Below are 44,423 nucleotides of genomic sequence, written 5' to 3'. Positions count from 1 at the left end.
GTCGGCGACATCCTGAGGGGCAAGAGCAAGTGAGGCGGGTATCGCACTCTCTTCACCTCTCCCCGAAGGGGAGAGGTATAGCACAGCGGCCGCCGGATTATGACCACGCGTATCGACACCCGTTTTGCCGAGCTGAAGAAGCAGGGCCGCGCGGCCTTCGTCACCTATGTGATGGCCGGCGACCCCGATCTCACGACGTCGCTCAACATCGTCAAGGCGCTGCCCAAGGCCGGCGCCGACGTCATCGAACTCGGCATTCCCTTCACCGATCCGATGGCCGATGGTCCGTCGATCCAGGCTGCAGGCCTGCGCGCGCTCAAGGCGGGCATGACCTTGAAGAAGACGCTCGATCTGGTGCGCGATTTCCGCAAGGACGACAACGTCACGCCGCTGGTGCTGATGGGGTACTACAATCCGATCTACATCTACGGCGTTGACAAGTTCCTGGCCGACGCCAAGAGCGCGGGCGTCGACGGCCTGATCATCGTCGACCTGCCGCCGGAGGAAGACAATGAGCTCTGCATTCCCGCGCTGAAGGCCGGCCTGAACTTCATTCGTCTGGCAACCCCGACCACCGACGACAAGCGTCTGCCCGCGGTGCTCGCGAACACGTCGGGCTTTGTCTATTACGTCTCCATCGCCGGCATCACCGGGGCTGCGGCGGCCGACGCAAATGTCGTCGGTGAGGCGGTGGCGCGCATCAAGCGGCATACCAAGCTGCCGATATGCGTTGGTTTCGGCATCCGCACGCCGGAGGCTGCGCGCGCCATCGCCGAGAAGGCCGATGGGTCGGTGGTCGGCACCGCGTTGGTGGATGCGCTCAAGAACAGTCTCGATGCCGAAGGGCGCGCGACCGCCAAAACCGTTAACGCCGTCGCCGAATTGACGGCCGCCCTGGCCCAGGGCGTCAAGGGCGCACAACAGGCGGCGGAATAGGCCACAATTCCGCTGTAGCTCTTTCTGAGCATGATCCGGCTGGAAAACCGCTTCACACTTTCCCGGATCATGCTCTAACGCGGGCGAGACGGCGGCTTGCCGGGCAGCAGCCCGGCCGCCATATATCCTTCAGGCGATTCCCAGCGGGATCGCACATCGGAGCAAACCATGAACTGGCTTACCAATGTGGTCCGGCCGAAGATCCGTAACATGCTGCGGCGGGAGACGCCGGAGAACCTGTGGATCAAGTGCCCGGATTCCGGACAGCTCGTGTTCTACAAGGACGTCGAGGCCAACCAGTTCGTCATTCCCGGCTCGAACTACCACATGCGCATGGGCGCGGTGGCGCGGCTGAAGTCGATCTTCGACAACGAGACCTGGTACGACGTCGCACTGCCCGAGGTCACGCCTGATCCGCTCAAGTTCCGCGACGAGAAGAAATATGCCGACCGCATCAAGGATGCGCGGGCGCGGACCAATCTCAACGACGCGGTCAAGGTCGGTTACGGCAAGCTCGAAGGCTCCGCCGTCGTCATCGCCGTGCAGGACTTCGACTTCATGGGTGGCTCGCTCGGCATGGCCGCAGGCGAAGCCATCGTGCGCGGGATGGAGCTTGCGGTCGAGAAGAAGTCTCCCTTCATCATATTCGCCGCCTCCGGCGGCGCGCGCATGCAGGAGGGCATCCTGTCGCTGATGCAGATGCCGCGCACCACAGTTGCCGTGCAGATGCTGCGTGAGGCAAAGCTGCCCTACATCGTCGTGCTGACCAATCCGACCACCGGCGGCGTCACCGCGTCCTATGCGATGCTGGGCGACGTGCAGATCGCCGAGCCCGGTGCGCTGATCGGCTTTGCCGGTGCGCGCGTGATCGAGCAGACCATTCGCGAGAAACTGCCCGAAGGCTTTCAGCGCGCCGAATATCTGAAGGAGCATGGCATGGTCGACATGGTCGTGCATCGGCACGAGCTGCGCCCGACCCTGGCACGGCTCTGCCGCCTGCTGACCAAGGCGCCGGCGCAGGAAAGCACCCCGAAATCGGTGCAGCCGGTCGAGAGCGCCTCGCAGATCGTATCGGCGGCCGAGACGGCGCCGGCCGCGCCGCACGCGTGAACGCCTCCTCCGACCGGGAGAAGCCGCCGCTCGGCGAATTGATCGGGCGGCTGTCGGCCCTGCATCAGAAGCGGATCGATCTCGGGCTGGAGCGGATGCACCGCCTGCTGGAGCGGCTCGGCAATCCCGAGCGCAAGCTGCCGCCGGTGATCCACATTGCCGGGACCAACGGCAAGGGCTCGACACTCGCCTATCTGCGCGCGACGCTGGAAGCTGCAGGCCTGCGCGTCCACGCCTACACCTCGCCCTACCTCGTCCGCATCAACGAATGCTTCAGGCTCGGCCGCCACGGCGGCGGCGTGCTCGTCGGCGACGACGAATTGCGCGCGGCGCTCGAGGAGGTCGAGCGGGTCAACGCCGGCGAGGCTGCGACTGTCTTCGAGCTGAAGACGGCTGCTGCCTTCCTGCTGTTCGCGCAAAATCCGGCCGACGCGGTGCTGCTCGAAGTCGGCCTCGGTGGCCGGCTCGATTCGACCAACGTGGTCGATTCGCCGGCGGCCTCTGTGATCACGCCCGTCAGCATGGACCACATGGACTTTCTCGGCGATACCTTGGCATCGATCGCCGGCGAGAAGGCCGCGATCATCAAGCGCGGCGTGCCCGTGATCTGCGCCGAGCAAATGCCGGAGGCCATGGCGGTGATCGAAGCACAGGCGAGGCGCATGCGCGCGCCGCTGTTTGCCGCGAACGAGAGCTGGCACGTCAATGTCGAGCGCGGGCGTCTGGTCTATTCGGACGATCACGGCCTGATGGATCTGCCGGCACCGCGCCTGTTCGGCCGCCACCAATTCGCCAATGCCGGGCTCGCTATCGCGACGCTGCGCGCGCTTCCGGCCTTCAAGGTCAACCACGCCGCGTTCGAGGCCGGAATCCTCAGTGCCGAATGGCCGGCGCGGATGCAGCGCATCGCCTCGGGCGAGCTGCTGTCCTGGGGACCGCAGGGTTCGGAGATCTGGCTCGACGGCGGCCACAATGCCGAGGGCGGACGCGTCGCGGCCGCCGCGCTCGGCGATCTCGAGGAGCGGGTGTCGCGTCCGCTGGTGGTGATCGCCGGCATGATGGCCAACAAGGACGCGCAGGGCTTCCTCGCCAATTTTGCCGGCCTGACCCGTCACATCATCGCAGTGCCTATTCCCGATACCGAGAATGCGATGCCGGTCGACCGCCTGGCGGACGCCGCGCGCAGCCTAGGCATGCGCGTCGAGCCCGCCCCCGGCGTCGAAGCCGCCCTGCGCGCGCTGGCGGGGCTCGCCTACGAGCTGCCGCCGCGCATCCTGATCACAGGCTCGCTGTATCTCGCCGGGCACGTGCTCGCCATCAACGGCACGCCGCCTGCATAGACGGTCTCGTGTCCCGGCCAAACGAAGCGGAGCGCTGAGCCGGGACCCAGAATGCCGCGACATGGGCCCCGGCTCTGCAGCGCACCGCGGAAGGCGCGCTGCGCTGCGTCCGGGCACGAGAGGAGAGACGACAACAATGCGTTTTGCCGCGATCGCCGATATCCACGGAAACTACCTCGCGCTGGAAGCCATACTCGCCGACATCCGCGCGCAAGGCATCGTCGACATCGTCAATCTCGGCGACATGCTGAGCGGCCCGCTCGATGCGCGCCGCACCATCGAGATCCTGATGCCGCTCGATGCCGTGCACGTCCTCGGCAATCACGACCGCTATCTGCTCGACCGCCCGCCGGAGAAGATGGGTTCGTGGGATCGCCCCGCCTACGAACAGCTCGGCCCTGCGCACCTCGATTGGTTGCGCGCACAGCCGATGACGCGCGTGTTCCGCGATCAGGTATTTCTCTGCCACGCGACGCCCGAGAACGATGAAGTCTATTGGCTCGACACTGTGCATCCCGACGGCGCGGTGGCGCTATCGCCGCTCGATCGCATCGAGCAGTTTGCGGGAGGGATCACGCAGTCGCTCATCCTGTGCGCCCACACCCATCTCGCCCGGGCCGTGCGCTTGCGCGACGGCCGTGCGATCGTCAATCCCGGCAGCGTAGGCAGTCCCGGTTTTCGCGACCGGCATCCAGTCCCGCATGTCGTCGAGGCCGGCACGCCGCACGCCCGTTATGCGGTCCTCGAACTCGTCGATGCCGCCTGGCAGGTGACGTTCCGCCACGTGGTGTATGATCACGAGGCGATGGCCGCGCTGGCGCGGCGCAACGACCAGCCAGAATTGGCAAACGCACTGGCGACGGGGTGGATCGCGTAGCTGTTCACTTCCGACGCTCACTTCAACAGCTTCATCGGGTCCGCCACCTTCTGCTTCAGCTGCGCGAAGCTGCATTGCCGCGGCGCCTTGTCGGGACGCCAGCGCAGGATCGAGGTGCCGTGGCGAAAGCGCTCACCGCTGAAATGGTCGTAGCAGACCTCGATCACCAGCTTCGGCTTGAGCGGGCACCATTTCGCCGAGCGCTCGGTCGACCAGCGGCTCGGCCCGCCCGGCGCGTTGCCGGTGAAGCCGGGCTCGCCGATCAGCGCTTCGAGCCGATCGGTTAGAGCCGGCTTCGCCTCCGCCTTGATCGCCGAGGTGAAGCCGACATGGTGCAGCAGGCCGTCATCGTCGTAGAGGCCGAGCAACAGTGAGCCAACCACCTTGCGGCCCGCGATCTTGTTGCTGGCATAGCGGAAGCCGCCGATCACGCAATCGGCGCTGCGGTATTTCTTGATCTTCTGCATGCCGTCGCGATTTCCCGCCTGGTAGGGCAGGTCGATGCGCTTGGCGATGACGCCGTCCGAGCCGCCGCCTGATTGCGCCAGCCATTTCTTCGCCATCGCGTAACTCGTCGTCGATGGCGAAAGACGGAAGTGGCTGCCCTTGAGGTTGGCTTTCGCAAAAGCATCCAGCGCCGGCCGGCGCTCGCGCAGCGTCTTCTCGGCCAGATCCTTGTCCCGGGCCGTCGCGAGCAGATCGAACACGAGATAGAGCGCCGGCGTCTCCTCCGAGAGCTTCTTCACGCGGCTCGCGGCCGGATGGATCCGTTGCAGCAGCGCGTCGAAGGAGAAGCTCTTGCCATGCGGCACGACGAGTTCGCCGTCGAGCGTGAAGTGATCCGCCTTCAGGCTCAAGGCCGCGGCGACGATTTCCGGAAAATAGCGCGCGAGGTCTTCGCCCGACTTCGAGCGCAGGTCGACATCACCGCCGTTCCGCGAGAGCAGGCAGCGAAAGCCATCCCATTTCGGCTCGTATTGCCACTCCTTGCCGCGCGGGATCTCATCGACCGAGCGCGCCTCCATCGCAACGAGAGAGCTCGGTCTTCGCGCACGCTTCGGGGGCGGGGTCGGCAAGGGCGGGACTCGTCATACGCTGGACACGTCCCATCAACGCAAACGGCCGGCGTTTCGCCGGCCGTTGTCGAAAATAATCTTACTGAAGGCCGATCAGACCGCGGAGGTGATCCACTGCTGCAGCTTCGCCTTCGGCGCGGCGCCGACCTGGCGGGAGGCCATCTCGCCGCCCTTGAAGATCATCAGGGTCGGGATCGACATCACGCCGTATTTGGACGCGGTCTTCGGGCTCTCGTCGACGTTGAGCTTGACGATCTTGACCTTGTCGCCCATCGCGCCGGCGATCTCGTCGAGGGCGGGCGCGATCATGCGGCAGGGGCCGCACCATTCGGCCCAGAAATCGACGACCACGGGGCCGTTCGCCTTGAGCACTTCGGCTTCGAAATCGGCGTCTGAAACCTTGCCAACGGCCATGGAGAGTACCTCACTCGGTTGAAAGAGAATCGGCGCTGGAATCGCGCCCGGGATCATGGAGCCAACCTATGAACGGCCCCTTGCCGGGTCAAGGACGCTCACACCGAGATGAAGGGATGCCAGCGCCGCGTCCAGCGCGGGGGCCGAAATCTCCATGTATTCAAGGGTCTCGGTCCAAAGCAGAGCGGCCCGGACGGGCTTTTGGGGATAAAGCCGCGACAGCACCGCCCGGTACAGCGCAAGTTGCCGGACATAGGCCGCGGGCGCCTCGGCCGCGCTTTTGGGCGCCGCCTGGTTGGTCTTGAAATCGACGATCAGGACCTCGTCGGGGCGAACGACCAGCCGGTCGATCTGCCCGGACACCAGGGCGGGGATACGGCCCGGCCGGTCAAGCTTGCCGACAATGGCGACCTCCGCCCGGCTGCCGGCGGCAAACACCGGGGCAAAACGCGGGTCAGTGATCAAGCCGAGCACCTTGCCCGCCAGCGCGATGCGGTCGGCCTCCGGCCAGTCCGAGGCGTTGCGCGCCATGAAGCCGAGCGCGGCCTCGCGGCGGCGCTCAACGGCGATATCGGGCAGGGATTGCAGGAGGCGATGCACCAGCGTGCCGCGCTGCAGCGCAAGCGCGCGGGACTGCACCGATTCGCCTGATCGCACGCTGCGGCTTTCCTCGGCAGGCTGGCCCGAGGGACGCACGGGATCGTCGTCGATCGTCTCGCGCGCCGGCGTCCGCAGCCAGTCCGGCAACGCGACGGTGCGGTCCACGGACATCGCGGGCGCGCCCAGCGCCGCGACATCTTCCGGCCGGGCGAATCGCGTCACCTTGCCGAGCGGCGTCTCGATCACCTGCTTGTCGAGGCCGGCGCCTTTGAGCCCGGTGTCGACGAGGTCGTACCAGCTCAGCTTGCGCACCGTCCGCATGTTGCCGGGCATGCAGCCGCCGACGATCAGCCGGTCGGCCGCGCGGGTCGTCGCGACATAGAGCAGGCGGCGATATTCGTCCTCGGTCTCCTCGAGCATGGCCTTGCGCGCGTCCGCGACCGGCCTGGGATCGTCTGCCTTGCGCCCCGCCCAGACCACGACCTCGCCGCCATTGCCGCGCGGCACGTGGATCAGCCGCACGCGCTGCGAATCCGCGGGCGAGGTGGTGGTGTCGACCATGAACACGACCGAGGCTTCAAGCCCCTTGGCGCCGTGCACGGTCATCACCCGGACCTCGTCGCGCGAGATCTCCATGTCGCGCTTCACCTCGGTGTCAGCCGAGCGCAGCCAGGCCATGAAGCCCTGCAGCGAGGCCGGCGCCTTGCGCTCATAGTTCAGCGCCAGCTCCAGGAATTCGTCCAGGGCGTCGTTGGCCTCATGGCCGAGCCGGCGCAGGATGCGCGCGCGGCCGCCGTCGCCGCCGAGCAGCCAGGCATAAAACGCGAACGGCGTCTCCTCGCGCGCCCACGTCTCGCAGGCTTCGAGGCGCCGCAATGCCGTGGCGAACTTTTCGCTTCCAGCCGCGTGCTCGCCGAGCGCACGGCGCAGCGATCCCTTGCGGTCCCAGGCCAGCGTGAACAAATCGTCGTCATCGAGCCCGAACAGCGGGCTCTTCAGCGCGACCGCGAGCGCGAGATCGTCCTGCGGCAGCAGCAGCGCATCGGCAAGGTTCATCAAATCGATGATGGCGATATGCTCGGTCAGCTTGAGCCGGTCGGCGCCGGCGACCGGCACGCCGGCGTGCTTCAGTGCCTGAATCACGGCGTCGAATGCGTTGCCCCGCCGCCGCACCAGGATCAGCATGTCGCCATAGCGTAGAGGGCGACGCTCGCCCTCGTGCCCCGTCAGCGTGCCGCTCTCGACCAGCCGCTTGATCTCGGCCTGGATGCGGCGGGCGAGCTTGACCTCGGGACTGGTGACGGCGACACCGTCGAACGGGGCTCGCCAGCCCTCGATGTCCTGCCGTTCGTCGGCCTCCGCAAGATCCCAAAGCTCCACGACGCTCGGACCCGCATCGCTGAGCGAATTGTGCAGGGGGTGGCCGATGTCGATCGAATGAATGCTCTTGTAGATCGCAGGCTCGCGAAAGACATGATCGACCGAATGCAGGATCGTGGCACCCGAACGGAACGAATAGGTGAAGGCGACCGGGTCGAACGTCAGTCCGGCGGCTTTGAACCTGCGGTCTAGCTCTCGCCTGCGCTTGTCGAACTCGTGCGGGTCGGCGCCCTGGAACGAGAAGATCGACTGCTTCTCGTCGCCGACCGCAAACACCGTTCGGTTCAGCCCCTCGCGGGCGCCTTCGCCGGCCGTAAACTCCGAGATGATGTGGGCGACGATGTCCCATTGCCGGGGGCTGGTATCCTGTGCCTCGTCGATCAGCACATGGTCGACGCCGCGGTCGAGCTTGTAATGTACCCAGCCCGAGGCGACGCGGTTCAGCATTGCCAGCGTCTTGTCGATCAGATCGTCATAGTCGAGCAGCCCCCGCTCCTGCTTCTCGCGGCGGTAGTTCGCGGCGGCGGCGGTCGCAATATGCAGCAGGGCCGTAGTGCGGTCGCGCGTGGTCACCGCGCGGCGCTTCTCGATCAATCCGGCGAGGCGCTGGGCCTCCGCTTCGAACAGGCGGGCCACGGACGGGTTGTGCTCGCAAAACTTCTTGGTCAGCACCGCCTTGCGCGGCAGCTTGTCGTCGGTGAGGAAGACGCAGAGATAGGCATCGACCTGGTCGCTGCCGGAAAACACCTTGGCCGCCCGGAGCCGCCCCGCCTGGTCGTTATCCGATTTGCTGCCGTCCTCCAGTGCGACGGCGATGTCGTCCCAGCGCGACCGCGGCAGGAACGGGCCGTCGAGAATCTCCGCCTCGACGGCCTCGATGCGATCTGCGGCTTCGACGCCCAGCACCGCAGCCATCTGCGCCGCAGCCGCCTCTGCGCTGCCGGCCTCGTCGGTCCAGGCCATGAAATGATCGCGGCTGAGACAGGCCTCGCGCACGACCTCCTTGAAGGTGACGTCGGCAGCGCTCCCCATCGCCGTCAGCAGCGCGCGGCCGGTGACGCTGTCGGGGTCGCGCGCGGCCTCCAGCAGCACCTTCAGGTTGGCCCGCTCCATCATGTCGGTCTGGTCGCGCTCGTCGATCACGGCAAAACGTGCGGGAACGTTGGCCTCGAACGGAAACTGCTGCAGCAGGCGGGTGCACAGCGCGTGGATGGTCTGCACCTTCAGCCCGCCCGGCGTCTCCAGCGCGCAGGCGAACAATTTTCGCGCCTCGCGCCGCAGCTTCGTGCTCGGATGGGGTATGCCGACCGCGCGGATCGCGGCATCGAGCGCGGTGTCATCCAGCGTCACCCAATGGCCGAGCGTGGTGAAAACGCGCTCGGCCATGTTGGCGGCGGCGGCCTTGGTGAAGGTGATGCAGAGGATCTTTTCCGGCGGCACGCCCGACAGCAAGAGGCGGATCACACGCTGCACCAGCACATGCGTCTTGCCCGAGCCGGCATTCGCCGACACGAAGGCCGATGCGGTGGGGTCCGATGCACGCGCCTGCCGCGCGCGCACCTCGTCAGGGATCGGTCGTGGCGCCTTCACCATTCCTCGATCCCCAATCCGCCGGCCGCGGACCATTCCTTGATCCGGGCGAGGTCGTCATAGGTGCCGTAGCGGTTCGCCCACATCGGCAGGTTCAGCGAGGTGTAGGCCTGGTTCTCGTCCTCGAAGGCGCGGATCAGCGCTTCCAGTTTCGTGCGCGCCTCCGCGGCAGCATTATCCGGCGGCTGCGGCTCGTCGCCCTGCTTGAACTTGAGCTCGAGGACGCGCTGCTCACCCGGCGGATTGTTGCCGCTGAGGCGGACATAGACGAGCTGACTCACGGAGGAGCCGGCGTCGATACCGGGAAAGCCACCCTCGCGCAGGATCGCAGCCTCCAGCGTCAGCTGCGGCGCCAGGCCCATGCGGACCTGCTTGGCGGTCGGCGGCTGCCCGGTCTTGTAGTCGAGAATGGCGTAGCCGCCGCCCTTGCGCCGCTCGATGCGGTCGGCACGCGCCGAAAGGCGAAAGCTGCGCCCAGGATCGAGCGCAATCGAAATCTCGCCGTGGGTCTCGGCGACAATCGTCTCGATCGCGTCCCGCCGCGCGGTCTCCCATTCGCCGAACCAGCGTGCGATGCGCTGGAAGCGCGGCCACCACAGCGCCCGCGCTTCGGGCCGCTCCATCAGTGGTGCGAAATGCTTCTCGCCGATCGCGCGCAGCACGCGTGCGGGATCGTCGGGCAGACGCGTCGCAAAGCTTTCCGTGAACTCACCGATCGCATCGTGAATCGCCGAGCCGCGGTCGGCCGCCGACAGCGGCATGTCGACGGGGTCGAGCGCATCGAGCCGCAGGATGTGCTTCGCATAGATCGTGTAGGGATCGCGCAGCCAGTCCTCGATCGCGGTGACCGACATTTTCAGCGGCCGCGTCGCGCGCGGCGGCCGCGGCTCGGGCTGCTTGATCGGTTTGACTTCGGCGGGCTGGTCCAGGGCGGCGGCGAATTGCACGTATGTCTCGCCGGCGCGAACGGCCGCCTTCCAGAGCTCGTCGCCGGCCACGGCCTGCAGCCGGTGCAGGAAGCGCGACGCCACGGCCGGGGCGCCGCCGGCTTTGGCGGAATGCGTGAGGATGACTTCGCCGCCGCCAAGCAATTGCGCGAAGTCATGAGCGGAGAGGCCGATGCGGCGCTCCGGCAGATCGAGCCCGAGCTCGTGCCGCATCGGCCGGCTGAGCCAGGGATCGATGCGCGGCGCCGGCGGCCAGACGCCCTCGATCAGGCCGCCGACGATGATGCGGTCGGCCTGCATCAGCCGCGATTCCAGCGGGCCGTAGATCTGCAGCCGCGCGCCCGGCCTGTCGCGACGGCGCACGGCGCGATCGCCGAACGCGGTCTGGAACACGTCGGCATATTCGGGCAGCGGCACCATCAATCCGCTGGTCGTACCGCCGCGCAGGAGGTCGTCGAAAGCGCTCGCAAGCGCGAGGCCGTCACGATCCTCGAAGGCGAGCGGAATGCCCTGCTCGTCGCCCGACAGCGCGACCATGATCTCGCGATGCCGGTGCGCGAGCTCGGCGAAGTCTTGGGGTTTCGAGGAGGCCAGGCTCTCGATCGGCGCCAACGACTTTTGCAGGACATCGACCAGCGCCTGGATGCGATCGAGGTCCTCCGCCTTGAGGCGCGCCCGCGGCTCGGCGCGATGCAGCGCGGAGACCTCGCTGCGCCACAGTTTCGCCAGCTCCTCGCGAAAACGATTGAATTCGCGGAGAAGACCTGCCGTGCCTGCGGGCGGGCGCGTGCCGCGCAACAGCGCGAGCTCGAGGCTCTCGATCGCCGCCTTCCATGCACCGGGCGCACGGCCGAGCCGGCACAACGGATGCTTGAGCATCGCCAGCAAGGTCGGTGGCTCCAGGCCCTTGGTCGCCGCCTCTGCCGCGAGACGCGCGAACGTGCCGGCGGATGTCTCCATCAGGACGTCGCCGCCGGAATCGTCGAAGGCAAGATCCCAGCGGGTCAGCGCCGCCATCACCCGCCGCGCCAGCGCCCGGTCGGGCGTGACCAGTGCTGCGGATTTGTCGAGATGCCGCGCCTCGCGCATGGCGATGGCGATGGCGAGCGCTTCCATCTCCGGGTTGGGAGCCGCGACGACGGCGAGGTTCTTCATGCCTGCGGTGATCTTCGCGGCAACGTCCGGCTGCTTCAGCCGGTCGTGCCAGACTTCCGTCTTGGCTGACGGCCGCATCGATTCGGAGCCGAGCAGATCGCGACCTCCTTCCACCGGCGGCAGGAGAATGTCGACGTCGCCGCGCTTGATGCCAAAACGATCCAGCAGGGCATTCATGGCGTATTGCGGATGGTTCGAGGCCGGGTGCTCCGCGAACTTGCCGAGCGAATCGCGCACGCCGCCGATGCTGCGCCAGGCGTCATCGTCGAGATCGGTGTCGAGGCCGGGCAGCACCACGGCGCCATGCGGCAACGAGGCGACGGCATGCAGGAATTTCGCGGTCGCGGGCATCGAGCCGGTCGAGCCCGCCGCGATCACGGGACCATGGCGATGCGCGGTCAGCCGTTTGGCTTCCGCCGCGATCAGGAGATCGCGCCGCGCCGCCGGCTCGATCCGGTTGATCTCGGCGAGATGTTGCGGCCAAGCAATGCGCGCGATGCGCAGGAATTCGAGCGAGTGCTGCCAGTAACGGTCGAGATTGTCGGGCACGAGCCCATCGAGCGCGCTCCAGTCGACGCCGCGCGTCACCATGTCGTCGATCAGGCGCGCGAGGTCGCCGGCGAGCGCAAGCGTCGAGGCGGGGCCGCCGACCACCAGCGGCGAGAGAACGGGGCCCTTGGCCCAGGCCGCGACCAGCTGCGCCAGCGTCAGCCGCCGTTCCAGCTCGCCGAGCCGCGGCGGAATGTCGATCGGCGCCGCACCAGAAAACTGCTCGCCCTCGCCGGCGAAAGCGAGCTCGTCCTCGTCGATGTCGCCGAGCGCGACGATGCGCGGCAGCACCACCGCATCCGCCTTCATCTCGTCGAGAAAGATCTCGCGCACGACGCGCATCGCACGCCGCGTCGGCAGGTACAGCGTCGCATCCGCAAGCCGCGCTGGTTCCTTGCGTGCCTCGAACCCGTCGACCAGCCGGCCGTCAAGCAGGCTCGAAACAACGGTGCGCAGGAACGGAACTGAGAGGGGAACGCTGAAAACGCGCATGGGCTGCCTGATTCGGAAGATCAGGCAATATAGGGAGGCGGGATCGAATGGTCATGGGCGCGGGTGACGTCGTCCCCACTCTCCCACTGTCATTCCGGGGCGATGCGAAGCATCGAACCCGGAATCTCGAGATTCCGGGTTCGCGCTTGCGCGCGCCCCGGAATGACAGGGTTTACGCCACGCTCTCCAGGAACGCCTCTTCGGCCGCATGCACCGCATCGGGCGTGCCGACATGCATCCAGACGCCGTCGAGGCGGAGGCCGAACAGCCGCTCCTGCCCGCCCGCACGGTCGAACATCTTCGTCAGCGAGAATTCGCCTTTGGGCGCATCGGCGAAGATCGCGGGCGACATGATCGCCGCGCCGGCATAGACGAAGGGAACGACCTCTTTTTCCTTGCGCTTGCGCAAGGCGCCGTCGGACAGCATGCCGTAATCGCCGCGGCCGCTATAGCCGATGCTGGTCGCGGTCGGCGCCATCAGGAGCAGGATGTCCATGCGCGCGGGGTCGAAATTCTCCGCGAGCCGCGTCAGGTTCGAGCGCACGCCGTCGATCCACAGCGTATCGGAATTGACGTGGAAGAAGGGGCCGTCGCCGAGCAGCGGCAGTGCCTTGACCACGCCGCCGCCGGTGCCGAGCACCTGGTCGCGTTCGTCCGAGATGGTCACGCGCGGGAGCTGGCGCGATGCGACGTGATCGATGATCTGGTCCGGCAGGTAATGCACGTTGACCACGGCTTCGGTCACGCCCGCCTGACCGAGCTTGTCGAGCACGTGGTCGAGCAACGGCCGGCCCGCCACCGGCACCATCGGCTTCGGCATCTTGTCCGTCAGGGGGCGCATGCGCAGGCCAAACCCTGCGGCAAGCACCATGGCTTTGGTCGGTTTGACGGGCATCCTTTGCTTTCTCAGATCTCTCGCATTCGCAGCAAATCCTAGCACGGGACTTGATCAGCTGCACCGCACCTCAACCGCCTTAACCACCCGCCGTGACGGTTGTGCGACGGGCGTTGCCGTCACGTCCCAACGGCTGTGGAACGCGCCTTTTTCTTCTTCTCGCCGACCTTGAGGAAATTGACGCCGATCTGGTCGCCATTGACCCAGGCCAGTTCGCAGCGCCGATACGCCAGCCCGGTCGACGACAGCAGGAGAAAAAATTCCTTCAGGTGGAGGCCTTCCACCGAGCCGTCGATGGTCAGCTTGGCGCCGGTATCGGAGACGTCCTCCATGGTGCATTCGCGCCGCCAAGTGCCGTCGATGCCCATCATCTGGGCCGGAACGCCGCGTTCGAAAACAACCCGGTTGTTGACGCGCTGATCCGCTTTCGCCGCCATCTGCCCTTGCTCCAGCCCCGTCATGATCCGGCTGCTTTGCCCTGAGAATACCGACATCTTGGCTAACAGCCGGTAAATCGGGCCCCGATCAGGCTCGAGGGGGCGGGACGTTGGCGAGATACCACTCGCGCAACACCGCAAGCGCCGGATGCGCCAGCGAGCGCTGGAGATAGGTCCAGATCCGCGGCTGGTGACGGAGGTAATGCGGCTTGCCGTCGCGGCGGTTGAGGCGGGCGAAGGTGCCGAGCAGGCGTGTGTTCCGCTGCGCCGACATGATCGCGTAGCTCTCGGCGAAACCGGCCGCATCGAAACTCGGATCGCTTGCGCGGCGCGTCTTGATGTAGCGCGACAGCAGCGCCAGCTCGATGTTCTCGGGCACGTCGATGCGGGCGTCCTGGAGCAGCGAGACGACGTCGTAGGATTGCGGTCCGAGCACGGTGTCCTGGAAGTCGATCACGCCGACGCGTTTGATGGCGTCGCGGTCAGCGAGCCAGATCAAGTTCGGCGAGTGATAATCGCGGATCACCCACGTCTTCGGCCCGGCCAACGGCTTTTTCAGCAACTCGCGCCACAGGGCGAAGAACTCTGCGTTCTTCTCATCGCTCAGCGGTGCGTTGCGATCGGGCAGATACCATTCCGGCATCAACCCGATCTCGATCAGGAGCGCCTCGGTGTCGAAGTCGGGAATGGTGTAGGTCTGATCGGGCAGTTGCAGCGTCCGCGGCAACGTTCTTCTGTGCAGCACGGCCAGCACGTCGGTCGCAGCTTCGTAACGTTCGACGATCGGGCGCGGCGGCTCACCTTCGATCACGCCTTCGCTGCCGAAATCCTCCGAGATCAGGAAGCCGTGGTCGAGATCGTAATGGTGGATCGCGGGCGCCGATATCCCTACCACACGCAAGCCTTCGTCCATGGCAACAAAAGGCCTGATGTTCTCGGCCAGATGCACCGCGGCGCTGTAGGATTTTCCGTTGTACAGCGCTGCACCATCAGGCCGCTGCGGAAAGTTCATGAGGATGACGATCTCGTCCTCGCGCAGCAGCCGCGCGTAGGAGCGGGTGGAGGCATCGCCGGCCATGCGCTTGCGCGTCGCATCGATATAGCCGGAGGTATCGAGGAATTCGCGCAACGCCTGCAGCCGCGCAACGATGGCGGCGGCCTTGCCGTAGCCGGTGATGTCGGCGGCGCGCGCATTCGAGCCCAGCGCGGGGCGATGCGTCAGCGCGATGTCGATGCGGTCTTGCGGCATCGCTGAGGGCGCCCGCTCCGGCCACTCGATCAGCGCCAGCGTTGCGTCCGGAAGCGGCGACAGACCGATCTCCTCCAGCTCGCTCTCGTCCTCGACGCGGTAGAGATCGGCATGCATGACCGGGAAAGGCGGCAGCTCATAGTTCTGCACCAGCGTGAAGGTGGGGCTGGGCACCTCCAGCGCCTCGTCCGCTGCGAGATAACGGATCATCGCGCGGGCGGCCGCAGTCTTGCCGGCTCCGAGATCGCCGCTGAGCGTGATGACATCGCCGGGACCGACCAGCAGCGCGAGATCGGCCATCAATTGCGCAGTCGCGGTCTCGTTGTGGAGCGCGACGGAGAATGTGGTCGGCGCGCTCATTCGGCGGCGTCGCGATGCGCCGCCTGGTCGGTCGGGAAATCGCAGATCACGACCGTGCCCCGGCCGACGACCGAATCCACCCGCACCTTGCCGCCATGCAGCTCGACGAAGGAGCGCACCAGCGACAGGCCGAGCCCGGCGCCGCGGTGACGCGAGCCCTGCGAGCGGCTTTCGAACCAGTTGAACACCTTGTCCTTCATGTCGGCAGGTATTCCAGGTCCGGAATCTGTCACGGTGAAGACCACGCTGCGCTCGGTGCGGCGCGCGCTGATCCCGACGGTGGAATCCTGTGGAGAAAACCCGACGGCGTTGGCGAGGAGGTTATAGAGCACCTGCACCACGCGCTTCTCGTCGCCGATGAAGCTGCCGACGTCGGGCGCGATCTCGATCTTGAGGCGGATGCGGTCGGTGGCGAGCCGGTCCTGGATCCCCTCGGCGGCGAGCTCGATGGCCTTGCTGACGTCGACCTGCCCGAGTTCCAGCTTCATCGCGCCGGCGTCGATGGTCGCGAGATCCAGGATGTTGTTGGTGAGCGCGAGCAGCGCGTTGGTCGATTTGGTGACGTAATCGAGATATTCGGCCTGCTTCGGTGTCAGCGGCCCGGTCGAGGGATCGCTGAGGAAATGCGCAAAGCCGATGATGGTGGTGAGCGGTGAGCGCAACTCGTAGGAGACGTGGTGGACGAAATCCACCTTCATCTGATCGGCAGCTTCCAGCGCCTCGTTGCGCTCGCGCAGCGCGCGTTCGACATTCTCGGTGTCGGTGATGTCCTGGAACGTCAGCATGGTGGCGCCGTCGGGCAGCGGCCGGATCATGCCGTCGAGCACGCTGCCGTCCCTGCGCTCCAGCTTCAGCGGCACGTCGGCGCGGTTCTCGATCGAGGTGATGGCCTCGCGGATCTGGCGCCAGACCACGGGATCGTCGAACAGCTGGTGGCACCAGCCTTCGACCGTCTGGATGTGCGGTGCGTCGCGCATGGCGTCGCTCGACAGCTTCCACATCCGGACGAAGGCCGGATTGAACAGCTGCGCCTTGCCGTTGCTGCCAAACACGGCGACGCCCTCGGCGAGGCTGTCCAGCGTCTCGCGCTGAACCCGGATCAGGCCATCGAAGCGGCGGGCGAGGTCGAGGCTTTCGGTGACGTCGTCGAACAGATAGGTGACGCCCCCTTCCGGGTTCGGCGTGGTGACGACCGAGAGCGCGCGCCCGTCAGGCAGGAACCAGGTGTCCTTGGCAGTCTCGACGGCGCGATAGGCTTCGTGCAGCTTGGCCTTCCAGGCGCGGAAATCCGGCTGCTCCGGCAGCTTGCGCCCGGCGCGGAGCTGATCGAGCACGCTGGAATCGTCGGGATTGGCGTCGAGGAAGGTGCGGTCGAGGTCCCACAGCCGCCGATAGGAATCGTTGTAGAAGGCGAGGCGGCGCTGGCCGTCGAACACGGCAACGCCGGAGGAGAGCTGGTCGAGCGTGCGGCGGTGCGCCTCCGCCATCCGCACCAGCGCCGAGCTCAGCGCAGCCGCCTCGCTGGCATCGATCGCGATGCCGACGCTGCCGCGGCCGACATTGACGGCGCGCACGTCGTAGATGCGGCGTTCGCCGCCGATCACGATTGGCAGCCGCGATGTGAAATCGGCGGCGTCCTTCAACCCCCGCTCCATCGCGGTGCGGTCGGCGCTGTCGAGCAGTTCGAGCTGGCGCTCCTGAACATCGGCGACACTGGTCGCCTCGGTGGCGCGCACATAAGCCGGGTTGGCGTAGGCGAGCGCGCCGTTCTCGCCCTTGGCCCAGATCGGCCAGGGGGCGGCGGCGGCAAAGCCGCGCAGCATCTCGGTCTCGTCGGAGAGCGTCTTGTAGCGCAGATGGGTCTCGGCCAGATCGCGCCGCAGTCCGGAGAGCTCGCGAATGCGGACAATCGCCTGGCCGCCGATGGCGCGGCCCATGGCTTCAAGCGTATGGCCATGCGCCGTGGTCAGGGTCAGCTGGAAGCCGTCGCCGCGGTCGCGCAGCGCATCGACCGCGCGGTCCATTTGCAGCGCCGGTTCCGGCGGCAGCCAGGTTCCGAACGCCAGCACGCGCTGCGGCGAGGAGTCGCGCGGCATCACCATCGATATGTCGCCAGAAATCTGCGCGCGGTTGTCGCCGGCCGGCCAGGAGATCAGGATTTGCGGCTCGGCAAACAGCAGCGCGCCGAGGCGGTCGGCCTGGAGCTGCAGTTCCCTGATGCGGGCGCGCAGCCGCGCCTCGTTCCTGACCGTGCGCACGCGCGTACGCATCAGCAGGATCGCAGCCACCACCGAGAAGCCTAGCAGGGCCAGCGCGGTGGCAAGCACCGCGAGTTCCTGCCGGTTGAAATCCAGCATGGTGGAGAGGGTGTCGATGAGATCGGCAGCCTCAGCCGGCGCAGCCGGCAGCAGCGCTGTGAGAGCGCCTCCCACCAAGCCGTTGCGCGCCAGCGATGTGCACGACAGCAGCGTCCGACGCATCGACACGATCACGCCTGACATAGTTGCCCCAAGACGCGGAATTCAGGACCGCACGAATCTGCGCGCGGCGACCCCCGTCGCGCGCGAATCAAAAGACAATACCCTCACCGTGACTCCGCCGGTAAGAGTCCAGATCGTGAACGCGAAGGCGGCCCCACAAAAATGGCCGGCGCCGGGTTCCGGCTTACGTGCTTCCTCGAGTGATTCGGCTGGGATTACCGTGTGTTAGCGGCAATGGAGTCGACCTAAGCCCATTCCGCCCCGGATGATGCTGCGGCGCTCCCGAGAGCTGCGCCCGTCGAGGATGGTTGAATACGAAGCGTAATCAAAAAGGCCCCGGCTTGCGCCGGGGCCTTGATGCGGCGAAACGGAGGTTTCGCTTACTTGCTGTCGCGGTTCTTGAGCGCGGTGCCCAGGATGTCGCCGAGCGTCGCCCCCGAATCGGAGGAGCCGTATTGCGCGATGGCTTCCTTCTCCTCGGCGACTTCGAGCGCCTTGATCGACACCTGGACCTTGCGGGCCTTCTTGTCGAACTGGATCACGCGGGCATCGACCTTCTCGCCGACGGCGAAGCGTTCGGCACGCTGGTCGTTGCGGTCACGCGCGAGCTCGGAGCGCTTGATGAAGGTCGAGAAGTCGGTACCGGCGATCTTCACCTCGATACCGCTCTCCTTCACTTCGAGCACTTCGCAGGTCACGACCGCGCCCTTCTTGACATCGCCCGGCTCGGCGAAGGGGTCGCCTTCGAGCTGCTTGATGCCGAGCGAGATGCGCTCCTTCTCGACGTCCACATCGAGCACCACGGCCTTCACCATGTCGCCCTTCTTGTAGTTGTCGATCACCTGCTCGCCCGGAAGCTTCCAGTCGAGGTCGGAGAGATGGACCATGCCGTCGACATCGCCCTCGAGACCCAGGAACAGGCCGAACTCGGTCTTGTTCTTGACCTCGCCCTCGACCACCGAACCGGTCGGGTGACCTTCGACGAAGACCTCCCAGGGGTTGCGCATGGTCTGCTTGAGGCCGAGCGAGATGCGGCGCTTGACGGAGTCGACTTCCAGCACCTGCACGTCGACTTCCTGCGAGGTCGACACGATCTTGCCGGGGTGCATGTTCTTCTTGGTCCACGACATCTCGGAGACGTGGATCAGGCCTTCGATGCCCGGCTCGAGCTCGACGAACGCACCGTAGTCGGTGATGTTGGTGACGCGGCCGGTGAAGCGGGCACCCAGCGGGTACTTGGCTTCGATGCCCTGCCACGGATCGTCCAAGAGCTGCTTCATGCCCAGCGAGATGCGGTGCGTCTCGTGGTTAATCTTGATGATCTTGACCTTCACGGTCTGGCCGATCGAAAGCACCTCGGTCGGGTGGTTGACGCGGCGCCACGCGATGTCGGTGACGTGCAAGAGACCGTCGATGCCGCCGAGGTCGACGAACGCACCGTAATCGGTGATGTTCTTGACCACGCCGTCGATGACCTGCCCCTCTTCGAGGTTCTGCACCAGCTCTTGGCGCTGCTCGGCGCGGGTCTCTTCGAGAACCGTGCGGCGGGACACCACGATGTTGCCGCGGCGGCGGTCCATCTTCAGGATCTGGAACGCCTGCGAGTTGTTCATCAGCGGGGCGACGTCGCGGATCGGACGGATGTCGACCTGCGAGCGCGGCAGGAACGCCACGGCACCGTCGAGGTCGACGGTGAAGCCGCCCTTGACCTGGTTGAAGATGACGCCGTTGACCTTCTCGTTGTTCTGGAAGGCCTTCTCGAGCTTGCCCCAGCTTTCTTCGCGGCGCGCCTTGTCGCGCGACAGCACGGCCTCGCCGAGGGCGTTCTCGATGCGATCGAGGAACACTTCCACCTCGTCGCCGACCTTGAGGTCGCTCTCACGGCCCGGGCCGGAAAATTCACGCAGGGCCACGCGGCCCTCGGTCTTCAGGCCGACGTCGATGACGGCCATGTCCTTTTCAATTGCAACAACCTTGCCCTTGATGACGGAGCTTTCCTGCAGGTTGCCGCCCGCGAAGGACTCGTCGAGCATCGCAGCGAAATCGTCGCGCGACGGGCTATAGGTATCAGCAGAAGTCGAAGCCATTTGTTCTCCAGTTGCGGATGTCTTGCCGGCCGTTGGGTTTCATGGGCGCATCGCACGCGCAGTGTCGGAAGGTCCGCAAAACCTTCGAGCGACCGCTCGCTGCTCGGCCAGAAGACCCGAAACAGCGGTAGCGGGCCGGCAGGGCCCGCGCGTTCGATACGTGGAAATCTTGTGTCCGGAGCCTGATCGCGCCGGTCCTCAAACGAAGAACCGGGAGTATCGACCTCAAAGAGCGGGAGCGGGCACTTCCTCCAATGACGGCGGCGGCTTAACCCCGCGACCGGCCCGCTCGGACAGCCTCGATAATGTCGATGGCGGCCCGGACGCCGCCTTCTATATCCAGTTGGGAGTTATCTAGCAAGTAAGCATCCGGGGCCGGCTTTAAAGGCGCAATCGGCCGGTTCTGGTCGCGTTCGTCGCGCTGGATGATGTCGGCGAGCACGGCCGCCTCGTCCGCCTCCTCGCCCCTCGCCCTCGCCTCCATGGTCCTGCGGCGGGCGCGAACCTTGGCATCTGCGACGACGAAGATCTTCACGTCCGCATCGGGGCAGATCACGGTTCCAATATCCCGGCCATCCAGCACCGCGCCAGGCGGATCGGCCGCGAATTGCCGCTGGAAGTTGACCAGGGCCTCGCGGACCCTGGGTATCGCCGAGACGATCGAGGCACCCTCGCCGGCCTTCTGGGTCTTCAACGCGGGATTGCCGAACTTTTCGGGGTCGAGTTCCAATGCGGCCTGTACCGCGGCCGCCTCGTCGCGGAGATCGTGCCCTGATTGCATCAGGGCATAGGCCACCGCGCGGTAGATCACGCCGGTATCGAGGTGGCGATAGCCATAATAGTGGGCAAGGCGCTTGCCGAGCGTCCCCTTGCCCGAGGCCGCGGGCCCGTCGATGGCGATGATCATGAAAACTCGGCCCCTAGCGAGCGCATCATCGGAATGAAATCCGGGAAGCTGGTGGCGATGAATGCGGTGTCGTCGACGGTCACGGGCTGGTCGGACGCGCAACCCATCACGAGCGCCGACATCGCGATGCGATGATCCATATGAGTGGCGACCGTGCCGCCGCCCGGGACGTGGCCGCGGCCCTCGACGATCAGGTCGTCGCCGGAGACCCCGACCTTGACGCCGTTGACGCGCAGCATGGCGGCGGTGGCCTCGAGCCGATCGGATTCCTTGACGCGCAGCTCCTGCAGGCCACGCATGATCGTTGTGCCTTCGGCGAAGGCGGCCGCCACGGCCAGCACCAGATATTCGTCGATCATCGACGGTGCGCGCTCCGGCGGCACCTCGACGCCGCGCAGCTTCGAGGCGCGCACGCGCAAGCGCGCCATCGGCTCGCCAGCATCGCCGCGCAATTCGCTCTCCTCGATCGAAGCGCCCATCTGGCGTAGCGTGGTGAACAGGCCGGTCCGCAGCGGATTGGTCATGACGTCGGACAGCACGACGTCGGAGCCCTCGACGATCAGCGCCGCAACGACCGGGAAGGCCGCCGACGAGGGATCGGCGGGCACCACGACATCGGCGCCATGCAGCTCGGGCTGGCCGACCAGCGTGATGCGGCGGCCGTGCTGGCCTTCCTGGACCGAGGCGATGTCGGCGCCGAAATGCTTGAGCATCAGCTCGGTGTGATCGCGGCTGGCCTCGGTCTCGATCACTGTGGTGGTGCCGGGTGCGGCGAGGCCCGCCAGCAGCACGGCCGACTTGATCTGGGCCGAGGCGACCGGGGTCTTGTAGGTGATCGGCAGCGGGTCGCGGGCGCCCTGAAGGGTCAGCGGCAGGCGGCCGCCCTCGCCCCCGGCGCTGACTTTGGCGCCCATCTTTTCCAAGGGATCGAGGATCCGGCGCATGGGACGGCTGCGTAGGGAGGCATCGCCGTCGAACACTGCCGAAATGGGACAGCCGGCGACGGCGCCCATGACCAGCCGGCAGCCGGTACCGGAGTTGCCGAAATCCAGCGGCGCCTTGGGCTGGGCGAACCCGCCAACCCCGACGCCGTTCACCCTCCAGGCAAAATCACCTGTGCGCTCGACTTTGGCGCCCAGGGCCTGCATGGATTTGGCGGTGTTGAGGACGTCCTCGCCTTCCAAGAGGCCCGAAATCCGGGTCTCGCCGACCGCGAGCGCGCCCAGGATCAGAGCGCGGTGAGAGATCGACTTGTCCCCGGGCACCCGTACTTTCCCGGTCAGGGGACCGCTGGCGCGAGACTGCAGCGGTCTCGGTTGGTCGGAATGGGTCAAGATTGTGTCCTTGGATAGGCCCTGCGGGCCGGGGCGCACGTACCACATGGTCGGTGTCCCGTCACGGGCATGTCGTTCTCCCGTAATGCGCTATTGACAGCGGGCCGCCAACTAGCCAAGTGAAGCACCGCTTTTCAGACATTCCCAGGATTCCTGCCGTGGCCAAGTCCGAACTCGGAACCAAACGCATTTGCCCGACCACGGGCAAGAAGTTCTATGACCTCAACAAGAATCCGGTGATCTCGCCCTATACCGGCGAAGTGGTGCCGATCGCCCCGGTGGCGCCCGCTCGCGTCCCCCGCGGCGCCGAAGCCCGGCACGCAGCGACAGCAGATGCCGCGCCGGAGCCCGCGGAGGCCGAAGAATTGGTCTCGCTCGAGGAGGCCGATGCCGAAGAGAACACCGGTAAGGTCAAGGCCGTGGTGCCCGAATCGGAAGACGATATCGAGGTCGACGAGACCCTCGATGACGATGACGACGACGATTCGACCTTCATTCCCGATGAGGAAGAGGGGGATGAGGACGTGACCGACATCATTGGTGATGTCGGAGGCGATGAAGAGACTTGAGATCAGCCCTGATCTGTGAAAAAGGGTGCACCGCGCGAGTCATCAGGCTCGCCGGTCCGGGGTGATCGACCAGACTCACCCGGTTAAGGACTACGGGGCCATAGCTCAGCTGGGAGAGCGCTTGCATGGCATGCAAGAGGTCGGCGGTTCGATCCCGCCTGGCTCCACCACGCTTCGCCCTTCGGGCTGCGCGTGGCGCAGCCACGTCGGAGCCTGAAGGACGAAGCGTGGTGTCCGGCGTAGCCCGCAGGGCGAAGACGGACTGGTGAGAGGATCTCGCACAGCGACTGCCCAGACGCGAGCCGTCAATGTGGTACGTCTACATTCTTCGCAGTATCGACTTTCCTGATCAGGACTACGTCGGCGCCACAGAGGATTTGAAGCGGCGCATTCCGGAACACAATGCCGGCAAGTCCAGTCACACCGCCAAATTCAAGCCGTGGAAGTTGGTCTGGTATTGCGCCTTCCCCGACAAACATAAGGCACTCGCATTCGAGGCCTACCTGAAGTCGCACTCGGGCCGCGCCTTCTCGAAGAAGCGGCTCTGCTAACCTCCCCTACTCCCCGATCACCGCATTCAGCCGGTCCCTCAGCGCCACGATCTCGTCCTTCATCGCCACCAGCTGCGCGACCGAGCAATCCGATGCCGCCAGGATCGATGGCGGCACGCTGCGTGCCTTGTCCTTCAGCGCATGGCCCTGCGCCGTCAACGCGATCAGCACCTGACGCTCGTCCTCGCGCGAGCGGGTGCGCTTGACGAGATGGGCGGCCTCGAGCCGCTTGAGCAGCGGGGTCAGCGTGCCCGAATCCAGAAACAGCTTCTCGCCGATCTCCTTCACCGGCACGTCGTCGCGCTCCCACAGCACCAGCATGACCAGATATTGCGGATAGGTCAGGCCGAGCCGGTCGAGCAGCGGCTTGTAGACGCGGTTGAAGGCATGCGCGGCCGAATAAACCGCGAAGCAGATCTGGTTGTCGAGGCGAAGCGGGTCCACCGCCGTTGATTTCCGGGCCATGGGTCATCTTTCAGGGTTCGCCCCATTGTGGGACCGAGCGGCCCGACATTCAATTGCGAACAATTAAATGTGAGGCAGCACGATTTAGATTGCACACAATCTAATTGCCTGCGATAAAGATTGCACCCACCCCGAGACACAGGGAGACCACAATGTCCGTGAACGTCCTTTACAAGACCAGCGCAAAAGCCACCGGCGGCCGCGACGGCCATGCAGCAACCCTCGACGGCGCGCTCGACGTCAAGCTGACCACGCCGAAGGAGCTCGGCGGCGGTGGCGGCGCCGGCAACAATCCCGAGCAGCTGTTCGCGGCGGGCTATGCCGCCTGCTTCATCGGCGCCATGAAGTTCGTGGCCTCGCAGGGCGGCCCGAAGGTGCCCGCTGATGCCTCCGTCACCTCGACGGTCGGCATCGGTCCGCGCTCGGAAGGCGGCTTCGGTCTCGACATCGATCTTGCCGTCTCGCTGCCGGGCCTTGCCCGCGCGGAAGCCGAGGCGCTGGTCGAGAAGGCGCACCAGGTGTGCCCCTATTCCAACGCCACCCGCGGCAATGTGGACGTACGCCTGACGGTCGTCTGACCGGGACGGCGGGGCCGGCCCGGGATACCCCCTCGGGCCGGCCGCTTCCGCGATTTGCCATGCGGCGGGAGGGGCCGCGCGGCGGCGCATACGGCCCCACGCGCGGCGCCATTGCTGGCGCAAACAAACCTCGCTAGGCCTGTGATCCGATGATGATCGACACAGGGGAAGCGACGGCATGACTGAAGCAGCAACGGGCGCAATGAGCGGACTGCGCGTCATCGATCTCACGCGCGTGCTCGGCGGACCCTACTGCACCCAGATCCTCGCCGACCACGGCGCCGACGTGATCAAGGTCGAGCCGCCCGCGGGCGACGAGGTGCGCGAATGGGGCCCTCCGTTCCACGAGGAGGACGCGGCCTATTTCGTCGGCATCAACCGCAACAAGCGCTCGATCGGCCTCGACCTCGCCTCCGAGGGCGGGCGCGTCGTGCTGCTGAAGATGCTGGAGACCGCCGACGTCCTGATCGAGAATTTCAAGCCGGGCACGCTGGAAAAATGGGGCATCGGCAACGACGTCCTCAGCAAGAAATATCCGCGCCTCGTGCATTGCCGGATCTGCGGCTTCGGCGCCGACGGCCCGCGCGGCGGCAATCCCGGCTATGACGCCATCATCCAGGCCATGACCGGCATGATCGCGGCGACCGGCTCGCCCGAGAGCGGGCCAATGCGGATCGGCGTGCCCCTGGTCGACATCACCACCGGGCTCTATGCGGCGATCGGCATCCTGATGGCACTGTCGGAGCGGCAGCGCTCGGGCAAAGGCCAGTTCCTGGAGACAACGCTTTACGAGACCGGCCTTGCGATCATGCATCCGCACACCGCGAACTATTTCATGCATGGCAAGCCGCCTGGTCTCACCGGCAACGAGCACCCGAACCTCGTGCCCTACGCGATCTTCCCGACGAAAACCGACAACATCTTCATCGGCGTCGGCAATGACGGCACCTTCCGCAAGCTGGCGAAGGAGATCGGCAAGCCCGAGCTCGGCTCCGATCCGCGCTTCGCCCGCAACAAGGACCGCATCGCCAATCGCGAAGCGCTGCGCGCCGAGCTTGCCGCGGTGTTCAGCCAGCACGAAGCCGAGCCGCTGTGCAACCGCCTGCTCGCCGCCGGTCTGCCCGCGGGTCCCGTGCAGAAGATCGACCAGGCGTTGACGAACCCGCACACGCTCGCCCGCGGCGATATTATCGAGAAGGACTGGTACAAGGGCGTGGCGTCGCCGATCCGGCTCGAGCGCTCAAAGCCGAGCCTGCGCCGCGTGCCGCCGAAATTCAGCCAGCACGCGGCCGAGGTGCTGGGCGAGTTCGGCTACTCCAAGGCCGAGATCGACGCGATGGTCGAGAAGGGCACGGTCTGCGGCCCCGAGCGGAAACGCTGAAACGCAATCGGACGTGATTGAGCAGCTAGCGCAGGTGCGCTCCCTCCCCCGCTTGCGGGGGAGGGTTGGGGAGAGGGTGTCTCCGCATTGGGACAATCCCCCAGAGGAGAGAGCCCTCACCCGCGCCTACGGCGCGACCTTCCCGCAAGCGGGAGAGGTTTCTGAGCCCGCGGCTAATTACTCCACATCAACCGATGCCGCACTGCGGCGCGCCCGCGCACGCATGTGCAGCGCGAACGCATGCGGCTGACCGTTCCGTCTTCGCCCTATTTGACGACTTCCCATTGGCAGCGCTTGCCGCTTTCGTTTCTCCCGCTTACACAGTCATGTGAACGTCATATGGCGCTGCTAGCGCAAGCGCTTCTTTAGTGACGGCCAAGGGAGGTTTTCTTGATGGCTCTTCGACATTTTGGCGCGGCGGCAGCTGTCGCACTCACGGTTGGTCTCGGCGCCTCGCCGGCGCTGGCCGTGACCGAAATCCAGTGGTGGCACGCGATGACGGGCGCCAACAACGACGTCATCGTCAAGCTCGCCAACGACTTCAACGGCTCCCAGAGCGACTACAAGGTGGTCCCGACCTACAAGGGCAACTACGCCGACACGATGAACGCCGGCATCGCCGCGTTCCGCGCCGGCAACGCCCCGCACATCATGCAGGTGTTCGAGGTCGGCACCGCCACCATGATGGCCGCGACCGGCGCCGTGAAGCCGGTCTACAAGCTGATGGCCGAGACCGGCGAGAAGTTCGATCCGAAGGCCTATCTGCCCGCGATCACCGGCTACTACTCGACCTCGAAGGGCGAGATGCTGTCCTTCCCCTTCAATTCGTCGTCGACGGTGATGTGGGTCAATCTCGACGCGCTGAAGAAAGCCAATGTCGAGATCCCGAAGACCTGGCCGGAAGTGTTCGACGCCGCCAAGAAGCTGAAGGCGGCCGGCCACGCCACCTGCGGCTTCTCCAACTCCTGGGTCACCTGGGTCAATCTGGAGCAGCTGTCGGCCTGGCACAACGTGCCGCTGTCGACCAAGGCCAACGGTCTCGACGGTTTCGACACCGTGCTGTCCTTCAACGGCCCGCTCCAGGTCAAGCATCTCGAAAACCTGGTCGAGCTCCAGAAGGACAAGACCTACGACTATGCCGGCCGCACCAACACCGGCGAAGGCCGCTTCACCTCGGGCGAATGCCCGCTCTACCTGACCTCGTCCGCGTTCTTCGGCAACGTCAAGGCGCAGGCCAAGTTCGCCTTCACCGCGGTGCCGATGCCTTATTATCCGGACGTCAAGGGCGCGCCGCAAAACTCGATCATCGGCGGCGCCTCGCTCTGGATCATGGGCGGCAAGTCGGCCGACGAGTACAAGGGCGTGGCGAAGTTCCTGACCTTCCTCTCCGATACCGATCGGCAGGTCTTCATCCACAAATCGTCGGGCTATCTGCCGATCACCAAGGCGGCCTATGACAAGGCCAAGGCAGAAGGCTTCTACAAGGACCAGCCCTATCTCGAGACCCCGCTGCTCGAGCTGACCAACAAGGAGCCGACCGAGAATTCGCGCGGCCTGCGCCTCGGCAACATGGTGCAGCTCCGCGACGTCTGGGCGGAAGAGATCGAGCAGGCGCTGGCCGGCAAGAAGACCGCCAAGCAGGCGCTGGACGCGGCCGTCGAGCGCGGCAACACCATGCTGCGGCAGTTCGAAAAGACCGCCGTGAAGTAAAGCGACAAGCGGCAGGCCGGTCGCCCGGCCTGCCGCGTTGGGGCATCATGCAGAAGCAAGCCATTTTTCAGTCGAAGCTGTTGCCCTATGCGCTGGTTGCGCCGCAACTCGCGATCGTCCTGATATTCTTCTACTGGCCGGCCTTGCAGGCGATGATCCAGTCGTTCCTGCTGCAGGACGCCTTCGGCCTGTCGACCACGTTCGTCTGGTTCGAGAACTATATCGACCTGTTCAAGGACCCCGCCTATTTCGAGGCGATCCTGCGCACCTTCTTCTTCTCGTTTGCGATCGCGGTGTCGTCGCTGTCGTTCGCGCTGCTGCTCGCCGTGATGGCGGACAAGCCGCTGCGCGGCTCGATGCTCTACCGCACGCTGCTGATCTGGCCCTATGCGGTGGCGCCGCCGGTCGTCGGCGTGCTCTGGATCTTCATGTTGCATCCCTCGCTCGGCGTGCTCTCGCGCTATCTGCGCGCCCTCGGCGTCGACTGGAATCCGCTGCTCGACGGCAACCAGGCCGCGACCCTGATCATCCTCGCCGCCGCCTGGAAGCAGATCTCCTACAACTTCCTGTTCTTCCTCGCCGGCCTGCAGAGCATCCCCAGGAGCGTGATCGAGGCGGCTGCGATCGACGGCGCGCGTCCGATGCGGCGGTTCTGGACCGTGATCTTCCCGCTGCTGTCGCCGACCATCTTCTTCCTGCTGGTCGTCAACATCGTCTACGCCTTCTTCGACACGTTCGGCATCATCGACACCATGACCCGCGGCGGTCCGGGCAAGTCGACGGAGACGCTGGTCTACAAGGTCTATACCGACGGCCTGCTCGGCGGGAACCTCGGCAGCTCCGCGGCGCAATCGGTGATCCTGATGGTCATGGTGATCGTGCTGACGGGCATCCAGTTCCGCTTCGTCGAACGCAAGGTGACCTACTGATGGTCGAGGAAGAAGGCTTTCGGCGCTACGTCGCCCACATCATCCTCTGGATCGGGATCGCGATCGTCGCCTTCCCGGTCTACCTCGCCTTCGTGGCGTCGACGCAGGACAATGCGGTGATCGCCAACGGGCAGATGTCGCTGCTGCCCGGCGGCCATTTCTTCGAGACCTACTACCAGACCATCTTCGTCGGCACGAGCGGTTCGACCCGCGAGCCGGTCGGCAACATGATGCTGAACTCGCTGGTGATGGCGCTCCTGATCGCAGTCGGCAAGATCGCGATCTCGATCATCTCGGCCTATGCGATCGTGTATTTCCGCTTTCCGTTCCGGATGGCACTGTTCTGGCTGATCTTCATCACGCTGATGCTGCCGGTCGAGGTCCGCATCTATCCGACTTACAAGATCGTCGCCGACCTGCACATGCTCGACAGCTATGCCGGCCTCTCGCTGCCGCTGATCGCCTCGGCCACCGCGACGCTGCTGTTCCGCCAGTTCTTCATGACCGTGCCGGACGAGCTCCTGGAAGCCTCCCGCATCGACGGCGCCGGCCCCTTCCGCTTCTTCTGGGATACGCTGCTGCCGCTGTCGCGCACCAACATGGCGGCGCTGTTCGTGATCCTGTTCATCCTCGGCTGGAATCAATATCTCTGGCCGCTCCTGATCACCACGCGCGACGATATGCAGACCATCCAGATCGGCATCCGCAAGATGATCACCACCACCGACGCGCTGACCGAATGGCCGATCGTGATGGCGACCGCCGTGCTTGCGATGCTGCCGCCGGTGCTCGTCGTCGTCGCCATGCAGAAGCTGTTCGTGCGCGGACTGGTCGAGACCGAGAAGTAATCAAGTGAGTTTTCATGGCTAACGTCACCCTGCGCAACGTCCGCAAGACTTATCCCGGCGGCTTCGAGGCCATCAAGGGCGTCGACGTCGATGTCGGCGACGGACAGTTCTGCGTGCTGGTCGGCCCCTCCGGCTGCGGCAAGTCCACGCTGCTGCGCATGGTCGCAGGCCTGGAGACGGTCACCGGCGGCGAGATCGACATCGGCGGCCGCGTGGTCAACGGCGTAGAGCCCGCCGACCGCGACATCGCGATGGTGTTCCAGAACTACGCGCTCTATCCGCATATGAGCGTCTACAACAACATGGCCTATGGCCTGCGCAACCGCGGCATGGCGGAAGCCGAGATCAGGACCCGCGTCGACGAAGCCGCGCGCATCCTCGAGCTCACGTCGATGCTGGAGCGCAAGCCGCGCCAGCTCTCCGGCGGCCAGCGCCAGCGTGTCGCCATGGGCCGCGCCATCGTGCGCCAGCCCAAGGTGTTCCTGTTCGACGAGCCGCTGTCCAACCTCGATGCGAAACTGCGCATCGCGATGCGGGTCGAGATCCGCAAATTGCAGCGCCGCCTCAACACGACGTCGATCTACGTCACCCACGACCAGCTGGAGGCGATGACGCTCGCCGACATCCTCGTCGTGATGAATGGCGGCCAGGTCGAGCAGGTCGGCAATCCGCTGGCGATCTACGAGAAGCCGGCGACGACCTTCGTCGCCTCCTTCATCGGCGCGCCGCCGATGAACCTGATGTCGACGCGCCCCGAGGAGATCCGCTCGCAGCTCGCCGGCAGCGCCGCGGCCGACGCCGGCATCCTCGGCATCCGCCCGGAAGACTTCGTCATCACCGACCAGACGCCGGAGGGCGGCGTCGCCTTGCCGCTCACCGTGGAAGCGATCGAGCGCGTCGGCGCCGAAACCTTCGTCTACGGCTCCCGCGAGCAGGAGGAGCAGCGCGTCGCCGCCACGCCCGGCGAGCTGCCGCCCGGGGAGATCATCGTCCGCATTCCCGGAACCGACGCCCCCGCGATCGGCACGAGGATCCGCGTCGCGGCGGTGCGCGCCAAGCTGCATCTGTTCAGCGCCGACGGGCGGACGCGGCTCGAGGCCTGAGGGGTTCCGAGGGGCAGCAAACAAAGTCGCGAAAACAACCCCATGCACAGTAGAAGGGGCTCTGTTTTCATTAGAGAATATTCAGCGACAGGATTCGTCATGGCCGGGCTTGTCCCGCCACGACGAAACGCGAGCATCGGAGGGGGCAACGCCCATCCACAGCCCGCTACGTCCTTGAACCCACAGCAGAACGTGCCCATATTGCAGATCAAGGGGTGCCAGTACGGGCCCCGACACACCAAAGTCGCTTCTGCGAGGACTTTGTAAACTATGTCTCGTGTTCCAACGCTCTCCAGTCCCTTCCTGCTGGGCTTCGACGAGATCGAGCGCGTGCTCGACCGCGTCGTCAAAGGCGCCGACGGTTACCCTCCCTACAATATTGAGAGGTGCGGCGGCGCGGACGGCCAGCCCGAGCGTTTGCGCATCACGCTGGCGGTCGCCGGATTCACCCGCGATCAACTCGATGTAACCATTGAGGAAAACCAGCTCGTGATCCGCGGGCGGCAGCAGGACGACAAGTCCCGGCAGTACATCCATCGCGGCATCGCCGCGCGCCACTTCCAGCGCACCTTCGTGCTGGCGGAGGGGATGCTGGTGCTGGGCGCGGATCTGAAGAACGGGTTGTTGTCGATCGATCTGGCCCGACCTGAACCGGAAAGGATCGTTAAGACAATCGCTATCAATGAGCACGAATAATGGAACGAGTAGCGGACTCGACCGCTTAGTGTTCCAGAGGAGTCGAGACCATGAGTGAAGGTCACGTTGCGTTCGAATACGAAGCCAAGAACGTCTCTACAGAGACGCTGGCAACCCTGGGCGAAGGCCATATCGCCTATGTGAAGCAGATCCGCTCAGAGGACGTGCCGGGCCTGTTCCCCGAGGCGCCCAAGATTGCGCCGGGCCTCAAGCTTTTCGCGCTCCATGCCGCCGACGGCACGCCGATCATGCTGACCGACAGCCGCGAAGCCGCGGTCGCGAATGCCTGGAGCAACGAGTTGCAGGCGGTGAGCGTGCACTAAAGCGCGCGCGTCGCACGAATAGAGTTTTGGCGGGCATGCCTTCGCAAGAAGGCGTGCCCGTTTTCGTTTGAGAGGTAGCGTTTTCGCGTCGCCATGCCAGCCAACGGAATTCGGCGATGGCCCTGTCGTGCGGCAGGGACATTGCATATGGATGACCGCACGATGCGGCGGCATCGGCGGTAGGCTCCCTCCTCCCGCTTGCGGGAGAGGGTTGGGGAGAGGGTGTCTCCGCAAAGGGGCGACCCCCAAGAGGAAAGAACCCTCGCCCGCCGCGCGCGGGACGATGCTTCGCATCGCCCGGGGCGCGTCGGCCTCTCCCGCAAGCGGGAGAGGCGGCGCAAGCCCACGGTCCTCGCGAAATCCATATCGATCCCTGCGCGTGCGGGGCAGCCCTGGTTCCTGCGCGTACAAGACCGTCATCAATCCGTGATTTGACATTTCATTCGTGTTTGTCAAATCTGACAAAATGCAAGCCAAGGCCCCTCCCCAGGACCGGATCCTCGACGCCGCCTTGCGCGTGTTCCGGCGCCACGGCTTCCGCCGCTCCTCGATCGAGCTGGCGGCGGAGGAAGCCGGGCTGACGCGGCAGGCGCTCTATCATCACTTCGCCTCCAAGGAGGCGCTGTTTCGCGCCGTGCTCGAGCGGATCTACGAGCATGGGCTCGCGGCCGAAATCGCGGCGGCGCAGGCGGCGGAAGAAGCGGGCCTCGATCTGGCCGACATCCTGGTCGCAGAGATCGGCGCGCGAATGCAGTCGCTGCTGGCTTCGCTCAAGGACTCGCCCCATACCGAGGAGCTGTTTTCCGAGCACCTCGCGCAGGCGCGCGACCTCTACCAGAGCTATTCCATCCGCTTCGCCGACGAGATCGCGACCACGATCGCGCGGGTGTGCCGCAGGCGAAAGCTCAAGCTCGAAAGCGGCGTCAGCGTGCGCGAGCTCGCGCGCTGCGTCGAGATGGCGATCCACGGCACCAAATCCGCTTTCCCGTCCATGCAGCCGGTCGACGCATTCCTGAAACAGCTCGAGACCATGCTGCGCATGCTGATCGCCGGCGCGATGGCGCCGTCCGCAAGGAAGTCCCACCGCAAAACGGGAGTTCGAAAATGACCAGCACGACCATCAATGGACGGCCTCTGGTGCTGCCCGACGATCCGGATGCGCTCTTGATCGACGTGATCCGCGAGGGCGGCCTCACCGGCACCAAGCTCGTCTGCGGCTCCGGCGTCTGCGGCGCCTGCACCGTGCTGCTCGACGGCGCGCCTGTGGTGAGCTGCCTGCTGCCGGCGCAGGCGGCCGCGGGCAAATCGCTGACCACCATCGAGGGCGTGGGAGCAGCCGGATTGCATCCGGTGCAGAAGGCGTTCATGGCGCACGACGCCCTGCAATGCGGCTTCTGCACGCCCGGCTTCGTCGTCGAAGCCACCGCGTTCCACGACAGCTGGCGCGCGACCAAGGGCACGGCAACACCCTCGCGCGAGGAGATCGCCGCCGCGTTATCTGGACATCTCTGCCGCTGCGGCGCCTATGAAGGCATTTTTCGCGCGGTTGCGGAGGCTTGCTCGGGCCGCTTCGACGGCATTGAGCCCATCGCGCCGCGGCTGGAAGCCCGCGACAAGGTGACGGGACTGGCCCGCTACACGGTCGACATCCACCAGGACGGCCAGCTCGAAGGCGTCATCCTGCGCGCGCACGTCGCGCATGCGAGGATCACCGGGCTCGACCTGGCGCCAGCGCGCGCCATTGCCGGTGTCGCCGCGGTCGTTCCGCTGCTCGACGATGACAACATGGTCCGCTTCGTCGGCGCGCCGATTGCGGCCGTCGCGGCGAGGGATCGCCGCACCGCACTGAAGGCCATCGCCGCGATCAGCTTCGAGACAGAGCCCTTGCCCGCGGTGATCGGGCTCGATGCAGCGCGACGCGACGATGCGCCAGTCGTGTTCGAGAAGAAGAACCGCAAGCGTGCCGGCAACGTGTCGGAGGGCGCCGGCGGCGCTCCGGTGTCGTGGAAGGGCAATGTGCGCGGGCCTTCGGCGCCGTTCTCGCAAAAGGCCAAGCAGGCCAAGAGCTGGCTCGACGAGGCGCGGGCGCAACGCAATCCGCTGTTGGTCGAGGAAACCTTCCGCGTCTCGACGCAACAGCACGCAAGCCTCGAACCACATGCCGCCGTGGCCAGGTTCGATGGCGATCAGCTGATTGTGCACATCTCGACCCAGGCCGTTCACGAGAACATGGAGAAGATCGCCAAGCGTTACGGCCTTCCGCACGACAAGGTGCGTGTGATCGCCGATCACGTCGGCGGCGGATTTGGATCCAAGGGCAGCGTTGGGGTGGAAACCATCGCCGCGATCGAGCTTGCGCGCGCCGCGAAGGCGCCGGTGCGTGTCGCGTTCGATCGTGAAGAGGAGCTTTCCGTCGCCGGCTATCGTCCGGCCGCCGAGCTGAAGCTGTCCCTGCTGCCCTCGGCGGAAGGCCGCCTCAAGGCGCTGTCGCTGACCGCCCATGCCGATACCGGCGCCGCCGTGAATTCGCTGATCGCGGGCCTCGCGCGGCTGATCTATCCGGCCGAGGCAAAGGAGCTCGTCGACTTCGACGTGCTCAGCAATTTGCCGCCCGGCGCGCCGTTCCGCGGCCCCGGCGGTCCGCCGATGTCGTTTGCGCTGGAGCAGGCGGTCGACGAAGCGGCGCTGCGCATGAAGGTCGATCCGATTGCCCTGCGCAAGCGCTGGGACCCCGATCCCAACCGTCAGCGATTGTACGACTGGGCTGCCGGCCTCGACGTCTGGAAGAACCGCAAGCCGGCGGCATCGCAGACCGGCCGCTACCGGCGCGGCGTCGGCGTCGCCACCGGCTACTGGCTCTATCTCTGGCAGACGGGCTCCTCGGTCGAACTCGCGGTCAAGGGCGGCCGCCTCGTCGCAAGCTGCGCGGTCCAGGATATCGGCACGGGCACGCGCAGCGTGATCGCGAACACCGTCGCCAAGGCGTTCGATCTCGAGCCGCAGGACGTGGACGTGCGCATCGGCCGCTCCAACCTGCCGCGAGGGCCGGGCTCCGGCGGTAGCCGCGTCACCGCCTCGGTGGTGCCGCCGACCTTGCTCGCCATCGACAAGCTGAAAGCGGAAATCAAGCGCACCGCGTCTCGCACACCTGCTCCGGGATCGAACGCGCCGTGGCGCGAGATGATCGCGGCTTCCCCCGATATCGCCGTGTCGGCGAGACGCCAGGAGGACGGCAAGCCGCCGCCCGGCGTCAGGCCCGCGCTGCACGAGGCGGGCATCATGGGCCGGGTGTTCGGTTGGGTGCTGCGTCTGATGAACCACATGGTGGTCGGCGCCGGCGTGCCGAGCTCGGTGCAGGTGATGGAGGTCGAGGTCGATACCTGGCTCGGCCATGTGCGCGTGCTCAACGCCTATACGGGCCTCGCGATCGGCAAGCTCGCCGCGCCGACGCTGGCGCGAAGCCAGGCCGCGGGCGCGGTGATCCAGGGCATCGGCTACGCACTCTATGAGGCGCGGGAGACCGATCCTTCGAGCGGCCACATCCTGAGCGGCAGCATGGAGGATTACCGCATTCCGGGGATGGCCGACATGCCGAAACTGGAGGTGCATTTCGACGAGGCCGGTTTCGAGCATGTGCCGGGCGGCAGCGTCGGCATCGGCGAAGTCGGGACCGTGCCGACCTCGCCCGCGATCGCCAACGCGATCCGCGATGCGATCGGCGTGAGGCTGACCGAAATTCCGTTCCGGCCCGATCGCCTCGTGGCCGCGCTGAAAGGGAGGGATGCAGCATGAGCGTCGCCGTCATGACTGCCAAGCCCACTGCCACGCCCACGCCTGAATTCCGCGCCGGAGGCACCGACTTCAGCGAACGCCGCCGCAGCGGCGTGTCGCAGGGAGCGTTGATCGACATCTCGGCCACCGGCGACACGACGATCACCTGGGGCGCAGACGGAGCAGCCCGCATCGGCGCGCTGACCACTATCGCCACGATCGCGACCGACGCGCGCATCGCCGCTGCCTATCCCGGACTTGCGGCGAGCGCGCAAGGACTCGCCACGCCGCAGGTGCGTCACGTGGCAACGCTCGGCGGCAATCTCGCGCAGCGGTCACGCTGCTGGTATTTCCGCCGGGCCGACATCGATTGCCTGAAGAAAGGCGGCAGCACTTGCCCTGCCCGCTCCGGCAATCATCTCTATGGCGTTGCCTTCGATCTCGGCGACTGCGTCGCGCCGCATCCCTCGACCATGGCGGCGGCTCTGCTCGCCTATGATGCGACCATCACCACGGACCGGCGCAGCGGACCGACGATTGCCGGCCTGCTCGGCGACGGCTCGGTCTCGCACGCCGATCATACGCTGGCAGCCGGCGAGATGATCGAGCGCATTGCGCTTCCGGCTCCGCTTCAAGGCGAGCGCGCTGCCTACAAGCGCGCGATCAGCCGGACCCATGCGGAGTGGCCGCTGGTGGAGCTCTGCGCCCGCGTCGTGATTGCCGGCGGCAAGTTCGAGCTCGTGCGTGTCGCTGCAGGCGGCGTCGCGCCCGTGCCGCTTCGGCTTACCGCCGTGGAAGTCCAGCTCAGCGGCAAGATGGCCAACTCGGCGTCGATCGCAGAAGCGGCGAAAGCGGCGACCTCAGGTGCCAAACCGTTGCCGATGACGGCCTACAAGCTCGATCTTCTGCAAGGGCTGGTGCGCGACGTGCTGGAGCGGCTTTCGGATTAGCTGGTCGCGCACGCGGGCATCCTCACACGTTGCGTGTTCCAATGATCTCGGCGCGGCGCGGCGAAGCTCAACGTCCGAACGCTTTCCGCTTCAGCGCGTTGCGGGGATCAGCGCCCGGATGATCTCAGGCTTCCAGGCTTGGCGCTCGGTGTCGAACGCCGCAAAATCGTGGTCGAACTGCCAATAGGCCCAGGCCCAACCAAGCCGCTCCGCACTGCGTGCCATGAACGACAGATACCTGGCGCGGGCTTCGGATGGGGCAGCCTCGTAGACGCCGAACTCGCCGAGATAGATCGGGCGCTTTTCCCGTTCCGACCAGACGCGCATCTTCTCGAAATCGGCGCGCGCCTTTCGCTCGTCCTCCGGCGTGCCCCAATCGAGCGGCCCCACCCGCGAAAAGATGTCAGACCACGGCGCGCCCTGATGGGTGAAGCGCAGCGGCGAGTAATAGTGAAACGTCACGATCAGGTTTCTGTCGTCCGGCGGCAGGGCCAGCTCCTCGACCGGCATCTCGTCGACGTTGAGGATGGCGGCAATGACGGTCCGCGTGGGGTTGGTGGCGCGGATGATGCCGAGGCACTCGTTCAGCAGAGTGTTCCAGGCGGCGGACGTCATCTGCCCGCCCGGCTCGTTGAGCACCTCGAAGACGAGCTTGGGATATTTTCCGGCATAGCGCTCGGCGATCTGCCTCCAGAACGCTTTCAGCTTCTCGGCGCATCCGGGCACGTCCTGCTGGCAGACATGCGTATCGTGCTCGTCGAGGACCGGGATGAGGTTCCGGGCCAGCACCTCCTCGATCACGGCATCGAGCCGCCTGAGGACGATTTCATCCAGCTGATTGCCGGCACCCATGAACTTGAAGCCGAAGAAATTGATCCGGACGTGCGAGAAGCCGGCCCTTTTGATCGCAGTGAGGTTGTCCAGACGAAACGGTGCGTTGCGGCCTCCCTCCCAGATGCCGTCATAACCGAGGATGTTGATGCCGCGCTTCAGTTTCGGGGGAGCGGGCGCGGTGCCCTGCCCGGCTGCCTCGGCCGGGGAGAAGAGCGCAAGCAGCGAGATCGCCAGCGCGAGGACGAAAATGACCGGCCGACGGGCGCAGATCGCCTTCATCCTGCGTGCTCCATCAGTGCAGGGCTCGCTTTCGGTACCGGCCTGCACACGGCGAAGAAGAATGCGACGAGCAACACCGCGGTGAACATCGTCGAGCGAAGGAACATCGTCTCCGTGAAGTTCGACTGGAAGCTCAGGACGACGAAGCCGATGATCAGCGCGCAGTGGAAGCGATCGATCGACCGGGTCGCGATCAGATACAGGACCTTCTGCGAGAACAGACAGACGCTCGTGACGAACAGAACATATCCGAGAAATCCCGTTTCGATCGCCACCGCGATGTAGCCGCTGTGGTAATTGTCGAGCACCCAGCCATGGCTCTGGTTGAAATAGTCGTAGATCGCAGGGCGCGTCCAGAAGCCGTTGATGCCGAAGCCCAGGAGCGGCGCATCGTTGAAATGGCCGATGGCGTACTGCCAGATGAAGGTCCGCTCGGTCAGATTGATGGTCTGTTCACCGAGATGGATGGAATCGTAGCCCGTCACATAGAAATACAGGAACAGCAGGGCGGCCAGCACGCACATGACGACCGGCAGCACCGCGTAGACTTTCATGCAGCGGATCGACCACATCGAGGTCACGAGCAGCGCACAAGCGGCGATGGCAACGGCGCCGGCGCCGCGGGATTCCGAGGCGATGACGCATGTCGAGGCCAGGAGAAAGGTCGCGAGGAAGACGAACCAGCCCTGGCCCGTCATCTTCTGATAGCAGGCAAAGAACATCAGATAGGCGCTGATGAAGCCCAGCGTCTGCTTGGATTCATATATTCCCTGCCACTGGCCGTTGTGCATCCAGCTCTGGTCCACGCCGATCTCGGGCACGAAGACCGCACACAGGGCCGAGGCAGCGACCAGGATGAAGAGCCCCAGCGCCGTCGACCCGACGATCTCGTCGATGTCGATGCGCGTGACGAGGCAGTACGCACCGAAGGTCGTCACCGCGAGTGCGGCGCTCTTCATGAACGCTGCGGCGCCAAAGCCGGCCCAGAGCACCGACATGATCGCGAGCGCATAGAATGCGACCAGCGCGATGAGATCGGGGTTGGGCTGCAGTCGCAGGCGTGGATGCACGAACGCACTGGCGTAGATCAGGACGGCCCACATCAGGAGCGCAACGGCCTGTTGCACGAAGCTCCATTGAGCAGGCAGCAAGGCGGGATGGAGGACGCCCATCGACGCGATCACGTTGACGGTGATCGAGCCGCGGATCACCCCACTGGCAAGCTTTTCGACGCCGGCGGGGCGCGCAGCCGCGATCGCGCTCTCGTATGCCTCGGAATCCGCGACGCTGTGCAGGCTGGCCATCGGCTGACCTTCCTGATGCACGGTTAATATTTTGCTTAATGCACATCGCGACCACCTTGGCGCGGGGCGAGCGTTCCCAGGGGCTCTAGGTTTATCCGATGGTTACGCCGCGGTCGCCGGCGGCAGCGCCAGCACCGAATAGATCGCCTGGGCATCGCGTGAGGCGCGGAGCTTCTTGGCGATGTCCTGGTCGCGCAGCAGGCGGGCGATGCGGGCGAGCGCCTTGAGATGATCGGCGCCGGCGCCTTCGGGAGCGAGCAGCAGGAAGACGAGATCCACCGGCTGGCCGTCCATGGCTTCGAAATCGATCGGGCGATCAAGCCGAGCGAACAGGCCGAAGATCTTTTCCAGCTTGGGTAGCTTCCCGTGGGGAATGGCGACGCCATAGCCGACCGCGGTGGTGCCGAGCTTCTCGCGCTGGAGCAGGACCTCGAACACCGCGCGCTCGTTCTGCCCGGTCAGCTCGGCGGCCTTGGCCGCGAGCTCCTGCAAAGCCTGCTTCTTGCTGTTGACTTTCAATGCCGGGAGAATCGCCTCGGGTGCGACCAGATCGGTAATCGGCATGGAGGCTTTCCGAGGTGAATTAAACCGTCAGGTTCCGATTTGGCCAGCTTGATAGACCAAGCTGGGCCGGCGTCAATAACATGAAGCAGGAGGGGGACTTAGCGCCAAGGTCCTGCCAAGTGCAGATGTGGGGGGCTTCTACTCCAACGCAATCCCGGTGCCAACTCCCGCATGCGTCTTTGCCCCCGTCATTGTTAAGAACCGGGAAGGTACGGCGCCGGCGGCCCTAGCCGCCCGCCTGGCCGTCCGCTTTCGCCCCCGGCGGGTCGATCCAGCCCACATTGCCGTCCGCGCGGCGGTAAATGATGTTCACCCGGCCGGACGAGCCGTGCTGGAACACCAGACAGGGGGCGCCGCTGAGGTCGAGTTCCATGACCGCTTCGCTGACCGAGAGCTGCTTCAGGGAGGTGGTTTGCTCGGCGATGATGACGGGACTGTAGCCGGCGGCGTCCTCTTCGTCCTCGCCCGGCGCTTCCAGCACATAGCTGGTGGCGTCGAGCGCGGCCATCGCCTCGGAGGCGGCATGGGCCTTGCGCGCGGAGCGGTCCTTGAGCCGGTTCTTGTAGCGACGCAGCCGCTTCTCGATCAGCACCAGCGCCTGGTCGGCGCTGGCATAGGCATCCGGCGCGTTCGAATCGGCCTCGAGCGTGATTCCCGAATCCAGATGCAGCGCGCAATCGGTACGAAAGCCGAAGCCATCCTTGCTGAGCGTGATGTGGCCGGAATAGTTGCCGTCGAAATACTTGCGCAACACCTCGTCGGTGCGCTCGGCAACGCGGCCGCGCAGTGCCTCGCCGACGCTGATGCTCTTTCCCGAAACCCGGAGAGTCATTTGATGCCTCGCTTGGTTGATTGCCTAGCTTGGATCGATCGCGAAAGGGAGATGAGAGTAGCGCGATTTCGCGCCAGCGCAATCAGGCCGGCTCGGTGTTGCGCGAGCGATCAGACAATGCGGTGGAGAGGACGTTACCAAGAGCGCTCTGCTTGTCGCGGCGGCGTTGCACCGAGGAGGGTATGCGCATGGCTTCGCGGTACTTCGCGACCGTGCGGCGGGCAATATCAATGCCCGAGGCGCGCAAGCGTTCCACGATGGTGTCGTCCGAGAGGATCGCGGAAGGCTCCTCCGAATCGATCAGCTGCTTGATGTGATGGCGCACCGCTTCGGCCGAATGCGCCTCGCCGCCGTCGGCCGAGGCGATCGAGGCCGTGAAGAAATATTTCAGCTCGAACGTGCCGCGATTGGTGGCCATGTATTTGTTGGCGGTGACGCGCGACACCGTGGATTCATGCATTTGGATGGCGTCGGCGACCGCTTTCAGGTTCAGCGGCCGCAGATGCGCGACGCCGTGGGTGAAGAAGCCGTCCTGCTGGCGCACGATCTCGGTCGCGACTTTCAGGATGGTGCGGGCGCGCTGGTCGAGCGCGCGCACCAGCCAGGTCGCGTTCTGGAGCGCGTCGGTGAAATAGGACTTGTCGCCGTCCTTGCCGACTTTCTTCGACAGCTCGGAATAGTAGGTCTGGTTGACGAGCACGCGCGGCAAGGTGTCGCTGTTCAGCTCGACATGCCAGCCGCCGTCGGGACCCGGGCGGACATAGACGTCGGGCACCATGGCCTGCAGGCGCGCCGAGCCGAACTTCATGCCGGGCTTCGGATTGAGGCGGCGGATCTCGCCGATCATGTCGGCGATGTCCTCGTCATCGACGCCGCAGAGCTTGCGCAAGGACGCGATGTCGCGCCTGGCGAGGAGATCGAGATGCTCGACCAGGGCCTGCATCGCCGGATCGTAACGATCGAGCTCGCGCAGCTGGATCGCCAGGCATTCGCTCAAGGAGCGCGCGCAGACGCCGGGCGGATCGAATTTCTGCAGCACGGCGAGGACGGCCTCGACGTCCTGTTGCGAGGCGCCGAGCCTCTCGGCGGCCTGGCCGAGATCGGGCGGCAGATAGCCGGCCTCGTCGACAAGGTCGATCAGATACTGGCCGATCATGCGCTGGGCGGGCGCGGTGAAGGCGACCGACAGCTGCTCGGAGAGATGGCCCGACAGCGTTGTCTCGGCCGCGACAAAGGCCTCCAGATTGTAGTCTTCGTCACCGGAGGCGCCGCCGCCCCATTCGGTATAGGTGGTCGGCGCGGCATCCTGGGCGTTACGCGCCGCAGCCTCGGCCGGCTCTTCGGAGAAGACGTTGTCGAGGCCGGTGTCCAGGGTCTGCTCGATCTCGGCGCGGGTGCCGAGATCCTTGCTCATCCATTCGTCCTGGCCCGGCTCGAAGCCGTCGGCGCTGCCGCCGAAGCCGTCCTCGCCCTGACCATCGCCCCCCTCGGAATCGCTATAATTTCCGACCTCGGCGGGAGCTTCCCCGACCGGGCCCTCGTCACTGGCCCGTTCCAGCAGCGGGTTCCGCTCCAGCTCTTCTTCCACGAAGGTGGTGAGATCCAGGTTGGACAATTGCAGCAGCTTGATGGCCTGCATCAGCTGCGGCGTCATCACCAGCGACTGCGACTGCCGGAACTCTAGTCTCTGCGTAAGCGCCATGAAGCAAGAACCGTTCCCAAAATTGGTCCGATTTTTGCTTATCCTAGTCTGAGCCCGATGTACACGTCTTGACGAAACGCAAAAACGGGCTAGAGGCGGAATTCCTCGCCAAGGTAAAGGCGGCGCACATCCGGATCTGCAACGATCTCATCCGGAGTTCCCTCGGTCAAGATTTCCCCGGCATAGACGATATAGGCACGGTCGGTGAGGCCGAGCGTCTCGCGGACATTGTGGTCGGTGATGAGCACGCCGATGCCGCGATTGGTGAGATGGCGCACGAGATCCTGGATGTCGCCGACCGCAATCGGGTCGATGCCTGCGAAGGGCTCGTCGAGCAACATATAATTCGGCCGCGTCGCCAGCGCGCGCGCGATCTCGACGCGGCGGCGCTCGCCGCCCGAGAGCGCGATCGACGGCGATTTGCGCAGGCGCGTGATGTTGAACTCGTCGAGCAGCGAGTCGAGCTGCTGCTCGCGCTTCTTGCGCGATGGCTCGACCACTTCGAGCACGGCGCGGATGTTCTGCTCGACGGTGAGGCCGCGGAAGATCGAGGCTTCCTGCGGCAGATAGCCGATGCCGAGCCGCGCGCGCTGATACATCGGCAGCTTGGTGACGTCATGGCCGTCGAGTTCGATCGCGCCACGATCGGCCTTGATCAGGCCGGTGATCATGTAGAACACGGTGGTCTTGCCGGCGCCGTTGGGGCCGAGCAGACCGACCGCTTCGCCGCGGCGCACATAGATGCTGACGCCGCGCACCACCTGGCGGCTTCCGAAGGCCTTTTCCACGCTATGCACAGCCAGGAAGCCGGGCCGCTTCAGCAGCTGCGGGCCGCCGGCGCCATTGGAGGCGGCCGCGCTCCGGACCGGGTGGCCGGCCTGCGGACGCGCCCCAACCTGGTAGTCGGCCTCATAGCCGGCCTGGAACTGATCAGGAGCGCGCATCGACTGGTCCCGGGCGATCGGCGGCCCATCCCTGACGGGACTGGGCACGAGGCCGCCGACGCCGTCACCGAGCGCGGTGATGTCCCGGCGCGCAAATCCTGGCCGGCCGCGCTTGGCGGGGCGCCGACGGAACATGCTGAAGAGATCGACCATCCCGCCTTCCAGCCTTGCGCGGTTCTCGCGCAGTTCTTGCCCGATGCTCACGCGATCTGCCGCCCCGGCGCGATTCGCCGGTGCAGCATGAGTGAAGGGATGTCTCATGCCCAGTGAAACACGCCCGAAAAGCGGCGAACCCCGCATCAAAGCCCTGCGCGCTAGATACAGTCTCGCCGGGCAAGCTTCAACCTCGGATCGGTCGCGCCCGAGGCAAGTATCTGAATTTACTTTTGTTTATTTGAGCCGGGGAGCTGCAGGGGCGGCGCCGCGCCGGGTTTGGGCCCCTGACCACACTCGCTGCCGGCGCCCTGCGGCAGCAGGACCTGGACCCGGCCGGTGTCGGATTCGACGCGCGACACCCCGGTCGTCATGTCCACGGTGAGCCGGTCGCCGCGCATGACATTCTTGCACTGCGTCAGGACCACCTGGCTGCCGCCGCCGCCGAGCATGGTGATGAGGTTGGTCCTGGTGTCGAACACGGCGGTTTCGCCGGTGACCACCTGCTCCTTCTGGGTGACCACGACGTTGCCCCGGGCCTCCAGCCGCTTGATCGAGGAGCTGCCGCCCGGACCCGGCTGCGCCGACTGCATCGGCGCGGATTTCGCGCCCTTCGCCGCAGGCTGCGGCGCGGCCGGCTTGTCGCCGCCGCCCGACTCGTAGAACACCACCAGCGTCTTGGAGGTCATGGTGGTGTCGCCCTGGACGACCTTCACATTGCCGGCGAAGGTCGCCTCCTTCTTCTTGTCGCGCATCTCGAGCGAGGCAGCCTCGATCTGGATCGGCTGATCGCGGTTCTGCGAAAAACCCTGCATCGCGTTCGGCACGCCCTGCATCGTGCTCTGGGCGACGGCAGCTCCCGTGACGAGCAGCGCGAGACCTGCGGCGAGCACGGCCTTGCTGGCGACAGCGTCGCGCGTAAAACACTTCATCATGAAAATCACTTCGAATTGGCAGACTTGTTCTGAGGCGTGCGTGTCTTTGCCGGCTGCGCTGGCTCGGGTGCTGCAGGCTGAGTTGCGGCGGGGTCGTCCAGCTTGTCGAGGTACATCACCACATTGCCCTCGAAGCGGATGACGTCGCCGCCTTCGGTAATTCGCAGGCGATCCGCGCTGAGCGTTCCGTTGGTCAGCTTGACGTCGACGCGCTCCTCGGAGGTGACCACGCCCTTGTTCATGTCGACGAAGGCCGAGTTCAGCCGCGCCTCATAGCCGCTCGAGGTGCGCAGGAAGATGTCCTTGCGCAGCTCGAGCTGCTGCTGCTTGTTGTCGAAGCGGCCGGTACGGGCGTCGAGAAGCAAGGTCGACTGATCCTCCATCATCACCTTCGCGCGCAGGTCGTTGAGATCGACGTGATCGGGGTCGGTGATGTCCTGCGTCGCGGTCTTGGCCCAGAGCTCGTAAGGCCGCTGGTCCGGCGTGAAGCCGGACAGATGCGGCGATTCCATCGTGATCTTGGTGCCCGACACCACCAGGTTTCCGGAATCGAGCGGCAGCTTCGGCATCAGCATGCGGAACGGATTGAAGATCGAGATGCTCACGATGACGGCCATGGAGAACAGCACCGCGCCCGGCACCGCGATGCGCAGAATCCGCACCAGGCGGCTGTGGCGCGCCGCGCTGGCGAATTTCGCCGCAAGCGCGGCGTCATAGGTGGGATTCTGCGTCGAATTCACCTGGGTTCCTGTTTGCCTGGGCTCCTGAAGTCTCGCGCGCCGTGTCC

General features: G+C 65.7%; 37 protein-coding genes and 1 tRNA gene. 18 read left to right on the top strand and 20 right to left on the bottom strand.

Features of this window, described 5'->3' with window-relative positions; genetic code table 11:
- Nucleotides 1-99: 99 nt before the first annotated feature.
- From trpA to AC3WLX_RS33745, 4 genes are all read left to right on the top strand, one after another.
- A complete protein-coding gene (trpA, locus tag AC3WLX_RS33760; RefSeq protein WP_492339192.1) occupies nt 100-936 on the top strand; it encodes a tryptophan synthase subunit alpha in 837 nt (278 codons plus the stop codon).
- Between the two features lie 168 nt (nt 937-1,104).
- Complete coding sequence (accD, locus tag AC3WLX_RS33755) at nt 1,105-2,046, top strand: acetyl-CoA carboxylase, carboxyltransferase subunit beta (RefSeq protein WP_492339191.1); 942 nt, start codon at nt 1,105-1,107, stop codon at nt 2,044-2,046.
- Entirely contained in the window at nt 2,043-3,386 is a 1,344-nt protein-coding gene (locus tag AC3WLX_RS33750; protein WP_492339190.1) for a bifunctional folylpolyglutamate synthase/dihydrofolate synthase, read from the top strand. The genes accD and AC3WLX_RS33750 overlap by 4 nt, the downstream gene beginning before the upstream one ends.
- Nucleotides 3,387-3,522: 136 nt before the next feature.
- A complete protein-coding gene (locus AC3WLX_RS33745) occupies nt 3,523-4,263 on the top strand; it encodes a metallophosphoesterase family protein (RefSeq protein ID WP_492339189.1) in 741 nt (246 codons plus the stop codon).
- A gap of 17 nt (nt 4,264-4,280) precedes the next feature.
- Here the strand turns inward: AC3WLX_RS33745 and AC3WLX_RS33740 are convergent, their stop codons facing one another.
- The 11 genes from AC3WLX_RS33740 to aroA all read right to left on the bottom strand — a co-directional run bounded on the left by AC3WLX_RS33740 (nt 4,281) and on the right by aroA (nt 22,215).
- A complete protein-coding gene (locus tag AC3WLX_RS33740; RefSeq protein WP_492339199.1) occupies nt 4,281-5,288 on the bottom strand; it encodes an ATP-dependent DNA ligase in 1,008 nt (335 codons plus the stop codon).
- A 144-nt stretch (nt 5,289-5,432) separates the two neighbouring features.
- Nucleotides 5,433-5,753 (bottom strand): thioredoxin, encoded by a 321-nt coding sequence (trxA, locus tag AC3WLX_RS33735; protein ID WP_027550064.1) that lies wholly within the window; start codon nt 5,751-5,753, stop codon nt 5,433-5,435.
- A gap of 66 nt (nt 5,754-5,819) precedes the next feature.
- On the bottom strand, nt 5,820-9,326 hold the full coding sequence (gene addA, locus AC3WLX_RS33730) for a double-strand break repair helicase AddA (protein WP_492339188.1): 3,507 nt from the start codon (nt 9,324-9,326) through the stop codon (nt 5,820-5,822).
- Entirely contained in the window at nt 9,320-12,466 is a 3,147-nt protein-coding gene (gene addB, locus AC3WLX_RS33725) for a double-strand break repair protein AddB (RefSeq protein ID WP_492339187.1), read from the bottom strand. The genes addA and addB overlap by 7 nt, the downstream gene beginning before the upstream one ends.
- 172 nt (nt 12,467-12,638) lie before the next feature.
- Nucleotides 12,639-13,361: a nucleotidyltransferase family protein gene (locus AC3WLX_RS33720; protein ID WP_492339186.1), complete on the bottom strand. Its 723-nt coding sequence runs from the start codon at nt 13,359-13,361 to the stop codon at nt 12,639-12,641.
- Nucleotides 13,362-13,480: 119 nt separating this feature from the next.
- Nucleotides 13,481-13,798: a PilZ domain-containing protein gene (locus tag AC3WLX_RS33715; RefSeq protein ID WP_291619267.1), complete on the bottom strand. Its 318-nt coding sequence runs from the start codon at nt 13,796-13,798 to the stop codon at nt 13,481-13,483.
- A gap of 88 nt (nt 13,799-13,886) precedes the next feature.
- Nucleotides 13,887-15,407 carry a tRNA (adenosine(37)-N6)-threonylcarbamoyltransferase complex ATPase subunit type 1 TsaE gene (gene tsaE, locus AC3WLX_RS33710; protein ID WP_492339185.1) on the bottom strand — a complete coding sequence of 507 codons (1,521 nt, stop codon included), beginning with the start codon at nt 15,405-15,407 and terminating at the stop codon, nt 13,887-13,889.
- Nucleotides 15,404-17,908, bottom strand: a complete 2,505-nt coding sequence (locus AC3WLX_RS33705) for a sensor histidine kinase (protein ID WP_492339184.1) — start codon at nt 17,906-17,908, stop codon at nt 15,404-15,406. Before AC3WLX_RS33705 ends, tsaE begins: the two co-directional genes overlap by 4 nt.
- 359 nt (nt 17,909-18,267) lie before the next feature.
- Nucleotides 18,268-19,974, bottom strand: a complete 1,707-nt coding sequence (gene rpsA / locus AC3WLX_RS33700) for a 30S ribosomal protein S1 (RefSeq protein WP_492339183.1) — start codon at nt 19,972-19,974, stop codon at nt 18,268-18,270.
- A 268-nt stretch (nt 19,975-20,242) separates the two neighbouring features.
- On the bottom strand, nt 20,243-20,881 hold the full coding sequence (gene cmk, locus AC3WLX_RS33695) for a (d)CMP kinase (protein WP_492339182.1): 639 nt from the start codon (nt 20,879-20,881) through the stop codon (nt 20,243-20,245).
- The gene (gene aroA, locus AC3WLX_RS33690) at nt 20,878-22,215 is read right to left on the bottom strand and encodes a 3-phosphoshikimate 1-carboxyvinyltransferase (protein WP_492339181.1); all 1,338 of its coding nucleotides are present in this window, start codon (nt 22,213-22,215) and stop codon (nt 20,878-20,880) included. The genes cmk and aroA overlap by 4 nt, the downstream gene beginning before the upstream one ends.
- A gap of 158 nt (nt 22,216-22,373) precedes the next feature.
- On the opposite strand from aroA, the gene AC3WLX_RS33685 reads away from it, so the two are divergent.
- The 3 genes from AC3WLX_RS33685 (at nt 22,374) to AC3WLX_RS33675 (ending at nt 23,335) form a co-directional block, all read left to right on the top strand.
- Nucleotides 22,374-22,784, top strand: a complete 411-nt coding sequence (locus tag AC3WLX_RS33685) for a TIGR02300 family protein (RefSeq protein ID WP_291619253.1) — start codon at nt 22,374-22,376, stop codon at nt 22,782-22,784.
- A gap of 94 nt (nt 22,785-22,878) precedes the next feature.
- Nucleotides 22,879-22,954: transfer RNA gene (locus tag AC3WLX_RS33680), tRNA-Ala, on the top strand.
- 138 nt (nt 22,955-23,092) lie between these two features.
- Nucleotides 23,093-23,335 carry a GIY-YIG nuclease family protein gene (locus AC3WLX_RS33675; RefSeq protein WP_492339180.1) on the top strand — a complete coding sequence of 81 codons (243 nt, stop codon included), beginning with the start codon at nt 23,093-23,095 and terminating at the stop codon, nt 23,333-23,335.
- Nucleotides 23,336-23,341: 6 nt separating this feature from the next.
- On the opposite strand, the gene AC3WLX_RS33670 is transcribed toward AC3WLX_RS33675, so the two are convergent.
- Nucleotides 23,342-23,800: a MarR family winged helix-turn-helix transcriptional regulator gene (locus AC3WLX_RS33670; protein ID WP_291619251.1), complete on the bottom strand. Its 459-nt coding sequence runs from the start codon at nt 23,798-23,800 to the stop codon at nt 23,342-23,344.
- Nucleotides 23,801-23,952: 152 nt separating this feature from the next.
- Between AC3WLX_RS33670 and AC3WLX_RS33665 the strand changes: the two genes are divergently transcribed.
- The 11 genes from AC3WLX_RS33665 (at nt 23,953) to AC3WLX_RS33615 (ending at nt 36,089) form a co-directional block, all read left to right on the top strand.
- Nucleotides 23,953-24,378, top strand: a complete 426-nt coding sequence (locus AC3WLX_RS33665) for an organic hydroperoxide resistance protein (RefSeq protein ID WP_061023501.1) — start codon at nt 23,953-23,955, stop codon at nt 24,376-24,378.
- Between the two features lie 178 nt (nt 24,379-24,556).
- Nucleotides 24,557-25,759 carry a CaiB/BaiF CoA transferase family protein gene (locus AC3WLX_RS33660; protein ID WP_492339179.1) on the top strand — a complete coding sequence of 401 codons (1,203 nt, stop codon included), beginning with the start codon at nt 24,557-24,559 and terminating at the stop codon, nt 25,757-25,759.
- A gap of 393 nt (nt 25,760-26,152) precedes the next feature.
- On the top strand, nt 26,153-27,469 hold the full coding sequence (gene ugpB / locus AC3WLX_RS33655) for a sn-glycerol-3-phosphate ABC transporter substrate-binding protein UgpB (protein WP_492339178.1): 1,317 nt from the start codon (nt 26,153-26,155) through the stop codon (nt 27,467-27,469).
- Between the two features lie 47 nt (nt 27,470-27,516).
- Nucleotides 27,517-28,398, top strand: coding sequence for a sn-glycerol-3-phosphate ABC transporter permease UgpA (gene ugpA, locus AC3WLX_RS33650; protein WP_492339177.1), 882 nt, complete (start codon nt 27,517-27,519; stop codon nt 28,396-28,398).
- Nucleotides 28,398-29,246, top strand: a complete 849-nt coding sequence (gene ugpE / locus AC3WLX_RS33645; RefSeq protein ID WP_291619237.1) for a sn-glycerol-3-phosphate ABC transporter permease UgpE — start codon at nt 28,398-28,400, stop codon at nt 29,244-29,246. Before ugpA ends, ugpE begins: the two co-directional genes overlap by 1 nt.
- A 14-nt stretch (nt 29,247-29,260) precedes the next feature.
- A complete protein-coding gene (locus AC3WLX_RS33640; protein WP_492339176.1) occupies nt 29,261-30,349 on the top strand; it encodes a sn-glycerol-3-phosphate import ATP-binding protein UgpC in 1,089 nt (362 codons plus the stop codon).
- 270 nt (nt 30,350-30,619) lie between these two features.
- Complete coding sequence (locus AC3WLX_RS33635; protein ID WP_018323442.1) at nt 30,620-31,045, top strand: Hsp20 family protein; 426 nt, start codon at nt 30,620-30,622, stop codon at nt 31,043-31,045.
- Nucleotides 31,046-31,095: 50 nt separating this feature from the next.
- Nucleotides 31,096-31,368, top strand: a complete 273-nt coding sequence (locus AC3WLX_RS33630; protein ID WP_291619230.1) for a BQ00720 family protein — start codon at nt 31,096-31,098, stop codon at nt 31,366-31,368.
- 466 nt (nt 31,369-31,834) lie between these two features.
- Entirely contained in the window at nt 31,835-32,476 is a 642-nt protein-coding gene (locus AC3WLX_RS33625; RefSeq protein ID WP_291619229.1) for a TetR/AcrR family transcriptional regulator, read from the top strand.
- Complete coding sequence (locus AC3WLX_RS33620) at nt 32,473-35,160, top strand: molybdopterin-dependent oxidoreductase (RefSeq protein WP_492339175.1); 2,688 nt, start codon at nt 32,473-32,475, stop codon at nt 35,158-35,160. Before AC3WLX_RS33625 ends, AC3WLX_RS33620 begins: the two co-directional genes overlap by 4 nt.
- Nucleotides 35,157-36,089: an FAD binding domain-containing protein gene (locus AC3WLX_RS33615; protein ID WP_291620043.1), complete on the top strand. Its 933-nt coding sequence runs from the start codon at nt 35,157-35,159 to the stop codon at nt 36,087-36,089. The genes AC3WLX_RS33620 and AC3WLX_RS33615 overlap by 4 nt, the downstream gene beginning before the upstream one ends.
- Before the next feature lie 90 nt (nt 36,090-36,179).
- Here AC3WLX_RS33615 and AC3WLX_RS33610 read toward each other — a convergent pair whose 3' ends face one another.
- The 8 genes from AC3WLX_RS33610 to lptC form a co-directional block, all read right to left on the bottom strand.
- Complete coding sequence (locus tag AC3WLX_RS33610; RefSeq protein ID WP_492339174.1) at nt 36,180-37,202, bottom strand: glycoside hydrolase family 5 protein; 1,023 nt, start codon at nt 37,200-37,202, stop codon at nt 36,180-36,182.
- On the bottom strand, nt 37,199-38,506 hold the full coding sequence (locus AC3WLX_RS33605) for an O-antigen ligase family protein (protein WP_492339173.1): 1,308 nt from the start codon (nt 38,504-38,506) through the stop codon (nt 37,199-37,201). Before AC3WLX_RS33605 ends, AC3WLX_RS33610 begins: the two co-directional genes overlap by 4 nt.
- Nucleotides 38,507-38,608: 102 nt before the next feature.
- Nucleotides 38,609-39,070 (bottom strand): PTS IIA-like nitrogen regulatory protein PtsN, encoded by a 462-nt coding sequence (gene ptsN, locus AC3WLX_RS33600; protein ID WP_063681444.1) that lies wholly within the window; start codon nt 39,068-39,070, stop codon nt 38,609-38,611.
- Between the two features lie 226 nt (nt 39,071-39,296).
- Nucleotides 39,297-39,902: a ribosome hibernation-promoting factor, HPF/YfiA family gene (gene hpf, locus AC3WLX_RS33595; protein WP_492339172.1), complete on the bottom strand. Its 606-nt coding sequence runs from the start codon at nt 39,900-39,902 to the stop codon at nt 39,297-39,299.
- An 82-nt stretch (nt 39,903-39,984) separates the two neighbouring features.
- Entirely contained in the window at nt 39,985-41,604 is a 1,620-nt protein-coding gene (gene rpoN / locus AC3WLX_RS33590; RefSeq protein ID WP_492339171.1) for an RNA polymerase factor sigma-54, read from the bottom strand.
- 89 nt (nt 41,605-41,693) lie between these two features.
- Nucleotides 41,694-42,701, bottom strand: a complete 1,008-nt coding sequence (lptB, locus tag AC3WLX_RS33585; protein WP_291620090.1) for an LPS export ABC transporter ATP-binding protein — start codon at nt 42,699-42,701, stop codon at nt 41,694-41,696.
- 227 nt (nt 42,702-42,928) lie between these two features.
- Complete coding sequence (locus AC3WLX_RS33580; protein ID WP_492339170.1) at nt 42,929-43,636, bottom strand: LptA/OstA family protein; 708 nt, start codon at nt 43,634-43,636, stop codon at nt 42,929-42,931.
- Between the two features lie 5 nt (nt 43,637-43,641).
- On the bottom strand, nt 43,642-44,376 hold the full coding sequence (lptC, locus tag AC3WLX_RS33575; RefSeq protein WP_492339169.1) for an LPS export ABC transporter periplasmic protein LptC: 735 nt from the start codon (nt 44,374-44,376) through the stop codon (nt 43,642-43,644).
- Nucleotides 44,377-44,423 lie beyond the last annotated feature (47 nt).

This window comes from Bradyrhizobium sp. FW305-F6 (genome assembly GCF_058782905.1).
This window is presented reverse-complemented; position numbering and strand designations above follow the sequence as displayed.

Coding starts and splice junctions, on each gene's coding strand:
- AC3WLX_RS33640 (WP_492339176.1), top strand. CDS start 29,261: ATGGCTAACGTCACCCTGCGCAACGTCCGCAAGACTTATCCCGGCGGC.
- AC3WLX_RS33720 (WP_492339186.1), bottom strand. CDS start 13,361: ATGCCCGTCAAACCGACCAAAGCCATGGTGCTTGCCGCAGGGTTTGGC.
- trpA (WP_492339192.1), top strand. CDS start 100: ATGACCACGCGTATCGACACCCGTTTTGCCGAGCTGAAGAAGCAGGGC.
- AC3WLX_RS33605 (WP_492339173.1), bottom strand. CDS start 38,506: ATGGCCAGCCTGCACAGCGTCGCGGATTCCGAGGCATACGAGAGCGCG.
- AC3WLX_RS33715 (WP_291619267.1), bottom strand. CDS start 13,798: ATGGCGGCGAAAGCGGATCAGCGCGTCAACAACCGGGTTGTTTTCGAA.
- tsaE (WP_492339185.1), bottom strand. CDS start 15,407: ATGAGCGCGCCGACCACATTCTCCGTCGCGCTCCACAACGAGACCGCG.
- AC3WLX_RS33635 (WP_018323442.1), top strand. CDS start 30,620: ATGTCTCGTGTTCCAACGCTCTCCAGTCCCTTCCTGCTGGGCTTCGAC.
- AC3WLX_RS33670 (WP_291619251.1), bottom strand. CDS start 23,800: ATGGCCCGGAAATCAACGGCGGTGGACCCGCTTCGCCTCGACAACCAG.
- trxA (WP_027550064.1), bottom strand. CDS start 5,753: ATGGCCGTTGGCAAGGTTTCAGACGCCGATTTCGAAGCCGAAGTGCTC.
- ugpA (WP_492339177.1), top strand. CDS start 27,517: ATGCAGAAGCAAGCCATTTTTCAGTCGAAGCTGTTGCCCTATGCGCTG.
- AC3WLX_RS33630 (WP_291619230.1), top strand. CDS start 31,096: ATGAGTGAAGGTCACGTTGCGTTCGAATACGAAGCCAAGAACGTCTCT.
- accD (WP_492339191.1), top strand. CDS start 1,105: ATGAACTGGCTTACCAATGTGGTCCGGCCGAAGATCCGTAACATGCTG.
- AC3WLX_RS33610 (WP_492339174.1), bottom strand. CDS start 37,202: ATGAAGGCGATCTGCGCCCGTCGGCCGGTCATTTTCGTCCTCGCGCTG.
- addB (WP_492339187.1), bottom strand. CDS start 12,466: ATGCGCGTTTTCAGCGTTCCCCTCTCAGTTCCGTTCCTGCGCACCGTT.
- hpf (WP_492339172.1), bottom strand. CDS start 39,902: ATGACTCTCCGGGTTTCGGGAAAGAGCATCAGCGTCGGCGAGGCACTG.
- cmk (WP_492339182.1), bottom strand. CDS start 20,881: ATGATCATCGCCATCGACGGGCCCGCGGCCTCGGGCAAGGGGACGCTC.
- ptsN (WP_063681444.1), bottom strand. CDS start 39,070: ATGCCGATTACCGATCTGGTCGCACCCGAGGCGATTCTCCCGGCATTG.
- rpsA (WP_492339183.1), bottom strand. CDS start 19,974: ATGGCTTCGACTTCTGCTGATACCTATAGCCCGTCGCGCGACGATTTC.
- AC3WLX_RS33705 (WP_492339184.1), bottom strand. CDS start 17,908: ATGTCAGGCGTGATCGTGTCGATGCGTCGGACGCTGCTGTCGTGCACA.
- addA (WP_492339188.1), bottom strand. CDS start 9,326: ATGGTGAAGGCGCCACGACCGATCCCTGACGAGGTGCGCGCGCGGCAG.
- ugpE (WP_291619237.1), top strand. CDS start 28,398: ATGGTCGAGGAAGAAGGCTTTCGGCGCTACGTCGCCCACATCATCCTC.
- AC3WLX_RS33615 (WP_291620043.1), top strand. CDS start 35,157: ATGAGCGTCGCCGTCATGACTGCCAAGCCCACTGCCACGCCCACGCCT.
- rpoN (WP_492339171.1), bottom strand. CDS start 41,604: ATGGCGCTTACGCAGAGACTAGAGTTCCGGCAGTCGCAGTCGCTGGTG.
- ugpB (WP_492339178.1), top strand. CDS start 26,153: ATGGCTCTTCGACATTTTGGCGCGGCGGCAGCTGTCGCACTCACGGTT.
- AC3WLX_RS33620 (WP_492339175.1), top strand. CDS start 32,473: ATGACCAGCACGACCATCAATGGACGGCCTCTGGTGCTGCCCGACGAT.
- AC3WLX_RS33625 (WP_291619229.1), top strand. CDS start 31,835: ATGCAAGCCAAGGCCCCTCCCCAGGACCGGATCCTCGACGCCGCCTTG.
- lptB (WP_291620090.1), bottom strand. CDS start 42,701: ATGGTCGATCTCTTCAGCATGTTCCGTCGGCGCCCCGCCAAGCGCGGC.
- AC3WLX_RS33745 (WP_492339189.1), top strand. CDS start 3,523: ATGCGTTTTGCCGCGATCGCCGATATCCACGGAAACTACCTCGCGCTG.
- AC3WLX_RS33660 (WP_492339179.1), top strand. CDS start 24,557: ATGACTGAAGCAGCAACGGGCGCAATGAGCGGACTGCGCGTCATCGAT.
- AC3WLX_RS33665 (WP_061023501.1), top strand. CDS start 23,953: ATGTCCGTGAACGTCCTTTACAAGACCAGCGCAAAAGCCACCGGCGGC.
- AC3WLX_RS33675 (WP_492339180.1), top strand. CDS start 23,093: ATGTGGTACGTCTACATTCTTCGCAGTATCGACTTTCCTGATCAGGAC.
- AC3WLX_RS33740 (WP_492339199.1), bottom strand. CDS start 5,288: ATGGAGGCGCGCTCGGTCGATGAGATCCCGCGCGGCAAGGAGTGGCAA.
- AC3WLX_RS33580 (WP_492339170.1), bottom strand. CDS start 43,636: ATGATGAAGTGTTTTACGCGCGACGCTGTCGCCAGCAAGGCCGTGCTC.